Here is a 56,267-nt window from a genome sequence, read left to right as displayed (position 1 = left end):
CTGGGCCGTCCCCGCCGCCTTGCCGTGGCGGTCCAGGGCGAGCACCTGCGCACACGGGAAGGTGAAGCCGCACGCGGTCATGAAGAAGAACAACGGCACGATGGTGCCCCAGAGCCCCAGCCCCAGCTGATCGGTCAGCACGATGGCGCCGCCGGCCACGACGAGCACGGCCGTCGACACCGCGAGCACCCACTGGGGGCCGAAGCGGGCGGCCAGGCGCGAGGCCACCTGCACGCCCACGACGACGCCGATCGAGTTCGCGGCGAACAGCACGCCGTAGCCCTGCGCGCTGAACTGGTAGGTGACCTGGAACAGGAACGAGGATGCCGACAGGTACGAGAACAGACCGCTGAAGGTCATCGCACCGATGATGAGCACGCCGATGAAGACGCGGTCGCGGAACACGCTCGCGTAGCGCTGCCAGACCGTGGTCGCACCGGGGCCCCCGCGGCGGGCGGGAGGGAGGGTCTCGGGGACGAACAGGATCGCCGACACGAGCATGACGGCGCCGTAGACGGCGAGGACGACGAAGATCCCGCGCCAGTTCATCACCAGCAGCAGAGCGGAGCCCGCGAGCGGGGCGAGCACGGGGGCGACCCCCGACACCATCGCCATGCGCGAGAGCATGACGACGAGTCGGCGTCCGCCGAAGAGGTCGCGGATGATGGCGGCGGCCACCACGCCACCGGCGGCGGCGCCCGTACCCATCAGCACGCGCGCGATCGAGAGGGTCTCGAGCGTCGGCGCGGAGGCGGCGAAGATGCTTGCTGCCACGTGCAGAGCGGTGACCGAGAGCAGGGGTAGGCGGCGCCCGACCTTGTCGCTCAGGGGGCCGACGATCAGCTGGCCCAGCGCGAAGCCGATCATCGTGCCGGTCAGGGTGAGCTGGATGGCGGCGGCGGTGGTCTGGAAGTCGGCCTCGAGCACCGGGAACGCCGGCAGGTAGAGGTCGATCGTGAAGGGGCCGAGCGCCGTCAGCGCGCCGAGAACGAGGATGTACAGCAACCGGCGGGAGGCGGGGATCGCGTCGCCGGGGTGCAGCACGATCGGCGCGGTGGCGGGGTTCTTACCGATCGCGCGGATCGCGCCGGTGTTCGTCTGCGGCGGGCGGGACGAGGGGATGACGGGGTGGGAGGCAGTATCGAGCACGCGTCTGATTTCGTTTCGCAACACGGACAGCCCGAACGAGTCGGGCTGAGAAAAGAGGGGGATCGTCGAACCTCGAATCGATTCGACATCGTTCATACTATCGTGACCTCCCGCACCCCACCATCCCGGGCTCGCGGGTTCCTCCCAGGCCATCGGCCCATTCACCCGCATAGGCTGGGGACGTCGGCGCATGCCGATGTGTCCCGCCCCGAAGAGAGACAGAACACAGCGCATGACCTCCCCCTCCGACAAACGAGCCAGCGGCAACCCCGCCAAGCAGGCCCAGATCGACCTCACCGTCAAGCAGCAGCGCGAGCAGAAGCGCCAAGAGAAGCTGGCCGAGTACCAGAAGCAGGTCGCCAAGCGTCGGCGCGGCAAGCTCGTGTGGTGGGTCGTGGGCTCGGCGGCGAGCCTCGCCGTGATCGGCCTCGTCGTGGCATCCTTCGCCTTCGCCCCCGCCCCGGCGCCCAGCTACCAGGCGGGCAACTCCACGGGAGCTGACGTGCAGGGCGTGCAGACCTTCGAGAACCGCTCCGACCACGTCCAGGGCGCGGTCCAGTACGAGCAGACCCCGCCCGCCGGCGGCCCGCACAACCCCTACTGGCTGAACTGCGGCGTCTACACCGAGCCGCAGGCGAACGAGAACGCGGTGCACTCCCTCGAGCACGGCGCCATCTGGATCACCTATGACCCCGAGCGCGTCGACCAGGCCGGGATCGACGCCCTGAAGGCCGTCATGCCCTCGAGCTACGCCCTGCTCTCGCCCTACCCCGGCATGGACACCCCCGTCGCGGTCAGCGCGTGGAACCACCAGCTCAAGGTCGACGACCCGACCGACCCGCGCATCAAGGACTTCTTCACCGAATTCTGGCGCAGCCAGAACGCCCCCGAGCCGAACGCGGCCTGCTCGGGCGCCATCGACGGTCCGGGCAAGGCCTGATGGTCGACGACGCCCCGGTCGCCCGCCCGGCGGTCCGCTGGGTCGTCGTCGCCCTGGTCGCCGTCGCGGTGATCGCCGTCGCCTTCGCGATCGGGCGCTTCACCGCGTTCGGTGCGACGGCGGCGCCCGCGCACCCCGGCGAGAACTCGGCCGAGGCCGGCTTCGCGCGTGACATGCAGGTGCACCACACCCAGGCAGTGCTGATGGCGATGGAGATCTACCGCAAGACCGACGACGACGAGCTGCGCACCCTGTCGTACGACATCGCGACCGCGCAGTCGGGCCAGCGCGGCGAGATGTACGGGTGGCTCGTGGAGTGGGGCCTCCCCCAGTCCTCGAGCCAGCCGCTCATGACCTGGATGGAGAAGTCCGGCGCGCACAGCCACGGAGACACCGCGGCGCTGACGCAGGACGAGTTGCTCGCGCAGATGGGCATGGCGACCGACGCGCAACTTGACGAGCTGCGCAGCGCCCAGGGACAGCCCGCAGACTGCCTCTTCCTCGACCTCATGATCCGCCACCACGAGGGAGCCATCCCCATGGCCCAGGCCGTCATCGAACTCGGCACCGATGCGCGCGTGAAAGAGGTCGCGGGGACGATCGTGACCGGTCAGTCCGCCGAGCTCGACGCCATGCGCGACATCCAGTCCCGCCTGTCCTGCAGCGCCTGATCCGCGCACGCGCAGCCCGCACGCACGCGAGAGGGGCACGGCATCCCGGATGCCGTGCCCCTCTCGTCGTGTGAAAGGTCAGCCCTTCGTGGCTCCGGCCAGCAGGCCGCGCACGAAGAAGCGCTGCAGCAGGAAGAACACGATCAGCGGAACCAGGATCGAGATGAACGTTCCCGCCGACTGCAGGAACCACTGGTCGCCCCAGGTGCCCGACAGCGAGTTCAGCGACTGGGTCAGCGGCAGTGACGATGATGGCGCGAAGATCGTCGCCACCAGCAGGTCGTTCCACACCCAGATGAACTCGAGCACCGCGAACGAGGCGAGAGCCGGAGCCGCGAGCGGGAGGATCAGTCGGAAGAAGATCTGCCCGTGGCCCGCGCCGTCGACACGTGCCGCCTCGATGACCTCGTGCGGGATCTCCGCGATGAAGTTGTGCAGCAGGAAGATGGCCAGCGGCATGGCGAAGATCACGTGCGCGATCCACACGGTCGCGAAGCTGTGCTCCACGCCGCGCAGGTCGAAGCCCGGGAAGATCGTCACGTCGTTGATCGTGAGACCGCGCGAGAACAGGCTGAGCAGCGGCACCAGGGCCATCTGCAGCGGCACGATCTGCAGCGCGAAGATGAAGATGAAGAAGAAGTTGCGCCCCTTGAAGTCGATCCACGCGAACGCGTACGCGATGAGCGAGGCGACCGCGAGGGCGAACAGCACCACCGGGATGGTGATCGCCAGCGAGTTCAGGAACGACTGCGCCAGCGTCAGCGCGGTCCCTCCCGAGGTCAGGGCGAGTCGGTAGTTCTCCAGCGTGAACGACGGGTCGGTGAAGACCGTCCACCATCCCGTCGACTGGGTGTCCGACCCCGGCCGGAACGAAGTGATGAACAGACCGAACGTCGGGATGGTCCAGAAGAACGCGATCACGATGGCCGCGATCGTCGCGCCCTTCGAGGTCAGGCGCTTGCGCGCCATCGCCTCGTGCTTGCGCGTGTCACGGGCCACCTGTCGGGCCGTGCGGGTGTCGGTCGTGGGTTCGAGGACGACGGTGGAGGTGGTCATCGCACTTCCCTCTGCTTCCGGATCTGGCGCACGTTGAAGATGATCAGCGGCAGCACGAAGACGAACAGCACCACGGCCAGCGCTGCGGAGTGCCCGTAGCTCTGGAACCGCTGCTGCTGGTTGACCATCTCGAAGGCGAGCACCGTCGAGTCGTTACGGCCACCGGTCATCACCGCGACGATGTCGTAGATCTTCAGGGCGCCGATGGCGATGGTGGTGAGCACCACGATGAGCGAGGAGCGGATGCCGGGCACGGTGACGTTGATGAACCGTTCCCACGCGCTGGCGCCGTCGAGCTCGGCGGCCTCCATCTGCTCCGGCGGCACGGCCTTGATGGCGGCCGAGAGGATGACCATCGCCAGACCCGTCTGGCTCCAGATGAACACGACGACCAGCAGCAGCGTGTTGATCAGAGGCGACGCCGCCAGCCACGAGACCGGTTGCCCGCCGAAGGCGGTGACGATGGCGTTCAGCACGCCGATCTGGTCGCCCTGGCGGAAGTCGTAGACGAACTTCCAGATGATGCCGGCGCCGACGAACGAGATCGCGAACGGCATGAAGATGAGCACCTTGAGGTACTTCTCCCCCGCGGCGCGGTCGATGAAGACGGCGTAGGCCAGGCCGATCGCCGTGGCGATCGTGGGAGCCAGGAGCACCCAGATGAGGGTGTTGATGACCGACCAGAACCCCTCGGGGTTGGTGAAGGTCCAGACGTAGTTGTCGAAGCCGACGAAGGTGTCGCCGGTCTTGTCGAAGAACGACTGGAAGAAGGTGGTGATCGCCGGGTAGACCAGGCCCAGCAGCAGCAGGATCGCGGCGGGAGCGGCGAAGAGGATGAGCTGGAACAAGTAGCCCGCGCCCTGGCGCGAGCGGTAGTCCGCGTAGAAGAGGACCGCACCGAGGATGACCGCGATCCCGAGGACGTAGACGACGGCGTTCTGGTACGGGCGCAACAGCATGAACGCGAGGATCGGGATGCCGAAGCACGCGGCCAACCGGAGCCAGAAGTAGCCCTTGCCCGACCGGGGCGCGTACTCGATGAGCAGGAGCAGGATCGCGACGACGGCACCGAAGGCGAGGACCACCAGCGGGATCTGCACCAGCGGGCTCAGACCGCCGAGCCAGATGAAGAAGCTGTTCAGGCTGAAACCGAGGGTCGTCGGCTTGGTCTCGGCGGGAGCCCGCGTGATCATGAAGAGGAACAGGGCCACCGCGAGGATGAGCCCCACGAGGACGACGAGCAGCGTCGTCCGCTGTCGCGCTGCGGCGCTGCGCGGCTGTCGCGCCGCTCGGCCGCCCGGCGGGGCCGACGCCGTCGGCGCCTTCTCCGCGTTCTTGATATCGGTCATGACGTCCCTCCCGAACACGCCTTCGTGCTCATCGATGAGTGCCCGTGTGGTGCGTCGGGCGGATAAGAAGTATGGACCCGGATGGGCCGCCCGCGTCGCGGACGGCCCACCGGAGGATCAGAACTCGATCAGTTGTCGTAACCGGCCTGGATGTCGCTGAGCACCTGGTCGGTCGGCGTGCCGTCGATCCAGCTGACCATGCCCTTCCAGAACGAACCCGAACCGACGGTCGCCGGCATGAGGTCGGAGGCGTCGAAGCGCAGGGTCGTGCTCGGGTCCTGCAGCGTCTTCATCGCCTCCTGGAGGAACTCGCTCGAGGCGAGCGAGGGGTCGGCGCCCTTGTTGGCCGAGATCACGCCGCCGAGCTTCACACGGGCGTTGGCGAAGTCGGGCGTCGACATGAACTCGACGACCTTCTGCACGTTCGCGTCGTCCGAGAAAGCGGTGACGAACTCGCCGCCACCCTCGACCGCGAGCTGGCCCTCGGTCACACCGGGGAGCAGGAACGCGTAGACGTCACCGTCCGGGGCGACCGTCGGCGTCTGGCCTGCGGCGTTCTTCACGGTGAGGAAGTTCGACGACAGGAACGAGGCCTGGTGCGTCATCGGGCAGCTGCCGTCGGCGACCTTGGCGGCCACGTCGGCGAAGGCGACCGAGTTGATGCTCTTGACGTCACCGAAGCCGGCGTTGACGTACGAGGGGTTCAGCAGGATCTTGCCGGTGGCCTCGAAGGCCTCCTTGATCGGGGCGTCGGTGAACTTGACCTCGTTCGCGACCCACTGGTCGTACACGTCGGCGCCGGACTGGCGAAGGACCATGTCCTCGATCCAGTCGGTTCCGGGCCAGCCCGAGGCGTCGCCCGAGGCGAAGCCCGCGCACCAGGGAGCGGCACCCGTCTTCTGCTGGATCGTCGCCGTGAGGGTCATCAGCTCGTCGAGCGTCTTGGGGACCTCGACGCCCCACTCCTTGAACTTCGCCGGCGAGTACCAGACGTAGCCCTTCAGGTTGGCGAGCATCGGGGCCGCGTAGAACGTGCCGTCCTCGCTGCCGTAGGACTTCCAGTCCTTGCCCCAGTACTGGTCGACGTTCGACGACACGGTGTCGGAAGCCTTCTTCACGTCGCCCGTGCCGATGAGGGTCTTGAGCAGACCCGGCTGGGGGACGATCGCGATGTCGGGGGCGTCGCCACCGGTCACCTTCGTGACGATGTTTCCCTCGAAGCTCTTGTCACCGGTGTAGACGACCTTGATGCCGGTGTCCTGGGTGAACTGCTCGAACGACTGGTTCAGCAGGTCGGCCTCGCTACCGGTGATGCCGCCGGAGATGCGGACGGTCGTCTCGCCTCCGGAACCGCTCGTGCCGCCGCCGCTGTCGCCCTCGGCGCAGCCCGCGAGAGCGATCGCACCGACCGCCAACAGCCCGACGGGCGCCAGCAGACGGTACCGCTGTGACATACCCATGTGGTCTCTCCTCTTTGAGTGTCTTGGTGCACCGGATCCCGTCGGGAACCGATTCCAGGCAACCGTAGAGGCAATCCACAAGACTTGCAACCAGCCTCAGGTCACGAACCGGTAACTAGCGGAATGACGCGGGTAACGGCCGGTATATCGGACCGGGACCGGTTCCACTTTCCTCCGATGTCCGATACTCTTTTCCGACGTCGACACGGACGTCGACGCGTTATGAGGAAGATCACGCATGAGCGGAATCGCCGATGTGGCACGCCTGGCCGGCGTGTCCAAGTCGACGGCGAGCCGCGCGCTCACGGGCGGCGGCTACGTCTCCGACGGCACGCGCCAGCGTGTCACCGACGCCGCGGCATCCCTCGGCTATGTGCCGTCGACGAGCGCGGTGAGCCTCGCGACGGGGCGCACCCGGACGATCGCCCTGATCGTGCCCAAGGTGAACCGCTGGTACTTCGGATCGATCGTCGAGGGTGTGGAACGCACGCTCATCCCGCTCGGGTACGACGTGACCCTCTACGTGGCAGAACCCGGGTCCAACGACCGCGAGAGCCTGTACTCGACCTATCTCGCGCGCAAGCGCTTCGACGGCATCATCGCCGTCGCCCTCGAACCCGACGACGCCGATCTCGAGCGCCTGGCGAACATCGGCAAGCCCGTGGTGAGCATCGGCAACGCCCTCACGGGGGTGCCGACCCTCGGCCTCGACAACATCGCGATCACGCGCATCATCACGCAGCACCTCATCGCCCTCGGCCACACCGACATCGCCTTCGTCGGCAGCACCCCCCGCAGCGACGCCCCCGCGAAAGACGTCGACGAGCGCTCCATCGGGTACCGCAACGCGATGAACGACCACGGCCTCGCCGTGCGGATCCGCAGCGTCCCCTCCACCCTCACGATCACCGACGCCTATGCCGCGGCCGCCTCGTTCCTGGCCGATGCCGCCTCGCGCCCCACGGGGGTGGTCGCCGCGTGCGACGAGGTCGCGATCGGGGTTATCATCGCCGCACGGCGCATGGGCATCTCCGTTCCCACGGAGCTCAGCGTCGTCGGGATCGACGGCCACGATTACGCCGAGATGTTCTCGCTCACCACGATCGAGCAGTTCCCTCAGGCGCAGGGCGTCGAGGCGACGCGTCTCCTGCTGTCGATGATCGAGGGCACGGGAGAACCCGCGTGGCGGACCGAGGCGGACACGCGTCTGGTCGTGCGCGCCTCCACCGCCGCCCCGCGCTCGGCCTGACGACGAAGGACCCCGGATGCCATGGCATCCGGGGTCCCGTCGTGTCACCGATCAGTCGGCCTGGCGCGTCGCCCGTCGACGAGCCACGAGGCCCAGCCCCAGCAACGCGAGGGCGGCGAGCACGCCCGCACCCATCCACGCGGTGTCGGCACCGGTGACCGGCAGTGCGCCCGTGCCCGAGCCCTGCCCGGAGCCGCCCTGGCCCGCGCCCGTGCCTGAGCCGGTGCCGGCGCCGCTGCCCGGCAGACCCCCGCCGTCACCGACGGCGGCCACCTGCACGGGGACGACGACCTCGGTGCCGCTGGGCTGAGCGGTCAGGCGCAGCTGCAGCGTTCCGGCGGCATCCGCGGGCACACCCACGGTGACCGCCGCGGAACCGTCCACCACCGCGACGCTCGTCGCCGAGGGCGCGGCCAGGGCCGCGATCCGCGTCGTGGGAGCGGGCAGCGAGGCGACACGCGTCGACGCCGCGGCGGCGCCGAACGACGCGTCGAGGGTCGTGTTCGCGGGGGCGCCGAGCGAGGTGAGGTTCAGGTTCGACACCGTCACCGTCACGTCCTCGCCGGCCGCCGCCGAGGTCGAACCCGAGACCTGCACCGAACGCGCGGTGAAGTCGGGGGTCAGATCGGGGTGGGCCTCAAGGTAGTCGATCCACGCGTCCCGGTCGATGAGCCCGGAGTCTCGGGTGTCGCCGCCCTCTTTGAAGACCGAGAAGCTGTCGCCACCGCCGAGCAGGAAGCTGAACGAGCCCACGCGGTACTCGGCGGCCGGGTCGACGCTGATGCCGTCGATCCAGATGCCGGTGATGCGCTGGCCCGCGGGCTGGGCCGCGTCGTAGGTGTAGCGGACGTTCTCCGAGACGCCGAGCGACAGGTTGGTGGGGCGGCCGGCGGCGTCGCCCCACTGCTGTTCGAGCACACGCCGCAGTTGATCACCGGTGAGGGTGGTCGTCCACAGGTTGTTCAGGAAGGGCAGCACCGCGTTGGCCTCGGCCAGCGTGATCACTCCGTCTCCGGCGTACAGCAGCTCGTCGCGCAGACCGCCCGCGTTGACGAACGCGAGGTCGGCGCCCCCGCGCGACGGCTCTGCGAGCGTCTCGCGCAGGGCGTCGGCGACCAGGCCGCCCAGGGCGGACTGCTTCGAGCGATCGTCGCGCTTGCCGCCGGTGTAGACACCGTCGACGTAGGCTCCCCCGCTGAAGGCCGTGGTGATGTCGGCGGTCACCGACCCGACCGGCGTCCGGCCCACCACCTCCGCCTTGTCCCGCGCCGCCTGGACGATGCCGGCGACCTCCTTCACCCGCGGGTAGGTCGCGATGAGCTCGGCGTCGAGTTGCGCGCTGGTCTGCGGCGAGACGGTCGCCACTCGGGCGACGTTGCGCGCGGTGGAGCCGACGACCTCGCCGGCGCCATCCACATCCAGCACGGTCTGTCCGATGTTCTCGCCGTAGCTGCCGGTCTGCACGATCGGGCGCGTCCGCTCCTCGCCGGGGATCGGCGCGTTCCACGCGTACTTCTGGTGCGTGTGACCGGTGAAGATCGCGTCGACGGCCGACGAGGTGTCGTTCACGATGCGCGCGAACGGCCCGCCGGCGGCGAGCGCCTGCTCGAACGTCGTCGGCTCACCCGCGGTCGATCCCTCGTGGTACTGAGCCACGATGACGTCGACCCGGTCGTCGATCTCGGCGACCACGCGGTTGACCTCGGCGACGGGCTCGCGGAACTCGATGCCCTCGATGCCGCCCGGCGACACGAGGGTCGAGGTCGACTCGGTCACGGCGCCGATGACGCCAACCCGCACTCCGTCGACCTCGAAGATCTCGTAGGCGGGGAGGATCGGCTGCCCATCCTTATAGACGTTCGCGGCGAGGTAGGGGAAGTCCGCGCGGGTCGAGACGCGACCGGTCAGGTCGGTGGCACCCTTGTCGAACTCGTGGTTGCCGACCGCGGATGCCGCCAGATCGAGCGCGTTCAACACGTCGATCGTGGGTTCGTCGCCGAAGTACGACGAGGCGAACACCGACGCGCCGATGTTGTCGCCGTTCGAGATGAACAGCGAGTTCTCGTCGCCGTACTGCGCGCGCAGCTGCTCAACGGTGCCGGCGAACTTCACCGTGTTGGCGTCGATACGACCGTGGAAGTCGTTGATGCCGATCAGATTGACCTTCGTGGTCTCCGGCGCGAGATCGAGCCCCACGATGACAGGGTCGTGGTCGCTCGAGCGGTAGGGCGTGGTGTCGTAGAAGTTCAGCACGTTGTAGTTGAAACGGCTGTACTCGAGGGCGAGGGCCTCGACGGCGTTGATGTTCCAGATGTCGGTACCGGTCACCAGCTCGCGCGCCGAGGGCGACGCCAGCACGTGATCGAGCGAGCCCGACTGGCCGCTGTACGAGTACGAGTACTTGCCCGTTCCCGCCTCGAGCGGCTCGAAGCCGAACTCGCGCAGCTTCTGGATCGGGTCCTCCTGCGAGTAGGCGTTGAAGTCGCCGAGCAGGAACACGTCGTCGGTGCCCACCGCGGCCGAACGGGTCTTCGCGAACGCGCCGAGGGCCTCCGCCTGACGCACACGGTCGCCGTTGAACGCACCCTGGATGCCGTTGGCGTTGTCACCCGTCGCCTTCGGGGTGCTGTCGCCCTTCGACTTGAAGTGGTTCACGATCGCGAGGATCTTGGCATCCGGATTCGCGACCGGGGCGAAGGCCTGCGCGAGCGGCTGACGTGCGTTGCGGAACGCCGCGTCGTCGAGAACGACGCTCTCGCCCACGGGGGCGGCGACGGCCTTCTTGTAGATGAAGGCCGTGCGGATGACGTCCTCCGAGGCCGGGAGGGTGGCGGGCGAGGGCACGAACGCCCACTGCTCCGACCCGAGCGCGGTGTTGAGCGCGCCCACCAGCGTCGACAGCGCCGCGTCGCGGTTCTTGCCGAACTTCGCGGAGTTCTCGATCTCTTCGAGCGAGACGACGTCGGCACCCAGGCCGTTGATGGCGGCGACGATCTTGGCCTGCTGGCGCTGGAGGTTGGCGTCGTCCGCGGCACCGCGCGGCCCCGGGGCGGGGCAGGTGTTCGCGGTGACGGGGTTGTTCTCACGGTCGCGGTACACCGAGGTGCAGTTCACGCTCGCCGCGGTGGTGGTGAAGTAGTTCAGCACGTTGAAGCTCGAGATCTTCAGGGTGCCACCGACCGGCTCCGGCGATGCCGTGCGGGTGTTCTCGAACGTGGCGGGCTGCACCGCGTCGGCGTTGTCGACCGTGAGCTGCTGCGTCGGCTGGAACTTCCAGGTGCTGTTGCGGTAGTCGAGGATGACCGGCTGGGTGAAGGTGACCGGGGCGCCCACGCGCACCGGGTCGGTCAGCGACACGTAGGGCAGGGCGATGCCCTTGTTGGCGTCGCTGAGGAAGTTGATCGACGCGCCGTCGTCGAGCACGACACCGCGGGCGTTGTTGTCGGCGACCGCCGCGACGTACTGCGGGGTGTCGGGGCGCGCGACGTCCGTAGGGGTGCGCAGCGGCGTCGTGCCGGAAGCGAGACCCACCTCGGCGTACTGGTTGGTCGAGTACGTGTTCGTGACGGTGAAGTCGCCCTGCGGGGCGAGGAGCATACCCTCGAAAGCCTCGCGCTCCTCCTCGGTCTTGGGCCACTCGATCTTGGCCGGCTCCACGGCGGCGGCCTGCTCGGTCAGCACGCTCACCCCCGCGGCATCAGCGGTGATCTGCGTCTGACCCGAGAACTCGTTGGCCGTACCGGTCACCTCGATGTGCTGACCGATCGCGACCTTGGCGGTCGCGGCCGAGCCGTAGACGAAGACCGCGTCGGATGCCGTGTGCGTCGCGAGGTCGATCTCGCCACCGGTACCGGGCGTCTGGATGAAGAAGCCGTTGTATCCGCCGGTCGGGTAGGCGGCGGTCACGATGCCGCGCGTGGTCACGGTCTGCCCGGCCAGCGGGGTGGTGGCACCCGTGCCCTGGATGTCACGGGTGGGGATGACCTGACCCGGGGTGACCGGGGGCGCCTGCGTCGGCGACGTGGTCTGCGAGGGCGACGGAGACGGCGAGGCCGAACCCGACGGATCGGGGTTCGGCGCGGCGGGGCGCGAGCCCTGCGGGGTCACCGTCGTGGTGTTGGTGAAGTCCTTCGAGTTGTCGTCGGTGTCGACGAAGCCGGTTCGCACGAGCGAGTTCGGGGTGGTGTTGCCGCCGGTGACCGTCGCCGGCGCCGTCTCGAAGCTGACAGCCGAGCCGTAGCCGAGGAAGTCGACGACGCGCGAGTCCGAGACGGATCCGCCGGGGATCGCCAGCGACTCGGCGACGTTGGCGAGGAAGATCTGGCCGGAGGTGCCCGCGGGGTTGAGCGTGCTCGTGAGGTCGGTCGGCGGGAGATCCGCGCCGTTGGTGCCGTTGCCCGGCAAACCGATGAGGAAGTACCCGCCGGGTTCGATCAGGCCGCTGAGCTGCTGGACGCCGGAGCCCGAGGGCTTGTCGACGTTGGAGTCCTTGCGGTACTGCAGCGACCAGCCCGTGAGGTCCTGCGCGGTGTCGCCCGCGTTGTACAGCTCGACGAACTTCTTGTTGTAGAAGGCGCCGTTGCTCCCGCCCTTCAGATAGGCCTCGTTGATCACCACCTTCGAGCCGACGGCGGCCGAAGCCGGGAGCGGGGCGAGCGCAGAACCCAGCAGGGCTGCGCCCAGAGCGGCGCTCAGAACGGTGGTGAAACGGCGTGCGGGCACGCGTGAGACATCGGAAGGCATGGGTCTCCAAGTACCGGCGTGCGCGAGGCGACGTCGGGAGGTGGGGGATCGACGGGGGGTCTCAACGACCGTAAACGATCCGCATACCTTTTTCCCAGACTTCTTCGTTTCGATCTGATGAACATCGGTCCCCCGACTCATGGAACCCGGTCTCACCGACCGGCTGCGACCGCCGCGTGGAGGTTTACACAATTCCCGATCTCGGCCCGAAACGACGAGGACCCGAATGCCAGTGGCATCCGGGTCCTCGTTTATCGCGTGAAGCGACCGAGAAGCGTGACTACTTCAGGGTCACCGAAGCGCCGGCCTCCTCGAGGGCAGCCTTGGCCTTCTCGGCGGTCTCCTTGTTCGCGCCCTCGAGCACGGCCTTGGGAGCACCATCGACGACGGCCTTGGCCTCGCCGAGGCCGAGCGAGGTGAGCTCGCGGACGACCTTGATGACCTGGATCTTCTTGTCACCGGCGGCCTCGAGGACGACGTCGAACGAGTCCTTCTCCTCGGCCTCTTCGGCGGGGGCAGCGCCACCGGCGGCGGGGCCGGCAACGGCCACGGGGGCGGCAGCGGTGACGTCGAAGGTCTCCTCGAACGCCTTGACGAACTCGGAGAGCTCGATGAGGGTGAGCTCCTTGAACGCGTCGAGCAGCTCTTCGGTGCTGAGCTTAGCCATGTTGTATCTCCTTGATCGGGTTAATCATCCGGGCCGGGTCAGGCCGCGGTGTCCTGCTTCTCGCGCAGCGCGTCGACCGTGCGAACGGCCTTCGACGGAAGCGCCTGGAAGACGTATGCCGCCTTGGTCATCGTCGCCTTCATCGCACCGGCGAGCTTCGCCAGCAGGACTTCACGGCTCTCGAGATCGGCGAGCTTGTTGACCTCATCCGCGGACAGAGCGGCGCCATCGAAGTAGCCGCCCTTCACCACGAGCTGAGGGTTAGCCTTGGCGAAGGCACGCAGGCTCTTCGCGACGGCGACAGGGTCACCGTGCACGAACGCGATGGCAGACGGGCCCTTGAGCTCGTCGTCCAGTCCCGTGACCCCCGCGTTAGCCGCGGCGATCTTGGTCAGCGTGTTCTTCACCACGGCGTAATCCGCGTCCTGACGGATGTCGTTGCGCAGCTGCTTGAGCTGGGCAACCGTCAGACCGCGGTACTCGGTCAGCAGAACGGCGGTCGAGCTCTCGAAGTTCTTCGTGAGCTCGGCGACCGATGCATCCTTCTGCGCCATGGCCACTCCTTGTGTGAACGAGGCGCTCCGCGATGGCGGGGCGCCGGCCGAAGACACCGGGGTCCGGACAAAAAGAAGAGCTCCGGCGCAGGCGCACGGAGCTCAGGAGAGTTTCGTTTACCTGCGTAGGTCCTCCGCTTTTCAGCAGACGCTTCGATCGACGTGCACGCACGACGATGACCGACGGTCTTTGGCTTGTCCCCCACTGTACCCGATCCCCCGCCCCCTCGCCAATCCGCCCGCCCGGCCCGCGCCCGCCGCGCCCCGCCCCACCCCGTCGCCCACCGCGTCCCGCGCGCCCGCCGCCGCGTCCCCCGCCCGCCCCACCCCGTCGCCCAGATGACCCGCGTTTACCGAGATGACGCGTGTTTCCCGCGCAACCCGGGTCATCTCGTGCATCGCCGGTCATCTCGGCTTCCCGCCCGCTCGCGCAGACCCCGGGCTGCGACGGACGGCACGCATGAGGTCGTGGGATCAGCGGGGCGGGCGGACGCCGAAGGAGGCGAGCCGAGCGGCGAGCGTCTCGGGCGTGCGGATGTCGCCGAACCCGCCTCGGCAGAGGCGCCAATGGGTCGTTCCGCGGATCCAGTCCTCGCGGCGCTTCTCGTCGAGCAGGACGGTCTCGATCGACCGGCCGCCGCGCATCGCGGCATCCCTGTACTTGACCTCGCCGTCAAACTCCCAGAACGTCCGCACGTCGCGAAGCCCGATGTCGACGTAGTACGCAGAACCCTGAGGTCCCGCGACGGCAACCTGCAGGTCGATCTCCCGGAACCCGATGCGGTGCAACTGCAGCCGACTGACACTTTCGCCGGGGAGTTCTGCCCGCCCGTCGGCGAACTCAATGACCTCGCGCGCCCGGCGGATGCCACGCGACCCGGCTGCGCGACCCGCGCGCTCCCGCATGCGATCGCGCCACGCCTCTTGGGCATTGGCGTCGAATCGCCGCGACGACACCACCTCACGCCTCAGCGCCGCGTCGGCGCACGTGAGCGACATCTCGAGAGGGGCCGTGCGCGCGATGTCGAACACCGTGCGGTCCAGGCTCGTGCATGCGATGCCCTCGATCGTCACGACGTCGTCGTCGGGGAGTGCGTCGAGATGTCGCCGGAGGCCGGCGCGACTCGACCCTCCGATCGCACCCGCGAGCGTCACCTCCACCGGACGGTCAGCGAAGCGGTACTGCGGCAGTCCGTGGACGACAGCCGCAGACGTGTGAGACACCACCGCGAACCCCCCGCGCGTCGCCGACATGGCAGCCTCGACGGCGACCCGGTGCCGCTCGGCGGGAAGCCGCGCGAGATACGCCGTGCGCTCGACGTAGACGCCCGGCTGCAGACGAAGCCACGGGCCCTCTTTCGACGCCAGTGACAGAACGCCCGCGGGCACGCCACGAGAGAGCAGCTGCTCGCGCGAGTACAACCCGAAATCGGCGCCCCACCCCAGCTGCTCCCATCGCATTCCCCGATGCTCAGGCATCCTGACGCTTGCCCGCTCGCCTACCGCCTCGATCCGTGGACAGCCGGCTCCCGTCGACGGCTGTGCAGGAATCCCCTCAGCGCCCGCGACCCTCGCCGAGACGACCGCCGTTCGCCGAGAGGACCCGCCATGACGGCGCATCCCCGGTCATGTCGCGAATCCCCGGTCATCTCGCGAATCCCTCGCGGCGCGCGCCCCCTCAGGACACCCGCGCCTCCGGCAGCATCGCCCGGGTCATCCGCACGATGCGCGAGGGGGTCCGGGCGCCGAGCCATACCGTGCACACCGGCGCCTCGCCGCAGGCCCACTCGGCGCACCACGCGTGGATCGCCGTCGCGAGCCTCTCCCCGCGCGGACGCAGCTCGCCGTCGCGCGTGCGGTCGAGCCAGCTCACCCGAGCCGAGGGGGCGTCGAACGCCTCGACCTCGCCCGCGCCGCGGATCTCGACGAGCACGGTCGCGTGCGCCCCGGGAGACAGGGCCGCGGCGATGCGCCGCATCTCGGAGATGTTCCGCGCGTCACCGCCCAGCAGCACGGCCCCCTCGAGGTCGCACCAGCGACCGCCGTCGGGGCGGCGCAGCAGGGAGGGATCCGAACTCATGGACACAACTTAGGTCGCCCTTACCTCGACCACAAGACCCCGGATGCCGACGCGCCGCCCCTCGCATGCGATCCACGGGCCGTCGGGGTTAGGGTCGAACGCATGTCCCCCGAGCTCGTCGCCTCCCGCAGCGCCGACCTCGACGCCCGGATCGTCGCCGACTCGCGCGACCGCGTCGCCTGGATCCGCGCGCGCTCCCGCGGCATTACCGCCACCGATGTCGCGACGCTCACCAGCGCCAACGCGATCTCGAGAGCGGCGGATGCCAAGCTCATGGGCTCGAACTTCTCGGGCAACGCCTTCACGGCCCACGGTCGTCGTCGCGAGCCCGAGATCGCCGCGTGGGTGGCGGCGACCCATGGCATCCGCCCCTCTTCCGCCCTGTATCACGCGGTCGTCGAGAAGCGTCACCTCGCGACCCCCGACGGCGTGGTCGTCGACGGCGAGGGGCGCATCGTGCTCGCCGAGATCAAGACGACCAACAAGGCGTGGCGTTCGATCCCCAAGACGTACATGCGTCAGATCTGGTGGCAGCAGCACGTGCTCGGCGCCGAGCGCACCCTCGTGGCGTGGGAGCAGCACGACGGTTTCATCCCCCTGCACGACGAGCCGCGGTGCCAGTGGATCGACAGGGATGATCGCGAGATCGCGAAGCTCGTGGGTCTGGCGACCTCTCTCATCGACGAGCTCTACCGCCGCACCATGGAGGCGCGCCAGCCGCGCCCCGAACCCGTTCGCCCCGAACCCACGGAGCTGTACCGCGCTCTCGCGCTCCTCGATTAATAGTTGACGCAAGTCAAGCAACAGGCGTATCGTTGACATCAGTCAACCAATCGCGCCATCGTCGTCGCGGCATCCGTCCCCCTTCTTCGTGGAGCTCCGCATGACAGCCACCTCTTCCGACGCGCCCGCTCAGCGGCGCGTGTTGCCGGCCCTGATCGGCCTGCTGCTCGGCACCTTCGTGTCGATGCTCGCCTCGACGGTCGTCTCGACCTCGTTGCCCGTCATCGTGCACGACCTGTCGGGCGACCAGAACGCCTACACCTGGGTCATCACCGCCACCCTGCTGACCACCGCGATCTCGACCCCCATCTGGGGCAAGCTCGCCGACCTGTTCAACCGCAAGGTGCTCATCCAGATCGCGATCGCGATCTTCGTGCTCGCCACCGCGGCCGCCGGGTTCTCGCAGAACACCGACATGCTGATCGCCTTCCGCGCGATCCAGGGCCTCGGCGCCGGCGGTCTCGCCGCCCTCAGCCAGGTCATCATGGCCGACATCATCAGCCCCCGTGAGCGCGGTCGCTACATGGGCCTGTTCGGCGCGGTCATGGCCGTCGCCACGGTCGGCGGGCCGTTGCTCGGCGGCGTCATCACCGACGCGTTCGGCTGGCGCTGGAACTTCTTCGTCGCCCTCCCCTTCGCCGTCGCGGCCCTGCTCATCCAGCAGCGCACGCTGCACCTCCCGGCGCGGGCCAAGCGCACCGTGAAGATCGACTACGTCGGCATCGTGCTGCTCTCGGCCGCCGTGTCGCTGCTGCTCATCTGGGTCACCAACGCCGGCAGCACCTTCGAATGGGCCAGCACCGAGACGCTGCTCATGGTCGGCGGCGCCGTGGTCGCCGCGATCCTCTTCGTCGTCGTCGAGCTCCGCTCCTCCGAGCCCCTCGTGCCGCTGACGCTGTTCCGCGACGCCACCTTCACCCTCGCCACGATCGCCTCGATCGCGACCGGTCTGGCGATGTTCGGCACCTCGGTGTTCCTCAGCCAGTACATGCAGATGGCCCGTGGCGCCACGCCCACCGAGGCCGGCGTCATGACCATCCCGATGATCGGCGGCCTGCTGGTCTCGTCGATCGTCGTCGGCGCGCTCATCTCGCGCTACGGCCACTGGAAGCCGTTCCTCATCACCGGCGGTGTGCTGCTGATCGCGGGCTCGTTCCTGCTGTCGACCATCCACTACGACACCAACTTCGCCCTCGTCTCGATCTACATGGCCCTGCTCGGCGCCGGAGTCGGCATGACGATGCAGAACCTCGTCCTGGTGGTCCAGAACACCGCGAACCCCACGCAGATGGGCGCGGCGAGCTCGGGAGTGACGTTCTTCCGCAGCCTCGGCGGCACGATCGGCGTCTCGGTCATGGGTGCCGCGCTGGCGAGCATGGCGACGAGCCTGTTCACCGACCGCGCCGACGATCTGAAGGCCGCGATCATGGGCCTCGGAGCCGAGGGCGCGTCCGTGGCGCAGAGCCTGCAGTCGGGAGCCATCCCCCAGGTGTCGACCCTCCCCGAGAGCGTCCGCGTCATCGTCGAGGACATCTACGCGCAGTCGATCGCGCACTCGTTCCTCATCGCCGTGCCCGTCGCGGTGGTCAGCCTCATCGCGATCCTGTTCCTGCCGAACCGCCCGCTGACTCGCATGACCACCACCGAGCGCGTCGCGGCCAGCGAGGCCGACTTCGCCACCGTGTCCGTCCCCGAGGCCATGGCCACGCTCTCGGCCACCGGCACCATTCCGACACAGGATGCCGGTTCCTCGCGCCGCGCACGCCGCGACGCCGAGATGGGAGAGGATGGCTGACGTGACGAGCGAAAAGGACGACGAGCGCCGCGAGGCCGTGCAGGCCCTCGAGTCGTCGTTCTCGGAGCTCATGACCGTGTTCCGCCGCTTCGTCTCCGAGGCGGCGGAACGCGTGAGCCCCGGGATGCTGCCGGCGACGTTCAAGGCCCTGTCCGTGGTGAGCCGCTTCGGCCCGCTCACCCTGTCGGCCCTGGCCGAGCGTCTCGCCGCCGACAAGGGCTTTCTCAGCCGGTCGATCACCGAGCTCGAAGACCTCGGCCTGGTCACCCGCACCCCCGATCCGAACGATCGCCGTTCCCGGCTGATCGCTGTCACCGAGCTGGGTCACTCCCGCTTGGCGGAGGCGCGTGCGCCCCACGAGAGCCGCCTGTTCGAGGCCATCGCCGATTGGACGATCGACGACATCCGGCACCTGTCGACGCTGCTGCACGCCCTCGCCGTGGGCGAGGTCCCCGTCCGCGACTGACCCCGCTGCCTCGGGGCGCCGGGATCGGGCTTCGCGACACGGTGACCGAGGCGTAACACCGCCGAGACAATCCCGGGGTTGACTGAGGGGATCGCGGCGAGGCCGCCGCGCACCGACCGCAGCGAGAGTGAGCGCCCGTTGAGATTTCGATCGACGCGTCCCGAGACCGCCCTCCAGCCCGCTCCCCCGGTGCCCGACACGATGCGCGCGGTCGTCCTCGACGCGCCGGGGAGCGCCGACGCCCTGCACCTCGCCGAGGTCGCGGTTCCCACCCCGGTGCTCAGCGAGGTCCTCGTGCGGGTGGTGGCGGCCGGCATCAACCCGATCGACGCGAAGACCCGCGCGGGGCGGGGACTCTCCGGCGGCATCTCGTCATGGCCGGCCGTTCTCGGCCTCGATGTGAGCGGCGTCGTCGTCCGCGCTCCCTTCGACGCGCACCCGTTCCCGGTGGGCACCGAGGTCTACGGCATGGCGACGGTCCCCCGCACGAGCGGGTCGTACGCGGAGTACGTCGTGGTGCCCACCCTGTCGCTCGCGCGCAAGCCCGCGTCCCTCTCGCACGTCGAGGCGGCGGGGGTCCCGGTCGCGGCCCTCACCGCCTGGGGCCTCGTCGTCGAGACCGCCCTCGCCCACCAGGGCCAGCGCATTCTCGTGCACGCGGGCAGCGGCGGCGTCGGCCACTTCGCGGTGCAGTTCGCCGCCTACTTCGGCGCTCACGTCATCGCGACCGGGTCGCCGCGCAATCTCGACTGGCTCCGCGAGCTGGGGGCCGCCGAGGTCATCGACTACACCTCGACGCGGTTCGAAGAGGCGGTCTCCGACGTCGACGTGGTCATCGACCTCATCGGCAACGTCTCCGACGACACCGGCACGCGTTCCCTCGAGGTGCTGCGACCCGGCGGACTGCTCATCGAAGTGCCCACCGGGGCATGGCCCGGCTTCCGAGAGGCGGCCGCAGAGCGCGGCATCCGTTCCACCGATTACAAGACGATCCCCGACGGCGGGGCTCTCGCGACGATCACCCGGCTGCTCGAGTCGGGCGCGGTGCGCGTGTACGTCGAGCACGTCTTCGAACTCGCCGACGCCGCCGCCGCGCACACCGAGCTCGAGCGCGGCCACACACGCGGGAAGATCGTGCTGAGCGTCAGCGACGACTGAGCTCACCCGACGGCGAGCATGCGTCTGCCCTCGTCGACGATCTCGTCGGCCACCTCGTCGAGCAGCGGCGACGTGAGGTTCCACTGCTGCCAGTAGAGCGGAACGTCGATCGGATCGTCTCCGAGCCGCACGAGCTCGCCCGAGTCGAGGGCCGCCGCCGACTGGAACCCCGGCAGCAGCCCCCACCCCAGGCCCAGTTCGACCGCCGTGGCGAAGTCCTGGGATGCCGGGACCCGGTGCCGGGGTGGAGCTGCGGCCGGCACTCCCCGGCGCGCCAACCACCGCGTCTGCAGGTCGTCGCGCCGGTCGAAGTCGACCACCGGAGCGACGCTCAGCGCCCCGGCGCCGACCCCGTCGGCGAACCAACGCGCGACGAAGGCGGCGGTGGCCACGGCCTCGTAGCGCAGCACGCCGAGCCGGCGCACGCGGCATCCCGCAACGGGCGCCTCTCGCGAGGTGACCGCGGCCATGACGGTCCCCGACTCGAGCAGTCCCGCGGTGAAGTCCTGGTCGTCGCGGTGCAGGTCGAACACGACCGCCCGGCGCTGCGCCACCCGCGCGAGGGGCGGCAGGAACCACGTCGCCAGGGAGTCCGCGTTCACGGCCAGCGGGACGGATGCCACGGCCCCGCCCTCCGCGCCGATCGCGGCGAGGGCGTCGTGCTCGAGCAGCGCGAGCTGACGGGCCAGGCGCACCACGGCGTCGCCGGCCTCGGTCGCGCTCACGGGCTTGCTGCGCACGAGGACCACGCGTCCGAGCTGGTCCTCCAATGCCCGGATGCGTTGACTCACCGCGGAGGGGGTGATGTGCAGCCGGCGGGCCGCGGCATCCAGCGTCCCCTCCTCGACGACCACGGCGAGCGTGCGGGCGAGATCGAAAGGAACGGGCATGAAGGAATGCTAATGGTCCTGCAGAATCATGAGCTGGTCTTGAGGTGCGTCGCTCCCTATCGTCGACATCGTGCTCCCCTCCCTGCTCGCCGGCCTCGGCCTCGGTTTCTCGCTCATCGTCGCCATCGGCGCGCAGAACCTCTTCGTCCTGCGGCAGGGCGTGCGGCGCGAGCACCTTCTGGCGGTCGTCGCGGTGTGCGCGGTCTCCGACGCGATCCTCATCCTGCTCGGGGTCTCGGGCATCGGCCTCGTCCTGCAGGCGGTGCCGTGGCTCATCGTGGTCGTGCGGTGGGCGGGGGCCGCGTTCCTCGTCGGCTACGGCCTGCTCGCCGCGCGCCGTGCGCTGCGCCCGAGCGGGGCGACGCTGCACCTCGACGCACCGGCCTCCGTCTCGACCCCGGACGCCGGACGCACGACCGTCCAGACGCGTCCGACGCGCACGACCCTGACCGCCACCGTGCTGACCTGTCTCGCCCTCACCTGGCTCAACCCGCACGTGTACCTCGACACGGTGTTCCTGCTCGGCTCGGTCGCGTCGACCCACGGCGACGGCCGCTGGGCGTTCGCGCTCGGCGCGTGCGTGGCGAGCCTGGTCTGGTTCTCGGCCCTCGGCTACGGTGCGCGCTTCCTCGGCCGCTGGCTCGACACCCCGCGCGCCTGGCGCATCCTCGACGGTGTCATCGCCGTGGTCATGTTCGCGATCGCGCTATCCCTGGTGCTGCCGCACTGAGCTCGCGCCCGGCTGCCCGTGTTCGGGAGAATGGCCCGATGCGAACGGTGACGATGACGGTGACGGGCCGCGTGCAGGGAGTCGGCTTCCGATACTCCCTGCGAAGCGAGGCCGAGCGTCTGGGGGTCGACGGCTGGGTGCGCAATCGCCGCGACGGGTCGGTGGAGGCCTTCCTCGCGGGAGACCCCGACGACGTCGAGGCCGCGATCGCCTGGGCGCACGACGGCCCGCCCGGGGCCCGCGTCGACGAGGTCGACGTCGTCGAGGGCACCGGGGAGACGGCATCCGGATTCGAGATCCGCGACACGGTCTAGATCAGACCGGGAGGCCGGCCCGCAACTCGGCGAGGACGTCGGCGGCGGCGTCGTATCGCGACAACGCTGCCGCCTGACCCGCCCACATCGACACCAGCTCGGCGTCGCCGCTCGCGGTCGCCGCGGCACGGAACACCCCGGTCAGCCAGTTCTGCGCCGGGAAGGGGGCGATCATGCCCGACGCCTCGATCTCGCGCATCGCCCGGTTCGGGATGCCACGCGCCAACCGCCCGCTCATCGCCCGGGTCAGCACCGTGTCGGTGTCCGCCGCCCGGCCGATGGCGTCTCGGTGGGCCGCGGTCGCCGCCGACTGACGGGTGCACAGGAACGCCGTCCCGACCTGAACGCCCTCGGCGCCGAGGGCCAGGGCGGCCGCGACCCCGCGCCGATCGGCGATCCCGCCCGCGGCGATGACGGGGATGCCGACGGCGTCGACCACCTGCGGCACCAGGGCGAACGTCCCGACGAGCGAGGCCGAGGGCTCGCACAGGAACGACACGCGGTGGCCGCCCGCCTCCGACCCGGTGGCGACGACGGCATCGACCCCCGCGTCCTCGAGCGCGACGGCCTCGGCGACCGAGGTGGCGGTGCCGATGACGCGGATGCCGTGATCTCGCGCCGCCGCGAGGGTGTCGGCATCCGGGATTCCGAAGACGACGCTCAGCACGTCGGGCCGGGCCTCGAACACGGCGTCGAGCTGGTCGGCGATCGGAGGGAGGAACGCCGCCGGGGGCACGGGGGCCTCGACCCCGGCCGCGGCGAACAGCGGAGCCGCGGCGTCGAGGAACGGCCGCACGTCGAGGTCGGCCGGGGCGACCTCGTCACCGCGCGGGAGCCAGAGGTTCACGGCGACGGGCCGCGAGGTGGCGGCGCGCAGCTGCGCCACCGTGTCGCGGATGCGCTCGGGCGTGTAGCCGTACAGGCCGAACGACCCGAGCCCTCCCCCGTCGCTGACGGCGGCGGTCAGGGCGACGGACGACAGCCCGCCGAAAGGGCCCAGGACGATCGGCACGTCGATGCCGAGGAGATTCTCGAGGCGGCTCATACCTCGACGCTACTGCGGGCGCGATTACTCCGGGTCCGGCCCCTCGAGCGGACGCAGTAGCCGGTTGAGGAAGCGCTGCGTGCGCTCCTTCTTCGGCTGACGCAGCAGCTCGGACGGGGCCCCGCGCTCGACGATCACTCCCTCGTCGAAGAACAGCACCTCGTCGGCGACCTCGCGGGCGAAGCCGAGCTCGTGCGTGACGATCACCATCGTCCAGCCCTCGTTCGCGAGTTCGCGCAGCACCGTGAGGACCTCGCCCACGAGCTCCGGGTCGAGAGCACTGGTCGGCTCATCGAACAGCAGGAGCGAGGGCTGCAGGGCGAGGGCGCGCACGATACCGACGCGCTGCTGCTGGCCGCCGGAGAGCTCCGACGGGTAGGCGTCGCGCTTCTCCGACAGGCCGACGCGCGCCAGCAGGGTCTCGGCGCGAGCGATGGCCTCGGCCTTGGCGACGCCGTGCGCCTGGATCGGCCCCTCGATGACGTTCTGAATGACCGTGAGGTGCGGGAAGAGGTTGTGGTGCTGGAACACCATCGCCGAGCGATCGCGCAGCCCGGTGCGGTCGGCTTTCGACACCTTCCCGGCGAAGTCGACCACCGGCCCTCCGTCGAACGCGACCACGCCGGCATCCGGGGTCTCGAGGCCGTTCAGGCAGCGCAGAACCGTGGTCTTGCCCGAACCCGAGGGCCCGATCAGCACGAGCACATCCCCGCGGCGCACCTCGAGGTCGACGCCGTCGAGCACGCGGTTCGTGCCGAAGCTCTTCTGCAGCCCCGAGACGGCGAGCAGCGGGGCGGAGTCAGTGGGCGACATGGCGATCCAGCCTCTTTTCCAGGGCGTTCTGCCCGAACGACAGCACGAGGCAGAACAACCAATAGATGAGCGCGGCCTCGAGGTACACCGCCATGAACTCGTACGAGAAGGCGGCGATGGCCTGCGCCTGGCGGAAGAGCTCGGTGACGAGGATGAGGGATGCCAGCGAGCTGTCCTTCACGAGCGAGATGAACGTGTTCGACAGGGGCGGCACCGAGACGCGAGCCGCCTGCGGCAGGATGATGCGCGTCAGCGTCTTGCGGCGCGAGAGGCCCACGGTGTGCGCCGCCTCCCACTGCCCGCGGGGCACCGACAGGATCGCCGCGCGGATGACCTCGGCGGCGTACCCGCCGACGTTCAGCGAGAACGCGATGACGGCCGCGGGGAACGGGTCGATGGTCAGGCCCAGCGACGGCAGCCCGTAGAAGATCACGAACAGCTGCACCAGCAGGGGCGTGCCCCGGATGATCGAGATGTAGAACCGGGCCACGCCCGACAGCACCACGTTCCGAGACAGCCGCAGCAGGGCCATGCCCAGCGCGATCACGAGACCGATCGCGAACGACGCCAGGGACAGCGGGATCGTCCCCGTGATTCCGGCCAGCACCATCGGCCAGAACGAGTCGACGAGCAGCGTCCAGATGTCGTTCATGGCCCTCCTTCCTCACACGCCAGCGGATCATCCGCCTCCCACGCTAGGGCGGGCGGGCGGATGATCCGCGGGGCTTTACACCGGGTGCTTACTTCGTGACGTCGGCCCCGAAGTACTTGTCGCTGATCGAGGCGAGAGTTCCGTCGGCCCGAAGCTCTTCGAGCGCTCCGTCCACGGCATCCGCCAGCTTGTCCTGGCCCTTCTTGAAGGCGAAGGCGCTCTCGGAGGAGTCCTCCGTCGTGGCGGCGATCTTCAGGCCCGTGGGGCTGTTGGTCTTCTCGTAGTCGAGGTACGTGAGCTGGTCGTTGACCGTGGCGTCGACGCGCCCCTGCTTGAGCAGCGCGACGGCCTGGGCCCATCCCTCGACGGCCTCGACCTGGGCTCCGCTCGAGGTCGCGAGCTCGTACCAGTTGCTCGTGAGCGACTGGGCGGTGGTCTTGCCCGCCAGGTCGGCGAAGCTCGAGATGGCGTCGTTGCCGTCGGTCGTCACGATGACACCGCGCGAGACGGTGTACGGCGAGCTGAAGGTGTACTTCGCCTGACGGTCGGGGTTGATCGAGACCTGGTTGGCGATGACGTCGAAGCGGCCGGCGTCCAGCCCGGCGAAGATCGCGTCCCACTGGGTCTCCTGGAACTTCACCTGCAGGCCGAGCTTGTCGGCGACCGCCTTGGCGATCTCGACGTCGAAGCCGGTGAGCTCACCCGCACCCTCGTGGTACGAGAAGGGGCGGTAGGTGCCCTCGGTGGCTACGGTGAGCGTGCCGCCGGAGATCAGGCCGAGGTCGCTCCCGGCATCGGGGTTCGCCGCGGAGGAGCCGCCGCTGCAGGCGGTCAGCGCGAGGGCGCTCAGGCCCAGGGTGGCGGCGAGGACGGTCAGACGGCGACGGGGCATAGCTGTTCCAGACATGTGTGGGGAGGTGGAAGGGGGGGCACGCGGTGCAGGCGTACCCTCCAGCAGAACACGCTCCGGCGGTGTGCTCTTCCCGCATGACGCCGTATTGCACGATCGTGCAGCCGGGGCGCCGCCCCGGGAACGCGAAAGCCCCGCCGGCATGAGGCGCGGCGGGGCTTCCGGTGACGGATGTCAGACGATGGAGTTGACGTCCAGCGGGATGCCGGGACCGAAGGTGGTCGAGACGGCGCCCTTCTGGATGTAACGGCCCTTCGAGCTGGACGGCTTGAGGCGAACGATCTCCTCGAGCGCAGCCTTCAGGTTCTCGTCGAGCTGCTCGGCCGAGAACGAGGCCTTGCCGACGACGAAGTGCACGTTGGCGTGCTTGTCGACGCGGAACTCGATCTTTCCGCCCTTGATCTCCTCGACGGCCTTGGCCGGGTTGGGGGTCACGGTGCCGGTCTTGGGGTTCGGCATGAGGCCGCGGGGTCCGAGGACCTTACCGAGGCGACCGACCTGGCCCATGAGCTCGGGGGTGGCGACGGCCGCGTCGAACGCGGTGTAGCCGCCGGCGACCTTCTCGATGAGCTCGGTGCCACCGACCTCGTCGGCACCGGCGGCGAGAGCGGCCTCGGCCGCGGCGCCGTTGGCGAAGACGATGACGCGCGCGGTCTTACCCGTGCCGTGGGGCAGGATGACCGTGCCGCGGACCATCTGGTCGGCCTTGCGGGGGTCGACCGAGAGCTTCAGCGCGACCTCGACGGTCGAGTCGAACTTCTTCGAGCCGGTCTCCTTCGCGAGGGTCACCGCCTCGGTCGGGGTGTAGAACGTGTCGGCCGCGATCTTCTCAGCAGCGGCGCGGAATGCCTTGGACTTGGTAGCCATTGTTATCTCCCTCAGTCCTCGACCGTGATGCCCATGGAACGGGCGGTACCGGCGATGATCTTCGAGGCGGCCTCGATGTCGTTCGCGTTCAGGTCGGGCTGCTTCGTCGTGGCGATCTCGCGGACCTGCTCCTTGGTCAGCTTGCCGACCTTGGTGGTGTGCGGCGTGGGCGAGCCCTTCGCGAGACCGGCGGCCTTCTTGATGAGCTCTGCAGCGGGGGGCGTCTTCAGGATGAACGTGAAGCTGCGGTCCTCGTAGACGGTGATCTCGACGGGGATGACGTTGCCGCGCTGGGCCTCGGTCGCCGCGTTGTACGCCTTGCAGAACTCCATGATGTTGACGCCGTGCTGACCGAGCGCCGGACCGATCGGCGGCGCGGGGTTGGCCGCGCCCGCCTTGATCTGGAGCTTGATCAGGCCGGTCACCTTTTTCTTGGGTGCCATATCCTTTTCCTCTCTCGAGCGGGAACCTCGCGGCTCCCTCTCTCCCGCACGCCCGGCGGTTCCGGACAGCGGTCGTTGCGCACTGACGCACGCAACCTTGCCATTGTACGCGACGCCGGGCGTCCCGGCATCCCGCGCCCTCTTCGCCCCGTCTCGCCTCCGTTCCCCGCTCTGGCTTACTGCGCGCGCGGCTCCTCCACCCCGCGATAAACGCTTACTGCACTGAGAAACGCTCGCGGAGGGCGTTTGCCAGTGCAGCGCGCGTTTATCGCCGAGGGGCGGCCGGGGGAACTCCTCCACAGATGCCGGGCGACCGGGGCCGTCCACAATCGGCCCGGAATGGCCGCTCTCGCGTGCCAGACACCTCGACGATGGCGGGATGCTCACGTCGACCGAACTGGCACCCAGTCCATCGCCCCTCATCCACGCGCGCGACGCTCGAGCGACGGGGCTTCATCTCGAGCTGAGCGACACGGCGCTCCGGGTTCGCAAAGGCGTCTACACCTCTCGAGCACGGTGGGAGGGGGCGGCGGAGTGGGAACGATATCTCATTCGCGTGCATGCACTGGCCCACGCTCGACCGGACGCAGTCTTCTCGCACGAGTCCGCGGCCGCTTTATGGGGACTACCCCTCTTCGGGCACCCCCGCGACGTGCACATCTTCGATGAGCGGCGTTCACGGTCGCTGCGATACGGAGACGTGACCGTGCACACGAGCGAAGACGAACGGTCGTTCGTCGAGCACGGGGGGCTCCGGATCACCTCTCCGGATGACACCGTGCTCGATCTGGTCCGGTGCCTGCCCGCCGCCTTCGGCCTCGCGGTGGTGGACGCGGCACTTCGCATGTTCCCGGATGCCGTCACCTCCGACGGACTGCGGCTGCTTTCGACTCAGCAACGCAACATCCGGGGGCGCGCGCGCATCCCCTGGGCGCTGGACCGCGCCGATGCCCGTGCGGAGTCCGTCGGCGAGTCCGTCAGTCGCGCAGTGATCGAGTGGTGGGGCTTCCCGGAGCCTCAGCTGCAACGGGCGCACGTCATCGAGGGCCGGACCTATCGAAGCGACTTCGCCTGGCCAGATGTCCGCGTCGTCGGTGAGTCGGACGGGTGGGAAAAGTACGGAACCGTCATGGACGACGCGCGGCGCGCGGTGAGAGCCGAGAAACGACGCGAGAACGACCTCAGACGGGACGGGTGGTCGGTGGCGAGGTGGGACTTCGCGGACGCTGTGCGGGGTATCGGGCTGCGAGACGCGCTTCTCGCTGCGGGCGTCCGCCCGGTGAGGAGACCGCAGACCGCGCGTCTGCACGCCATCGGCCGGAATGCGCGGTCGCTCCCCGCCGCCCCTCCCCCGCGATAAACGCTCACTGCACTCAGAAACGCTCGCTGAAAGCGTTTGCCAGTGCAGCGAGCGTTTATCGCCGGGGGGGGACCCCGGAAGCGACGAACGCCCCGCCGGCCGGGGCCGAGCGGGGCGTTCGCGAAAGACGCGGGTGGCGTCAGATCATCTTGGTGACCTGGTCGAACGACAGCTCGACCGGGGTCTCGCGCTCGAAGAGCGACACGAGCACGGTGAGCTTGCCGCTCTCGGGCTTGATCTCGCTGATCGTGCCGGGCAGGCCCGCGAACGAGCCTTCCTTGATGGTGATCGTCTCGCCGGTCTCGAAGTCGACCTCGGCGGGGACGACGCGGGCCGTCGTGGCCGAGCCCTTGGCGGCGGCGCCCTTGACGGGAGCGGCCTCCTTGACCTCGACGAGGCTCTTCAGCATGTTGAAGGCCTCTTCGAAGCGCAGGGGCGTCGGGTTGTGGGCGTTGCCCACGAAGCCGGTGACGCCGGGGGTGTGACGCACGACCGACCAGGTGTCTTCGTTGAGGTCCATGCGCACCAGCACGTAGCCGGGGATGCGCACGCGGTTGACCATCTTGCGCTGGCCGTTCTTGATCTCGACGACGTCCTCCATGGGGACCTCGACCTGGTAGATGTCGTCCTCGACCTCGAGCGTCGACTTGCGCTGCTCGATGTTGGCCTTCACCTTGCGCTCGAAGCCGGCGTAGGAGTGGATGACGTACCACTTGCCGGGGAGCATGCGCAGCTCGGTGCGGAACGCCTCGTAGGGGTCGGCGTCTTCGTCGATGTCGTCGGCGTCCGCGCCGTCGATGTCGACCGCGGCGTCGGCGGGCGACTCGGAGGCCTCGGCCTCGTCGACCTCGCTCGCGGCAGCCGAGACCTCGTCGACGAAGTCCTCGTCGAGGACGGGAGCGTCGGGCTCGCCGTTGACGTCGGGACCGTCGTAGGGGGTGACCTCGTCGGCGGCCTCGGCGGCCTCTTCGGCCTGCTCCTCGGCGAGGGAGTCGGTCAGGACCTCGGCGGCGGCCTCAGCCTCGCTGGTCTCGTCGATCTCGAGAGCGTCGTTCACGATCGCGTCCGCCTCCGGGTCGGTGATGTCGATGTCGCCGAGGTCGGCGTCGTCGGTGTCGGTCTCGTCGTCGACGATGTGGACGGCCGCGTGCTCGGCCGAGTCGGAGGCGCGCTCCTGCGACTGGAGCACGTTGCCCTCCTGGGCCTCGTCGTCCTCGCTGGACTGCTCGGCGGCCGTCGCCCAATCGGCGTCGTCGACATATCTTTCAGACACTGTGATCTCTTCCGTTCAGAGGCGGCCGCTCTTGGCGCCGCGCGTCCGCCCAGACGCCGGTCAGGCGCCGGCGGTACCGGGGACGCCGAAGACGGCGGTGGTGATCCACACGAACAGCACGTCGAGGCCGTAGACGATCGCCATCATGACGACGACGAACCCGAGGACGACGGCGGTGAACTTGATCAGCTCCTGCCGCGTCGGCGTGACGACCTTGCGCAGTTCCGCGAAGACCTGACGAATGAAGAGGGCGATCCGCGCGAAGAAGTTGAGCTTCTTCTCGCGGGGCGCGCCGCGGTCAGCGACGATCTCGCCCTTCGCCTCGTCCTGCGTCATCGAACCACCTAGGTCTGTGTCTGTGCCAGCGTGCGCTGTGCGCAGGGCGGACAGGAATCGAACCTGCAACCTGCGGTTTTGGAGACCGCTGCTCTGCCAATTGAGCTACCGCCCTAAGATCCCGAGGGATCCAGGATTCGAAATCGACGCGCTTCCGCCTGGATCTCTCGGGGAGGGATGCCATGTGCCCGGGGGCACGGCGAAAGAATGCAGATTTCGACTGCACTCCCCAGTCTATGTCATGTCCCTCGCGCTGGCGAACCGGCACGGGCGAAGGGACACCTCGCGCAGGGGGGCAGCGCTTCCCGACCCGAGGGATCGGGCCGGGAAGCGCGGAGGAAATCACGCCGTACGGATGAGTTTCTTGTTCACGAACTCGTCGGCGGCCAGGAGCCCCATCTCGCGCGAGGTGCCGCTGCGCTTGACCCCGCCGAACGGCAGCTCGGGCGAGTCGGCGAGCACGACGTTGACGTAGACCATGCCGGCCTCGATGCGATCGGCGACGCGCTGAGCCTGCTCCGCATCCGTCGTGAAGACGTAGGAGCCGAGGCCGTACCCGGTGTCGTTCGCGAGCTCGACCGCCTCGTCCTCGCTCGAGACGCGGTACACCGTGCCCACGGGACCGAAGAACTCCTCGCCGTACGCGTCCATCTCGCTCGTGACGCCCGTGAGGACGGTGCCGGGGTAGAACGCGCCGTCCCTCGTGCCGCCGACCTCGACGGTGGCGCCCTGAGCGACTGCGCGCTGCACCTGCTCGTCGAGGCGCTCGGCCGCGGCGAGGGAGGAGAGCGGGCCCAGCACCGTGTCGTCGGCGAACGGGTCGCCCACCTTGGCCTCGCCGAGAGCGGCCGAGAACTTCTCGACGAACGCGTCATAGAGGTCGTCGATCACGATGAAGCGCTTGGCGCCGTTGCACGACTGCCCGTTGTTGTCGAGGCGCGCGTCGACGGCCGCCTGCACAGCGGCATCCAGGTCGTCGGTGGAGAGCAGGATGAAGGGGTCGGACCCGCCGAGCTCGAGCGCGACCTTCTTGAGATTGCGGCCGGCGATCTCGGCGACGGCCGCTCCGGCGCGCTCGGAGCCCGTGACCGAGACGCCCTGCACGCGGCGGTCGGCGATGATGGTCGCCGCCTGGTCGTTGGTGGCGCGGATGTTCACGTACGCGCCCTCGGGGAGCCCGGCGTCGCGGTAGATCGCCTGGAGGGCCTCGGCCGACTCCGGGCACTGGGGCGCGTGCTTGAGCAGGATCGTGTTGCCGACCGCGAGGTTCGGGGCGGCGAATCGGGCGACCTGGTAGTACGGGAAGTTCCAGGGCATGATCCCCAGCAGCACGCCCAGCGGCGAGCGGCGGATGACCGCGGTGCCCTCGCCCAGGATGTCGAGCGGGCTGTCGCCGGTGATCTTGTCGATGTTATCGGCGTAGTACTCGGTGATGTCGGCGGCGAAGTCGACCTCGCCGAGCGCCGCCTCGAGCGGCTTACCCATCTCGCGGACGATGATCGCGGCGAGGTCGTCGCGGCGGTCGCGGTGCAGCTGGGCCACGCGGCGCAGGGCGTCGGCGCGTTCGGCCGGCGCGGTGCGCGACCAGACGCGGTATCCGTCGTGGGCGGACGCGATGGCGTCCTGGACCCCGGAGTCGCTCAGCGTGTCGTACTCGGCGAGGGTCTCACCGGTGGCGGGATTGACGACGGCGTAGTCGCTCATGGTGCTCCTTGTCGTTTCGGTGTCAGGACGTGATGCGGCGGCGGGCGCTGGCGGGGGCTTCTCGACCCAGGGTCTCACCCCGGAAGAAGGCGGGGCTCGCGGAGCGCTGGGCGACCATGAGCACGAGTCCGACCACGATGATCACGACCGTGATCACGAACACGAGGCCGACACCGCCGATCTCGGAGCCCGAGCCGTAATCGGGGCTCGCGCTGTCGATGAGGGTGGTGACGAACAGCACCGCGAGGATCAGACCACCCACCAGCGGCGCGAGCAGCGTCAGGAAGACGTTGCGCACCGAGTCGAACCACTGCTTGCGGAAGTACCAGACGCACGCGAAGGCGGTGAGGCCGTAGTAGAAGCAGATCATCGCGCCGAGCGCCGTGATCGTGTCGGTGAGCACGTTCTCGCTGAGCACGCGCATGACCGCGTAGAACGCCGAGGCCACGATGGCCGAGACGATGGTGGCGTACCCCGGGGTGAAGAAGCGCGGGCTGACCTTCGCGAACTTCTTCGGCAGCGCGTCATAGTGCGCCATCGCGAGGAGCGTACGGGCGGGACCGACGAAGGTCGCCTGAAGTGAGGATGCCGAGCTGGTCAGCACCGCGAGCGAGACGAGGAACGCGAGGGGTCCGAGGATCGGCCCCGACAGGTGGAAGAAGACGTTCTCCTGGATGTCCTCATTGCCCAGGCCCAGTTCGCCCGTGCCGTTGCCGGCGAACATCAGCAGCGCGACGGCGATGAGCAGGTACAGCGCGACGATGAGGAACACCGTGACGGTTGCCGCGCGGCCGGGCGTCTTGTCGGGATCCTTCGTCTCCTCGTTCATCGTGAGGATGACGTCCCATCCCCAGAAGATGAAGATCGACAGCGAGAGCCCGGCGGCGAACGCGCTGAAGGAGTCGACCTCGAAGGGGTTGAACCACGAGGCCTGGACGGGACTGGCGTCGAAGGCGTTGCCGTTCATCATCTCGACGACTGCCGCGCCCGCGAACACGAGCAGGACGAGGACCTGGAAGCCGACCAGGCCGTACTGCAGGCGCTGAGTGGTCTGCAGGTCACGGTACGAGACGATCGTGGCCAGCAGCATGAACAGCAGGCAGACCGCGACGTTGATCGGGACGACGCGGGTCAGCTCCGCGATCTCCGCGTTGCCGGTGACCTGCGCGATGAGCAGGAAGAGGAAGTCGACCGCGATACCGGCGAGGTTCGACAGCACGATGACGGTGGCGGCGATCAAGCCCCAGCCCGCCATCCACCCCACCCACGGACCGAAGGCGCGGGCTGCCCACGTGAAGGAGGTGCCGGCATCCGGCATTCTCGAATTCAATTCGCGGTAACCGAGGGCGACCAGCAGCATCGGGATGAAGCCGACGAGGATGATCGCCGGCACCTGGAACCCGACGGCCGAGACGGTCGGGCCGAGGGCCCCGGTAAGGGTGTAGGCGGGGGCGATGGTCGATATGCCGATGACGACGGCGCCGATCATGCCGATCGAGCCGACCCGCAGGCCCTTGTTGGAGATGCCGGTGGTGACGGCGCTGTCGGGTGCGGGGCTCGCCTCGTTGCGAGAACTGGTCATCAGGAGGCCTCCGAGGTGCGCGGCACCACGATCATGGGGACGGGAAGGGCGCGGAGGATGCGCCCCGCGGTGGAGCCGAGGAACAAGCGTCGAGGCTGCGCGAGGCGGCTCGAGCCCACGAGGGCGACCTCGCCGGACTGCCAGTCGATGCGCGAAACGGCGTCTTCGATGTCCGACCCGGCGCCGACGACGGCTTCGGCCTCGATCTCTTCGGGAAGCGTCGTGCGCGCGGCCTCGAGCACGCTCTCGGCGTGCGCCTGACCGGTCAAGCGGGTCAGCGACGCATCGACGCGGCCGGGCAGGTCGACGTTCGCGAGCGAGAGGAGCCGCAGCGGGGCCTTCGCTCGGCGGGAGAGGGATGCCGCGGTGTCGAGCAGCACGTCGGCCCCCGGGCGGGTGCCGATGGCGGCGGTGACGCGGGGCAGCCCGACAGAGGGGTCGACCTCGCGCGCTCCCTCGGGAGCCAGCGCCACGGGGACGGGCGCGGAGTGCACGAGTTCCTCGGCGGTCGTGCCGAGACGGTGGCGCCCGCGGGGTCCTCCCCCGCCGGTGCCGACGACGATCACCTCGGCGTCGAACTCCTCGGCGGCAGCGACGAGCCCGTCCGACACCGCCTGGGCGAAGCGGACGTGACCACGGATGCCGGGATACGGCGCGACGGCCTCACGCAGCCACCCGCGGGCGGTGTCTTGAACGAGGCGCTCGTAGCCGGCATCCGTCGGGATCGACACGTTGTTCTCGGCGGAGGGCAGCACGACCACCGCGTGCACGGGGGCGTCGAGAGCGGCACCCAGCCGTGCGCCGAGGGCGAGGGCGTCGGCCCCCGCATCGGTCGCGGTGTACCCGACGACCACGCGGCGCACGGTCATCCGCGTGCCCGATCGAGGATCTCGTCGGCGACGCGGTGACCCTGGCGAATCGCCCCGTCGACGTGCTGGAAGCCGGCGCCGGCCATGTCGCTGCACGCGAGGTGGATCGGGCCGACGGGCTCGCGGAGGTCGGCGCCGTACCGGTGCAGACCGCCCAGGTCGAAGCTCGCGGCGTACGCGCCCCGGGTCCACTCCTCGGTGCCCCAGTCGCTCTCGTAGTACACGACCGGATTCTTGGCCTCGGGGCCGTAGTAGCGCGACAGCGACTCGAGGATGCGCTCCTTGCGCTCTTCGGCGCTCAGGCGGAACAGGTCGTCGGCGTTGTGGTCCGACACGAAGCCGACGAGGGTACCGCGCTCGTCGCCGTGATTGGTGTTGTCGTACGCCTCGTGACACAGCTCGTAGGGGCTGAAGGCGGTGCCCGACAGACCGTGCTCGCGCCAGAACGGCGTCTCGTACACGGCGTGCACCTTGATGACGAAGCCCATCGAGATGTGCTGGTGCATCTGGTGCTGCAGGCGCGGCAGCGGCGGCTCGAACGAGATGCGCGAGTACAGCACGGGGGCGAGCGCCAGGATCGCGAAGCGGGCGCGGACCGTGACACCGTCGGCGATCACGGTGACCCCCGCCGACGAGGTCTTCGCGGCCTCGACGCGAGCGGTCAGGGCGCGCAGGTCGTCGACGCGCTGGCCCGTCGCCGACTCGGGCGACCGCTCCGACGCCGCCGCGGCGTCGCCCCAGACGATGCGGCGCACGGGCTGATTGAGGATGACATCGTCGCCCAGACGCTCGGCGAGCAGCTCGGGCACCTGCTGGAGGCCGCCCGTCACGCGCTTGTCGAGGATGAAGTCGGCGTCCACGAGGTTCGAGTACGAGCCCGCGGATGCCGCCATGTGCAGCGACTGCAGGAGCGAGAAGGTGTGCGTGGGCTTGGTGAGCATCGCCGACCCGGTGGCGAAGGCGAGGTTTCGGACGGCCTCGTCGTCGTCGGTCTGCTGGCGCAGCCAGGCGTCCCACGAGATCGCGTCCCACTCGGCGGCCTTCGGGTGCGCCCACGGCCGGTCGGGGTCGATCTCGGCGACCATGGCGTCCAGGCGCGCGGTGACCGCGTCGATGACCTTCTCGGTCTCGGGAGCGACGGGGAACATCTCCCCCGTGAAACGCTTGGTCTCGCCGTCGGGGCCGACGTAGACGCTGTCGCCCTCGCGGTAGCGGCTGTAGGTCGACAGTCCCAGGTCGGCGACGGTGTCGATGAGCGCCGTCTGGTCGGGCGAGACCCACTGGCCGCCGAGCTCGAGCATCGCGCCGTCGACGACGTCGGTCCACAGCCGCCCGCCGACGCGGTCGCGCGCCTCGAGCACGACGACCGAGAGACCGGCCTTGCGTAGGTCGTTGGCGGCGGTGAGACCGGCGGCACCGGCTCCGATGACGACCACGTCTCGGGTGATCTCGTCCATGAAAACGTCCTTCTCTTGTCGTGCGATGTCAGCAGTCCAGCCCCGACGGCGGCGGAGTACGGGTCGACGCCGCCGCCGGGACGAGCGTCAGTTACGGGCGAGGGCGGCCGCGACCACGTCGAGGCCCTCGTTCAGCAGGTCGTCGCCGATCGACAGCGGCGGCAGGAACCGGATGACGTTGCCGTAGGTGCCGCAGGTCAGCACGATCACACCCTCGGCGATCGCGGCCTTCGCCACGGCGGCGGTGAGGGCGGCGTCGGGGGCACCGGTGGCGGGGTCGACGAACTCGGCGGCGATCATCGCTCCGTGGCCGCGCACGTCGCCGACGCGCGGGTCGCTCTGCTGCAGCTCGCGCAGACGGCCCAGCAGGTGCTCGCCGATCTGCTGGGCGCGCTCGACCAGGCCCTCGTTCTCGAACGCGTCGATGGATGCCAGAGCCGCTGCGCACGCGATCGGGTTGCCGCCGTACGTTCCTCCGAGACCGCCCGTGTGGGTGGCATCCATGATCTCTGCGCGCCCCGTGACGGCCGCGAGCGGCAGGCCGGCGGCGATGCCCTTGGCGGTGGTGACCAGGTCGGGGACGATGCCGAAGTGCTCGCTGGCGAACATCGCACCGGTCCGGGCGAAGCCCGACTGCACCTCGTCGGCGATGAAGACGACGCCGTTGTCGCGGCACCAGTCGACGATCGCGTTCAGGAAGCCGTCCGCGGGGACGATGAAGCCGCCCTCGCCCTGGATGGGCTCGATGATGACGGCGGCGAGGTTGTCGGCGCCGACCTGCTTCTCGATGAGCGAGATGGCCTTGGCCGCGGCATCCGGTCCCGAGAGTCCGTCACGGAACGGGTACGACAGCGGAGCGCGGTAGACCTCGGCGGCGAAGGGTCCGAAGCCGCTCTTGTACGGCATGTTCTTCGCCGTCAGCGCCATCGTGAGGTTGGTGCGGCCGTGGTACGCGTGGTCGAAGGCGACGACGGCCTGGCGACCGGTGTACTTGCGGGCGATCTTGACGGCGTTCTCGACCGCCTCGGCGCCGGAGTTGAACAGCGCGCTCTTCTTGGCGTGGTCGCCCGGGGTGAGGCGGTTGAGGGCCTCGGCGACGGCGACGTACGAGTCGTAGGGCGAGATCATGAAGCACGTGTGGGTGAAGGCCGCGACCTGCTCCTGCACGGCCTTGACCACGGCGGGGTGAGCGTTGCCGACGCTGGTGACGGCGATGCCCGAGCCCAGGTCGATGAGCGAGTTGCCGTCGGCGTCGACGACCACTCCCCCGCCCGCGGCGACGGCCTGGATGGGCACGGTGTGCCCGACTCCGGATGCCACGGCGGCGGCCTTGCGCTCCAGCAGCTCCTGCGAGCGCGGACCGGGGATGGCGGTGACGAGGCGGCGCTCCTGCGGAAGGGTCGGACCGCCGACGAGGGGAAGGGTGTCGAGGCTCATGGCGGCGATGCTACGGACGCCGCGACGCGACGCGCACTCTCCCCCCTGTACAGTCGCAGGCACTGTCATATACGAGTCGTACAGGAGCTGACATGGTCGACACCGCCGTCGCGCCGCCGAGTCTGCGCGCCCTCCTCGCGCGCCGTGATCTGCACCTGCGACTCGTCGCCGCGGAGGAGGAGCTCCCGGCGGGAAGCATCGACCGCCCCGTGCGGTGGGTGCACTCCAGCGACCTCGTCGATCCCACGCCGTTCCTCAGCGAGGGGCTCGTCCTGCTGACGACGGGCACGCAGTTCGCCGAGACCGACGACTACACGGCGTACGTGGATCGCCTCCTCGCCCGGGGCGTTCGAGCCCTGGGGTTCGGCACCGAGGTCGTGCGCGACGGAATACCTGTGGGTCTGGCCGCGGCGTGCCTCGCCGCGGGCATGCCGCTGTTCGAAGTCCCCTACCGCACCCCCTTCATCGCGGTGGCCCGCGCCGGCGCCGAGGCCATCGCCGCCGAGTCGTACGCGCGGCGCAGCTGGTCTCTCGCGGCCCAGCGCGCGGTCTCTCTCGCGGCGCTGCGCCCCGACGGCCTCTCGGCGACCCTCGCCGAGCTGTCGCGGCAGCTGGACTGCTGGGTCGGTCTCTTCGACGCGGCCGGCAGCCTGAGCACCGAGCACCCTGCGAGTGGACTCGGCGCGCCCGCCCTCGACGCCGTCGCCGCCGAGGTCACGACGATGCTCCGCCGCGGAACGCGCGCGGCCTCCACCGTGCGCCCGAACGACACCTCGGTGGGCCTGCAGACCCTGGGCCGCGGCGGGCACCTGCGCGGCGTGCTCGCGATCGCGGCCGACGACCTCGACCACGAGGCGCGCAGCGTCGTGACCGCCGTGGTCGCGATGGCCGCCCTCGCCCTCGAGCAGCAGGACGGGCTCGGCCGGGCCATCGGCACCTTCCGCGCCGGTCTCGTGCAGTCGCTCGCGACCGACGACCCCGCGCTGGCCCGGCGCGCGGGCCGCGACCTGTTCGGCCCCCTGCCCGCCGCCCCCGTCGTGGTGGCCGTGACGCCCGCGGCATCCGCTCGTTCCACCGCCCTCACCGAGTGGCTCGAGCTGCGCGCGCAGGAGCGCCGCGGTGAGATGTTCTTCGGTCGCGGCGACGACGGGCTCGTCATCGTCGTCCCCGCCGCTGCGCGCGACGCTCTGGCCGAGGTCGCCGACCGGTTCGAGATCGTCGTCGGGTGCTCGGCGCCCACCGGGTACGACGCCTTCTCGGCCGCGCTGACCCAGGCCCGCACCGCGCGCGACCGGCTGGCGACGCCCGGCGTCGCCGACTTCGCCGACACCGCGCGCGCGGGTCTTCTCGCCGCCCTCGGATCCGAGGCCGCCCGCAGCGTCGCCGCGGGCGCCCTGGTTCCGTTGCGCACCTACGACGAGGCACAGGGGTCGGCGCTGCTCGGGACTCTCGACGCCTGGCTCGCCCACGACTGCTCGCACGAGGCGACCGCGCAGGCCCTCGGCATCCATCGCCACACCGTGCGCGCCCGCGTCGCCCAGGCCGAGCGCGTGCTCGATCGCGACCTGTCGTCGTTCGCCGCGCGCGCCGAGCTGTGGGCGGCGCTGCGGCTGGCCGAGTAGGGCGGGCAGCGCCCGCTCACCCGCGCGGCGCGTGCGCCTCGAGGAACTCGTACATCTCGGTCGTGTCCACGCCCGGGAACGCCCCGGTCGGCAGGGTCGCGAGCAACGTGCGGGGGGTGCGCACGTTCGGCCACGCGTGCCCGCGCCACGCGTTCTCCAGGGAGGCGGGTGCACGGCGGCAGCACGTCTCGACCGCGTGGCGCGACACCCCGCGGTTGGGGGTGTCGCGACCGCGGAACCACCTCGTGTCGTCGAAGCGCACGCCCACGCTCACCGAGTGCGCGCCCTCGCTCGACTGCTCCACGCGCGCGGTGCACCAGTAGGTTCCGTTGCCGGTGTCGGTGTATTGGTAGTACGGGTTGAAAAGGTCGTCCTCGTCGAAGACCACGCGGCTCGTCCAGCGCCGGCAGCACATCTGCCCCTCGATCGAGCCGAGGCGATCGGTGGGAAAGTTCACGTCGTCGTTCTCGTAGGCCTTCGTGATGGTGCCCGACTCGTGCACCTTCAAGAAGTGCACCGGGATGCCGAGGTGCACGGTCGCCAGATTCGTGAAACGGTGCGCGGCGGTCTCGTACGACACCGAGTAGGCGTCGCGCAGGTCTTCGATGCTGATCGTGCGCCTCTCCTTCGCCTCGCGGAGCGCGGAGACGACGTGCGCCTCGGGCATGAGCAGAGCCCCGGTGAGGTAGTTCGTCTCGACGCGCTGGCGGAGGAACCCGTCGTAGCTCGTCGGCTCGCCGTGGCCGAGCATGCGGCTCGACAGCGCCTGCAGCACCGCCGCGCGCGGGTCGCCCTTCGCGACGTTCGTCGACAGGTACAGCCGGCCGTTCTTCACGTCGGCGATGCTCCGCGTCGACGAGGGCAGGTCGGGCACGTAGTGGAGGGTGAAGCCGAGGTGGGCGGCGATGTCGCTCGCCCCGCGCTGGGTGAGAGGTCCGCCGGGGTGCTCGATCGCGGTCAGGATCCCGGATGCCACCCGCTCGAGCTCCGGGAAATGGTTGTCCTGCGTCCGCATCAGGCGTCGCAGCGCCACGTTCGCCCGCCGCGCCTCCTCGGGTGTCGCGGAGCGCTCCTCGCGCAGGCGCTCGATCTCGCCCTGCAGCGCGAGCATCGCCGACAGCACCTCGTCGGGCACCGACCGGCCGACGCGGAACGGCTCGATTCCGAGCGCCAGGAAGGTCTGTCCCCTCATCGCCCGCTCCACGGATATCTCGAGCGAGGCGCGGGCGTCGAGGGGCTCGGCATCCAGGATCTGATCGAGCTTGCACTCCAGCGCCCGCGCAATCGCCTGCAGAAGGGTGAGTTTCGGCTCGCGCCGGCCGTTCTCGATCATCGACATCTGACTCGGCGCCCGACCGACCGCCGCGGCGAGCTCGTCCAGCGTGAGTCCACGCGCGGTGCGCAGCTGACGGATGCGTCGGCCGATGGTGAGGGTGTCCACCTCTCCATCGTCGAAGGGGAGGGATGCCGAGGAGGTCGAGACGCCGGTGTCCATACGGCATGTTCTCACTGGAACAGAAGATCGCGCGATCTTCACACGGCGAATCCTCTCGGAGCGGGGTGTTCTTCGCGGACAGTGGTCTCCACGGGGCACGGCCGCCCCGGCATCCGAGAGGAGAACGCTCATGACGATCCAGGCCACCCCCGCCCGGCAGCCCCTGCGCCCCGGCGACCAGACCGAGACCGCCGACGAGATCCGCGCCGCGTGGGAGAACGACCCCCGCTGGGACGGGATCGAGCGCACGTACTCGGCCGAGGACGTCGTCCGCCTCCGCGGCAGCGTCCGCGAGGAGTCGACCCTCGCCCGGCGCGGAGCCGAGAACCTGTGGAACCTGCTCCACACCGAGGAGTACGTCCGCGCCCTCGGCGCCTACACCGGCGGGCAGGCCGTGCAGCAGGTGCGGGCGGGCCTCAAGGCCATCTACCTGAGCGGGTGGCAGGTCGCCGCCGACGGCAATCTCGCCGGACAGACCTACCCCGACCAGAGCCTCTATCCCGCCAACAGTGTTCCCGCGGTCGTGCGCCGCATCAACAACGCGTTGCTGCGGCAGGACCAGATCGAGCGCGCCGAGGGAGAGATCACGCAGGACTGGCTCGCCCCGATCGTGGCCGACGCCGAGGCCGGCTTCGGCGGTCCGCTCAACGCCTACGAACTGGCCCAGTCGCTGATCGCGGCCGGAGCCGCCGGCATCCACTGGGAAGACCAGCTCGCGAGCGAGAAGAAGTGCGGTCACCTCGGCGGAAAGGTGCTGGTGCCGATCCAGCAGCACATCCGCACCCTGAACGCCGCGCGCCTGGCCGCCGACGTCGCCGGAGTGCCGACCGTGATCATCGCGCGCACCGACGCCCTGGCCGCCGACCTGCTCACCAGCGACGTCGACCCGCGCGACGCCGAGTTCCTCACCGGCGAGCGCACGAACGAGGGCTTCTACCGCGTGCGACCGGGCCTCGAGGCGGTCATCGCCCGCGGCCTCGCCTTCGCCCCCTACGCCGACCTGCTGTGGGTCGAGACGGGCGAACCCGACATCGAGCTCGCGCGCCGTTTCGCCGAGGCGATCCAGGCCCGTTACCCGGGCAAGAAGCTCGCTTACAACTGCTCGCCGAGCTTCAACTGGAAGCGCCACCTCGACGACGAGCAGATCGCCACGTTCCAGGCCGACCTGGCCGCTCTCGGCTACGCCTTCCAGTTCATCACGCTGGCCGGCTTCCACGCCGTGAACCACTCGATGTTCGACCTCGCTCGCGGCTACGCCGAGCGCGCCATGAGCGCGTACGTCGAGCTGCAGGAGGCCGAGTTCGCCGCCGAAGCGAACGGATACACCGCCACGCGCCACCAGCGCGAAGCGGGCACCGGCTACTTCGACGTCGTCTCGACCGCGCTCAACCCCGACAGCGCCACGCTCGCCCTCGCCGGCTCCACCGAGACGGCCCAGTTCCACTGAACCCCTCTTTTCGCTCCCGCCCCAGCCCCTCGTCCCCCTTCTCGCAGTGCATGTCCCACTACTGGTCACTTGGGCCACCCCCAGGCCGCCACGTTCGGGACATGGGCCGAGAGGCGGACGCGTCACAGAAAGCCACGACCATGACCCTCATCGACACCTCTCCCCCGACCACCTCGACATCCGCGACCCCCGCGCACGCCGGAGAATCCCGGATGCCGGGCCCCTCGGCATCCGCCCCGCACCTGCGCCTCGAGCGGCCCCTGCACGGGCGCGACGGCGAGATCCTCACGCCCGCAGCCCTCGCTTTCGTCACCGAGCTGCACGATCGCTTCGCCCGCCGTCGGCACGACCGGCTCGCCGCGCGCGAGCGCCGCCGTTTCGAGATCGGCACGGGCGACGACCCGCACTTCCGCGCCGACACCGCGCACATCCGCAACGATCCGTCGTGGCGCGTGGCCGGAGCGGGCCCGGGGCTCGAAGACCGCCGCGTCGAGATCACCGGCCCCACCGACCCGAAGATGACGATCAACGCCCTCAACTCGGGGGCGCGGGTCTGGCTCGCCGACCAGGAGGACGCCACGAGCCCGACCTGGAGCAACGTCATCGGCGGGCAGCTGTCGCTGTTCGACGCGATCCGCGGACACCTGTCGTTCACGAGCCCCGAGGGCAAGCGCTACGAGGTCACCGCCGAGCGCACCCCGACGATCGTGATGCGACCGCGCGGCTGGCACCTGCCCGAGAAGCACATGACGTTCATCGATCGCGCGGGGCGGGAGCTGGCGGCATCCGGATCACTCCTCGATTACGGGCTGTACGTCTTCCACAACGCGCACGCCCTGATCGCGGCGGGACGCGGACCGTACTTCTACCTGCCGAAGATCGAGTCGGCCGAAGAGGCGCGGCTCTGGGACGACGTGTTCTCGTTCACCGAGGAGCGCCTGGGCCTCGTCCACGGCACGATCCGCGCCACCGTGCTCATCGAGACGCTGCCCGCGGCGTTCGAGATGGAGGAGATCCTCTTCGCCCTGCGCGACCACTGCGCCGGCCTGAACGCCGGGCGGTGGGACTACATCTTCTCGATCATCAAGACCTACCGCGGCCGCGGCGCCCGCTTCGTGCTCCCCGACCGCAGCGACGTCACGATGACCGTGCCGTTCATGCGGGCCTACACCGAACTGCTCGTGCGGACGTGCCACAAGCGCGGCGCCTACGCGATCGGCGGCATGAGCGCGTTCATCCCGAACCGCCGACGCCCCGAGGTGACCGAGGCGGCGTTCGAGAAGGTGGCCGCCGACAAGCGGCGCGAGGCCGGCGACGGCTTCGACGGCACGTGGGTGGCCCACCCCGACCTCATCCCGGTGGCCCGCGCCGAGTTCGACGCGGTGCTCGGCGAGCGCGAGAACCAGCTCGAGCGCACCCGCGACGAGGTGTCGATCGACCCCGGGCAGCTGCTCGACGTACGCATCGGCCTGCCGGTGACCACGGCGGGCGTGCGGGGCAACGTGTCGGTGGCGATCCGCTACATCGAGGCGTGGCTGCGGGGCCTCGGCGCCGTCGCGATCGACGACCTCATGGAAGACGCCGCGACCGCCGAGATCTCGCGCTCGCAGATCTGGCAGTGGATCCACCAGGACCACTCCACCGCCGAGGGAGCGCGCATCACGCGGGAGTTCGTCGAGGGGCTGCTCGATGAGGTGCTGACCGAGGTGCCGCGCTCGTCCGGCGACCGCTTCGACGACGCGGCCGCGGTCTTCCGCGAGGTGGCGCTGCGTCCGGAGTTCCCGGCCTTCCTGACCCTGCCCGCGTACGCGAAATACCTGGACTGATTCACCGGATGCCGAGGGGCCGGGGCCACGAGCTCCGGCCCTTTCGGTGGGCCCGGGGTGCGGCGCGTCGGGCGGAGGTGGCTGAGCCCGTCGAAGCGACCGGCGGCGCGCACTCCGGGGGCGGCGGCCCTTCGTCACGCTCGGGGACCGCACCCGGGGCTCAGGGACCGCATGCGGGGCTCAGGGACCTCACCCGAAGCTCAGGGGCCTCACCCCCAGGCTTCAGGGACCGCACCCGGGGCTCAGGGACCGCACGCGGTGCTCAGCCCGGCGGCATCCGGCTCACTCGCGACCGGGATCAATCGGTGCGAAGGGGCGCAGGCTCTCCCGTGAGGTGAGCTTCGATGCGACCAGCGACCCCGCCACGGCGAGGAAGATCGGCAACAGCAGCGTGAACCCGGTGTTCGTGAACTCGATGATGAGGGCGATCGCCGTGAACGGGGCGCGCATGTTCGAGGCCAGGAAGGCGGATGCCGCGACGATTGCGAGCGCCGTGCCGTCGGCACCGGGCCACACGAACGCCCACCCTGCCGCAGCCGCCGCGCCGAGCGCGGCACCGATCGCGACCGACGGTTGCAGTGTTCCGCCGATCGCGCCGGAGCCGAGCGAGACGGTTGTGGCGACGTACTTCATGACGGCGAGCGCGATGAGCAGCAAGGCCGGTTGCGAAAGGTCGAAGCCGGCGGTGGCCAGCGCCCGGCCGTTGCCGAGGATGAGCGGGAACGCCGCGCCCAGCGCACCGACGGCGGTGAAGGTCACGGGCAGGACCACGAGCAGCTTCCAGCCCTCCGGCCGGAAGCGCGACAGCTTCTTCGTGATCGTCGCGAAGCTCGTGGCGCCCCACCCCATGAGGGGGCCGATCAGCACCGCGGCGACGATCAAAGAGGCGTTCACCTCGAGGGAGCCGACCGTGTAGAGCGAGCCGTCGCCCACGAGGGGTCGAGCCACGAGCGTCGCGATCGTGCTGACGGTGAGCGCGACGACCGCCGCTCCCACACTGAACTGGGCGAGCAGGATCTCGACGGCGAACAGCGCCCCGGCCAGGGGCACGTTGTAGACCGCGGCGAGACCTGCACCCGCGGCGGAGGCGATCAGGATGCGGCACCACCGCGCGTCGAGGCCGAACCACCGGACCACCTTGGAACTCGCCATGGCCGAGAGCTCGCGGGGGGCGACCTCTTTGCCGATCGAGGCCCCCATCGCGACCGAACCCACCTGGATGACGGTGTCGGCGAGGGTCTCCCACCACGGCATCCGGGCCCCGTCCACCCCCTGCTCGACCGTGGCGATCTTGCGACCGAAGCGGCGCAGCAGGTACCACCCGACGGCGGCGACCACGCCCGCTCCGCCGACGGTCACGATCGGCAGCCACCATTGCGCGGGGTACGCCAGGCCGTCGAGGAACGGGCCCTCCTCGTGGCCCCAGACGAGATGCTCGAGGCTGTGCACGATCCACACGAGCAGCAGCACCGCGAGACCCGTGGCGACACCGGTGATGAGGGTTGCGATACCGAGGCGGAGGAGCGTCGCCAGACCCCCGCGTCGGGAGCGCACGGGAGGGGTGGTGGTCAGTGTCACCCGGCCACGCTAATGGAGCCGTGTTTCGGAGTCGTCACGGCCCTCGGCTCGGGCGGGTGCGAACAGTAGGCTCGGAACCGTGACTTCCCGCGCCCCGCTCTCCCGCAAGCTGTCCGCCATCGCCGAGTCCGCGACCCTCAAGGTCGACGCCAAGGCCAAGGCCCTCCAGGCCGCCGGCCGACCGGTCATCTCCTATGCGGCCGGCGAGCCCGACTTCGCCACGCCCTCCTTCATCGTCGATGCCGCAGCGAAGGCGCTGCAAGACCCGAAGAACTACCGCTACACCCCCGCCGCGGGCCTTCCCGTGCTGCGCGAGGCGATCGCCGCGAAGACCCTCCGCGACTCCGGCCTCGAGGTCGCGCCCTCGCAGGTCATCGTGACCAACGGCGGCAAGCAGTCGGTGTACCAGGCGTTCCAGACGGTGGTGAACTCCGGCGACGAGGTGCTGCTGCCCGCCCCCTACTGGACCACCTACCCCGAGGCCATCGCCCTCGCCGACGGCACGCCCGTCGAGGTGTTCGCCGGCGCCGACCAGGACTACAAGGTCACCGTCGCCCAGCTCGAGGCCGCGCGCACCGACAAGACGACCGGGCTCGTGTTCGTCTCACCCTCCAACCCGACCGGCTCGGTCTACACGCCCGAAGAGACCGCCGAGATCGGCCGCTGGGCCCTCGAGCACGGCATCTGGGTCATCACCGACGAGATCTACCAGAACCTCACCTACGACGGCGTCAAGGCCGTCTCGATCGTCGAGGCCGTGCCCGAGCTCGCGGGGCAGACCATTCTCGTCAACGGCGTGGCCAAGACCTACGCCATGACGGGATGGCGCGTGGGCTGGATGGTGGGACCGGCGGATGCCATGAAGCTCGCCGGCAACCTGCAGTCGCACCTGTCGAGCAACGTCAACAACGTCGCGCAGCTCGCCGCGGCCGCAGCTCTCAACGGACCCCAGGACGAGGCCGAGCAGTTCCGTCTCGCCTTCGACCGCCGCCGCCAGCTCATCGTGTCGGAGCTGTCGAAGATCGACGGCGTCGAGGTGCCCAACCCGCTGGGCGCGTTCTACGTCTACCCCGACGTGCAGGGCCTTCTGAACCGCACGTGGGGCGGCGTCACGCCCACCACCTCGCTCGAGCTCGCCGACCTCATCCTCGAGCAGGCCGAGGTCGCGGTGGTGCCCGGCGAGGCCTTCGGCCCCAGCGGATACCTGCGCCTGTCGTACGCCCTGGGCGACGACCAGCTGCTCGAGGGCATCCAGCGCCTCCAGCGCCTGTTCGCCTGACGCCGGCCCCTCCTCCCCAACCCCCACGTCTCCCGCCCGGCTTCCGCCCGGCTTCCGCCCGCCTTCGCGCGCGAGTCGCCAGAATTTGTCGCTTCGACCACCTCCGAAGCGACAGTTCTTGGCGAGTCACGCGCGGAGACGGGGGACGAAGGGGCTGTGGAAAGTTGAGCGAGCACCCGCGAGCAAGCGGTCATGATCAACGGATGCCGACAACCCGCCGCCTCATCGGACCCGCTGCCGCATTCACTGTCGCCGAAGGCGCGCATCACGGGCTGACGGCCAGCACGATGAGGGCGTCAGCGTGGACGACGCCCCACGCAGGCGTTCGCGCCGCAGAATCCTCGACCCCGGTGGATCAGCTGGCGGCCCTGATGCGCGCGTTGCCCGCACACGCGTTCCTCTGCGGTCCGACGTCTGCTGCTCTGCACGGGTTACCCCTGCCGTCCGCCATCTCGGCGATCGCGTGGGAGAGACCGTTCATCGGAGTCCCCGCGGACAAGAACCGGATTCGTCGCCCTCGCACCACCGGTCGGGCCCTGACGGTCCTGCCCGACGACATCGTCGAGGTCCACGGCATCCGGTGCACTTCTCCCCTCAGGACGTGGGCTGAGCTTGCGGGGATGCTCGATGTCGGACAGCTGACGGCGATCTCGGATCGGCTGATCTCGCGGCGCCATCCGATCGCGACCCGCGAGGACCTCGAGCGGATGCATCGACGATTCATCGGCGGCCGGGGATCGAAGAGACGCCGTCTGGCGGTGGATCTCGCTGACGAGCGCGCCGAATCGCCCCGAGAATCGGAACTGCGCGTCCTTCTCGTACAGTCCGGGCTGCCGGCGCCGCGAAGCAACGTCGACATCTTCGACGGGAGTCGGTTCGTGGCGCGCGTCGATCTGCTGTACCCGGACGAACGACTGATCCTCGAATACGACGGTGATCACCACCGCGATCCGCACCAGTGGAGCAGGGATCAGTCTCGCCGGGCCGAGCTGGAGTCCCTGGGCTACCGGATGACTGTCGTGACGGCACGCGATTTCGACGACCCGGTCGCTCTGCTCGCGCGCATTCGCCGTCTGCTCGCGAGAACCCCCGCGTGACTCGCCAGGAATTGTCGCCTGAGCAGGGTGTGAAGCGACAATTCTTGGCGACTCACGCGTGGGGGGCGGGGGGCGGGGGGCGGGGGGCGGGGGCTAGAGCTCTACGTTCACCAGGACGGGCTCGGGCTGCAGCACGAGGCCGAATTCCGCCGCGACCCGGCTCTGCACGAAGCGGGCGAGCTCGGCGATCTCGGCCGCCGTCGCCTCGCCGCGGTTGGTCAGCGCCAGGGTGTGCTTGGTCGACAGGCCCGCGCGCGAGCGCGGGAACCGGAACCCCCGGCGCAGACCCGCGTTCTCGATCAACCACGCCGCGCTCACCTTCACGTCGTGCGCGACGACGGGGGGCGGGGGCAGGATGCCGTCGAACGCGGCGAGCGGGATGACCGTCACCGGGTCGACCACCGGCGCCAGAGGCCACCGAGGGCACTCGGCCGGGAGCGTGCGGGCGAAGCTCTCGGACACGATCGCGTTCTGGAAGAACGAGCCGGCGCTCCAGGTGTCGGGGTCTTCGGCGTCGAGCACCATGCCCTTGCGGGCACGCGTGGCGAGCACGTGGTCGCGGACCCACCGCAACGACACCGCCTGCCCGGCCTCGAGACCCAGGGCCCCGCGCAGCTGCTCACCCGCGATGGGGCGTTCCTCGCCGCCCACGCGCTCGAGCTCGAGCGTCACCGACAGGATGACCGCGGGCCGCTCGGGCACCGAACCGTAGTGGTGCTTCAGGACCGAGGTGCGAAAGCCCAGGCCGAGGTCCGAGGCCGGAACCGTCGAGACCTCACCGGTCGCCTCGTCGATGAGCTCGACCTCGACGAGGGTCTGCACCACCTCTTGGCCGTACGCCCCGATGTTCTGCACGGGGGCCGCCCCGACCGTGCCGGGGATGCCCGACATGGCCTCGATGCCGGCGAGACCGCGCTGCACCGTCTCGGCGACCAGGGCGTCCCAGTCGTGACCGGCCTGCACACGCAGCCGCACCGTGTCCGGGCGCGACCCCGGAAGCTCCTCGATGCCCGTCGTCCGGATCCGCACGACCGTCCCCTCGAACGGCTCGTCGCCGACGAAGAGATTCGACCCGCCGCCCAGAACGAACCACGGCTCACCCTCGGCCCACACCTCGCGCAGGGCCTCGACCAGTTCGCCGGGAGTTGTGGCCTCGATCAGACGGGCAGGCTCTCCCCCGGTGCGCAGGGTGGTCAGCTGCGAGAGGGGGACGGGGGCGACCTCGGGCATCAGGACAGCCGCACCCGCACCTGCGCCTTGCCGAGGACGGTGGTCTCGGCGAACGTCACGGTGAGGTCGATGCGCGCGGTCTCGTCGTCGACGGCTCCGACCTTGGCGCTGACGTGCAGGTCGGCCCCGGTCTCGGGATCGACGACCACGGGCCGGGTGAAGCGCACGCCGTACTCGGCGATGCGTCCACTGTCGCCGAGGGCCTCGGTGAGCGTGCCGACGGCGATGCCCATCGTCAGCATCCCGTGCGCGAGCACGCCGGGCAGGCCGACGGCTGCGGCGACGTCGTCACGGTAGTGGATGGGATTGAAGTCGCCCGAGGCTCCCGCGTAGCGCGCGAGCGACTCGCGGGTCAGGTGCACGGACCGCTCGGCGATGACGTCCCCGACGGTGAAAGCGCTCATGCCCCGGCCTCCCCGGCGAGAAGAATGCTGGTGGTGGTCACGACGTGGGCGCCGTCGGCATCCACGATCTCGGCCTCGCTCGTGATCATGGCATTGCCCCCCATCGAGCGGATGCCGGTGACCGACAGCGTTGCGACCAGCTCATCGCCCGCGACGATCGGGCGCGTGTAGCGGAACCGCTGCTCCGCGTGCACGAGGCGCGACAGCTCGATGCCCGAGTCGGGATCGCCCAGCAGCTGCTGGAGCGTGAGGTCTTGGACCACCATCGCGAACGTCGGCGGCGCCACCACATCGCCGTAGCCCAGGGCGCGCGCGGCCTCGGGGTCGGTGTGCTGCGGGGCGTCGGCGAAGACGGCGCGGGCGAACTCGCGCACCTTCTCTCGACCGACGAGGTAGGGGGCGGTCGGCGGGAAGACTCGACCGACGAGTTCGGGGTTCACGGGCACACCCCCAGTCTACCGAGCGGGTTCGCGCGGCCGAGGTGCGTCAGCGCTGGCGTCGCCCGCGCACCGCCTTCACGGCGATCTGCGAGGCGATGAAGACGAGGAAGATCGAGAACAGCACGTTGGCGACGAACGGGTCGACGGCCTTGGCGATCTGCGCGCCCACGGCGGTCGTCGCGCACGCCGCGAGTCCCACGCAGAGGGCCGCCGGGAGGTCGACGTTCGACCGGCGCAGGTTGCCGACCGTCCCCGACACCGCGGTGGGGATCATCATGAGCAGCGAGGTGCCCTTGGCGACGAGGTCGCTGGTGCCGAACAGCAGCAGCAGGGCGGGCACGACGATGATGCCGCCGCCGACGCCGAGCAGCCCCGCCAGGATGCCGGTGACCACACCGAGCACGGCGAGCCCCGGTCCCGTGATCCACGTCAGTTCGAGCTCGGCGTCGCGGGAGGGGATGACGAAGTACAGGCTCACGATGACCGCGAGCAGGAACGCCACGAACGCCCACCGAAGCGCCGTCTGCGACAGCTTCGGAAGCAGCCACGTGCCGATCTGGGCGCCGACCACCGCGAAAGCGGCGAGGATAAGCGCCGGGAGCCACGCGACGTGTCCGTCGACGGCGTAGGTGATCACGCCGACGGATGCCGTGGGCACGATCGCGGCGAGCGAGGTTCCGGCCCCGAGGCGCTGGTCGAACCCGAGCAGCAGCACCAGCAACGGCACGATGACCGTGCCGCCGCCCACGCCGAACAGGCCCGACATGAGACCCGCGAGCAGGCCGACGCCGACGCACACGGCGTAGAAGCGGGCGGTGCGGGGCGGGCGTACGGATGTCGTCACGAAGCGGTTCCTCGAGGTCGGGGCGGGACCGATCCCGCCGGCATCCAGTGTCCCACCGGCGCTCCGCACCGCGGGACGGTGCCGGAAAAGAAAGCGGCCCCCGGTGGTCCGAAGCCGCGTCCACCGGGGGCCGTCGCCCTCACAGGTCAAGCAGGACGGTGACCCGAACACCGGACTGCGACCACTCGCGTGAGGGTGCGACAAGATGACGATAAGCGGACGCCGTCCACGAACGAGACCGGTTGACTCCGATTGCTAGCCGTGCTAGTAATTTAAGCTGCTGAAGATTTGGTACCGCTCCCGGGAATGCCTCAGCGCGCCGCCCGGTTCCGAGCCTGCATGACTACCGTAGGAATCATCGGAGCAGGACACATCGGATCGGCCCTCGCCCGGGGCTTCGCGAAGAACGGCTACGACGTCGTGATCGCGAACTCGCGCGGACCCGAGACCCTCAGCGACCTCGTCGCCGAGGTCGGAGACAAGGCCCGCGCCGCCACCGCACAGGATGCCGCCGAAGCCGGCGACATCGTCGTGGTGACCGTGCCGCTCAAGGCCATCGGCGACGTGCCCGTCGCTCCCCTCGCCGGCAAGACCGTGCTCGACACCAACAACTACTACTTCGAGCGCGACGGCCACATCGCCGAGCTCAACGAGAAGAAGACGACCACCTCGCAGATGCTGCAGGAGCACCTGCCCGAGTCGGTCGTCGTGAAGGCGTTCAACCACATCCCCGCCGCCGACATCACCACTGACGGCACGCCCGCCGGCACCGAAAACCGTCGCGCGCTCGCCACGTCGAGCGACTCCGACGAGGCCGTCGCCCTCGTGACCCGCATCTACGACGAGTTCGGCTTCGACGCCGTCAACGTCGGTCCCCTCAGCGAGAGCTGGCGCGTCGAGCGTGACCAGCCCGCCTACGTCGTTCGCCAGAACCGCGAGGAGCTCGAGCAGAACCTGGCTCGCGCCCAGCGCTGACCGCGCACCCATCTCGCGTGAGGTGCCACTTTCTGTCGCTTCGGGGCACCCGCAAGCGACAGAAAGTGGCGCCTCACGCGGATAACGAACCCGGCGCCCGCCGCAGCGGGCGCCGGGTTCGGCGTGTGAGGGGTGCGAGGGCTCAGAGCGCGGCGAGGGCCTGATCCACGTCGGCGACCAGGTCGTCGACCGACTCGATGCCGACCGACAAGCGCACGATGGTGTCGGGCACCGCGAGTTCGGTGCCGCGGACGGAGGCGTGGGTCATGGCATCCGGGTAGTTCACGAGCGATTCCACACCGCCGAGCGACTCCGCGAGGGTGAACAGGCGCGTCGACTCCGCGAAGCGGCGGGCGGTCGCCCCGTCGGCGAGCTCGAGCGACACGATGCCGCCGAAGCCGCTCATCTGCCGCGCGGCCAGCTCGTGCCCGGGGTGCGACGGCAGGCCCGGGTAGTAGACCTTCGCAACGCGGTCGTGGGCGAGCAGGTGCTCGGCCACCGCCTGCGCGTTGAAGCTGTGACGCTGCATGCGCACCGCGAGGGTCTTGATACCGCGCGTGGTGAGGTACGCATCGAACGGCCCCGACACCGCGCCCGCGGCGAACTGCAGGAACTGCACCTTCTCGGCGAGATCCGCATCGGCGAAGGCCAGCGCGCCACCGACCACGTCGCTGTGACCACCGAGGTATTTCGTCGCGGAGTGCACGACGACATCGGCCCCGAGCGAGATCGGGCGCTGCAGCGCGGGAGAGGCGAAGGTGTTGTCCACCACGACGATCGCGCCGGCCTCATGCCCGAGCCGGGCCAGGCCCGCGATGTCGGTGATGCGCAGCATCGGATTGCTGGGGGTCTCGACCCAGACCATGCGCGGCGCGCGCTCTTCGAGGGCGGATGCCACGGCATCCAGGTCGCTCATGTCGACCACGCGCAGCTTCACGCCCCAGGGGCCGAGCACGCGGGCCAGCAGCCGGTAGGTGCCGCCGTAGACGTCGTTGCCGAGCAGCACCTCGTCGCCCGGCTGGAGCGCCGCGCGCAGGAGGGCGTCCTCTCCGGCGAGACCCGAGGCGAACGACAGCGCGCGGGCGCCTCCCTCGAGGGCCGCGATCTGCGTCTCGAGCGCCGAGCGGGTGGGGTTGCCGCTGCGGCCGTACTCGTAGCCGCCGCGCAGCCCGCCGATGCCGTCCTGCGCGTACGTCGTCGAGACGTGGATCGGCGGGATGACCGCGCCGGTGGTCTCGTCGGGCGCCTGCCCTGCGTGGACGGCGAGGCTGTCGAAGCCGCGGGCGGCGTCGTGGGTGCTCATGCGGAGTGCTCCTCGGAGGGGGTCGGCAGAAGGGATGCCACGGGTGCAACGTCGTAACCGCGCTCGATCATCCAGTCGTCGTCGAAGATCTTGCTGAGGTAGCCGCGACCGTGGTCGGGGAGGACGACGACGACCACGGCGTCGGCCGGGAGCTCGCGGGCGACGCGAAGGGCGCCGACCACGGCCATGCCACTCGAGCCGCCGACGAGGAGACCCTCCTCGCGGGCGAGGCGACGGGTCATGGCGAACGACTCCGCGTCGGAGACGCGCTCGTAGCCGTCGACCAGGGTCGGATCGAACGCCGCCGGCCAGAAGTCCTCGCCGACGCCCTCGACGTCGTAGCCGTGGATGTCGCCGCCCGAATAGATCGAGCCGACCGGATCGACCCCGATGATGCGGACCGCCGAACCCGCGACCTCGCGGAGGTAGCGGCCGGTGCCGCTGATGGTGCCGCCCGTGCCGACGCCGGCGACGAAGTGGGTGAGCAGGCCCTCGGTGTCGCGCCAGATCTCGGGACCGGTGGTCTCGTAGTGGCTGCGCGGGCCGTTCGGGTTGGCGTACTGGTTGGGCTTGAAGGCCCCGGGGATCTCGCGGACGAGTCGATCCGACACGCTGTAATACGAGTTCGGGTCGTCGGGCTCGACGTTCGTCGGGGTCACGACGACCTCGGCGCCGTAGGCGCGCAGCACCGCCCGCTTGTCCTCGGCGACCTTGTCGGGAACGACGAAGACGCACCGGTATCCGCGCTGCTGCGCGATGAGGGCGAGACCCACGCCGGTGTTCCCGCTGGTCGGCTCGACGATCACCCCGCCGGGCCGGAGCAGACCGTCGCGCTCGGCGGCGTCCACGATGTTGGCCGCGATGCGGTCTTTCGCGGAGCCGCCGGGGTTGAAGTACTCGATCTTCGCGAGAACCGTGGCGGCGATGCCGTCGGTGACGCGGGAGAGGCGGACGAGGGGGGTGTTGCCGACGAGGTCGGCGACGCTCTGGGCGTAACGCACGATGGAGTCCTGGAGGTTGGTGCGCCCGATGCGGGCGCGGCTGACGGGGTCGTCGAAAAAGAACGCGGGGGCGCTCAGCGACAACAGCGACAGGTCAGCACGCCGTCAGCATACCTGAGGTTCCCCGTTCACGACACGGCGCCGAGAAACTCCTCGAAACTCTGCGCGGGCCGCCCGGTGACGCGCTCGATGTCGTTCGAGACGGCGGCCTGATCGCCGCTCGCGATCGAGGTGTAGGTGCTCACCCACGCGTCGACCTGCCAGCGCGGGGCGCCGAAGGCCGCACGCGAGGCATAGGCCTCGTCGACCGTCTCGTCGACGAAGCGAACCCGGTGGCCGCGCACCGCCGAGATCTTCTCGGCGACCTCGGTGAGGGTCAGGGCCTCGGGTCCGGTGAGGTCGTAGGTCGCGTCGGCGTGCGCGGCGGGGTCGAGCAGCACCGCGACGGCGGTCGCCGCCACGTCGGCGCGCGACACGAGCGAGCAGCGGCCGTCGCCGGCGGGGCCGCGGATGACCCCGTCGTCGCCGGCGAAGAGCTCCATCATGTCCATGTAGAAGTTGTCGCGCAGGAACGTGAAGCGCATGCCCGAGGTGCGGATGATGTGCTCCGTCGCCGCGTGGTCGCGTCCGAGCGTGAACACCGCGTCGGGGGCGGCGGCGAAGAACGAGGTGTACACGATCGAGCGCACGCCGGCCGCGGCCGCGGCCTCGACGAAGGTGCGGTGGTGTTCGACCCGGTCGGCGGTCTCGGAGGCCGACACCATGAAGAGCGTCTCGATCCCCTGCAGGGCCGCGCGGGCGGCATCCGCGTCGGAATAACCCGCGACGTGAACCTCGGCTCCCTCGAGCGAGGGGGCACGGGAGGCGTCACGCACGAGAAGACGCTGAGGGATGCCGCGGGCGGCGAGGTCTCGCGCGACCCGGCCCCCTACGGCTCCGGTGGATCCGGTGACGGCGATGACGGGCGGCGTGGACATTCGGCCTCCGGGACAGGTTGGCGGTGTCTCCAGCGTAAGCCGGATCCCCCGCCCTCGGCCGGGAACGTCCTCAGGAGCGGGGTGCGACCAGGCGCGCCACGCGGACCCGCACCGAGGACGGGGTCTCGTCCTCGCCCGCCCCGCGCGCGGCGGTCGCCACGGCGGCGGCGATGACGGCCGCATCGTCATCGGACGACACGCCGATGCAGACGGTGATGGCGCGGGCGCCGGCGGCCTCCTCGACCTCGGCGAGCGAGCCCTCGACGTCCGCCATGTGCTCGAAAGCCCGGGCGACCACCGGTCGCGCCGAATAGCACTCGCGGACGCCTTCGACGGCGGTCACGGCGAGGTCGATGCGCGGAGCGAGCTCCGCCGCGGAGATGGTGGTCATCAGTCTTCCCCCTCGTCGAGGTGCACGTCTACGACGGTGACGTCCACGCGTCCGACCCGCAGGTCGCCGTGCCGCTCGATGGCCGAGCGGATGCCCTCGCGCATCTCTTCGACCGCCGTGTTCATCGCGCGGCCGAAGCGCACGCTCACCGTCACGCGGACATCGAGTGCCCCGCCGGGCTCGGGCTGGTCGAGTCGCACGCGGCCGACCAGCAGCCCCTCGATGCCGTCCCCGACGGTGCGGATCAGCTCGTAGAGGGCGCCCTCGGTGACGACCAGTTCGGTCCCGTCGTCGGTGCGCGCGAGGGGGATGTCGCGGCCGGCCCGGAACTCGCGCATGACCTCGCGCATGATGCTGTCGTACCACGACTCCGCGATCGGCTCGGACGCCTGCTCTTCGACGATCTCTCTCGAGAGCCGCCCCATCCGTTCCATCGACGCCAGGATCGCCTGGCATTCGGCGTTGCGCTCGATCGCCGGGATGCGGGGGATGCGTCCGCGATCGAGATACGCGGAGAGGTCTTCGAGGGAGTACCCCGACCCCCCGATGTCGTCGTCATGCTCGCTCACTGGGGTCACCTCCACTCCTCCATGCGTTCCAGCACTGCCTTCCTCGCCCGGGCGAGACGTCCCCGCACGGTGGCCGCGGATTCGCCCACTTCGACGGCGATCTCGTCGTAGCTGTGACCGCCGACCTCGCGCAGCACCCACACAACGCGCAGATCTTCGGGGAGCTCCCCCAGGATCTTCTTGAGCGCGTCCATCTGCGAGCTCGCCACGACCGAACGCTCCGGGTCGTCGCGGCCCGAGACCATCTCCTCGTCGATCTCCTCCGAGATCTTCCGCGAGCGGAGTCGGTCGGTGGCCTTGCGCGAGACGATCGTCGTGAGCCAGCTTCGCACCTTCTCGGGGTCGGTGAGATCCGGCAGACGTCGCCACGCCGTGATGAGGGCTTCCTGCACGCAGTCATCGGCGTCGGCTCGGGACCCGGTCAGCCGGGTCGCGAATGCGACGAGGAACGGCGCATGCCGACGCACCAGCACTCCGAAGGCGAGCTGGTCGCCATCGGCCGCGCGCGACGCGAGGAAGGCGTCGGTGGCGGAGGACAAAGAGGGCATCGAGGTTCCTGTCAGCAATCGTTCAGCCTCGGGACGTGACGTTTCACGAATCGGGACCGTCCACATAGCGAAACACTCCGGGGCCTGAACGCTCCGGGATCTTGACGAAAGGACCTTCCTCATGGCACAGAACCTCTCCACCACTGCTCCGGCCCGCACCGACGGCGGAAAGACCGTCATCGTCGACGCCGTCGTCGCCAAGGTCGCCGGCATCGCCGCGGCCGAGGTCCCCGGCGTCCACGCCCTCGGCGGAGGAGCCGCGCGAGTGATCGGCAACATTCGCCAGGCCGTCGGTGCGAAGGATTACGCCCAGGGCGTGAGCGTCGAGGTCGGCGAGACCGAGGTGGCCGCCGACATCGCCGTGCAGGTGGAGTACCCCGAGCGCATCCAGAAGGTCGCGGCGAACGTGCGCTCGGCCGTCGAGAAGGCGATCACCGAG

52 protein-coding genes and 1 tRNA gene (2 of these 53 cut by a window edge) are annotated in these 56,267 nt (G+C 69.9%); 17 read left to right on the top strand and 36 right to left on the bottom strand.

Features of this window, described 5'->3' with window-relative positions; all coding sequences use genetic code 11:
- Positions 1-1,149 carry the 5' portion of a multidrug effflux MFS transporter gene (locus tag F9B98_RS13650; protein ID WP_191966855.1) on the bottom strand. The gene continues 186 nt to the left of window position 1, outside the view, so the window shows 1,149 of its 1,335 coding nt (coding positions 1-1,149); it begins with the start codon at positions 1,147-1,149; its stop codon lies off the left edge, out of view.
- 232 nt (positions 1,150-1,381) lie between these two features.
- On the opposite strand from F9B98_RS13650, the gene F9B98_RS13645 reads away from it, so the two are divergent.
- Both F9B98_RS13645 and F9B98_RS13640 read left to right on the top strand, forming a co-directional pair.
- Entirely contained in the window at positions 1,382-2,089 is a 708-nt protein-coding gene (locus F9B98_RS13645) for a DUF3105 domain-containing protein (protein WP_150958372.1), read from the top strand.
- Entirely contained in the window at positions 2,089-2,760 is a 672-nt protein-coding gene (locus F9B98_RS13640) for a DUF305 domain-containing protein (RefSeq protein WP_150958370.1), read from the top strand. Before F9B98_RS13645 ends, F9B98_RS13640 begins: the two co-directional genes overlap by 1 nt.
- A gap of 78 nt (positions 2,761-2,838) precedes the next feature.
- Here F9B98_RS13640 and F9B98_RS13635 read toward each other — a convergent pair whose 3' ends face one another.
- The 3 genes from F9B98_RS13635 to F9B98_RS13625 form a co-directional block, all read right to left on the bottom strand.
- Entirely contained in the window at positions 2,839-3,816 is a 978-nt protein-coding gene (locus F9B98_RS13635) for a carbohydrate ABC transporter permease (RefSeq protein ID WP_150958368.1), read from the bottom strand.
- Positions 3,813-5,009 carry a carbohydrate ABC transporter permease gene (locus F9B98_RS13630; RefSeq protein WP_225310378.1) on the bottom strand — a complete coding sequence of 399 codons (1,197 nt, stop codon included), beginning with the start codon at positions 5,007-5,009 and terminating at the stop codon, positions 3,813-3,815. The genes F9B98_RS13635 and F9B98_RS13630 overlap by 4 nt, the downstream gene beginning before the upstream one ends.
- A gap of 284 nt (positions 5,010-5,293) precedes the next feature.
- Positions 5,294-6,625 (bottom strand): ABC transporter substrate-binding protein, encoded by a 1,332-nt coding sequence (locus tag F9B98_RS13625; RefSeq protein ID WP_150958366.1) that lies wholly within the window; start codon positions 6,623-6,625, stop codon positions 5,294-5,296.
- Between the two features lie 238 nt (positions 6,626-6,863).
- On the opposite strand from F9B98_RS13625, the gene F9B98_RS13620 reads away from it, so the two are divergent.
- Positions 6,864-7,874 (top strand): LacI family DNA-binding transcriptional regulator, encoded by a 1,011-nt coding sequence (locus tag F9B98_RS13620; protein WP_150958364.1) that lies wholly within the window; start codon positions 6,864-6,866, stop codon positions 7,872-7,874.
- A 51-nt stretch (positions 7,875-7,925) separates the two neighbouring features.
- Here the strand turns inward: F9B98_RS13620 and F9B98_RS13615 are convergent, their stop codons facing one another.
- The 5 genes from F9B98_RS13615 to F9B98_RS13590 form a co-directional block, all read right to left on the bottom strand.
- Positions 7,926-12,617 carry an ExeM/NucH family extracellular endonuclease gene (locus F9B98_RS13615; protein ID WP_150958362.1) on the bottom strand — a complete coding sequence of 1,564 codons (4,692 nt, stop codon included), beginning with the start codon at positions 12,615-12,617 and terminating at the stop codon, positions 7,926-7,928.
- Positions 12,618-12,897: 280 nt separating this feature from the next.
- Entirely contained in the window at positions 12,898-13,284 is a 387-nt protein-coding gene (rplL, locus tag F9B98_RS13610; protein WP_013585572.1) for a 50S ribosomal protein L7/L12, read from the bottom strand.
- Between the two features lie 38 nt (positions 13,285-13,322).
- Complete coding sequence (rplJ, locus tag F9B98_RS13605; protein WP_150958360.1) at positions 13,323-13,838, bottom strand: 50S ribosomal protein L10; 516 nt, start codon at positions 13,836-13,838, stop codon at positions 13,323-13,325.
- A gap of 474 nt (positions 13,839-14,312) precedes the next feature.
- A complete protein-coding gene (locus tag F9B98_RS13595) occupies positions 14,313-15,299 on the bottom strand; it encodes a hypothetical protein (RefSeq protein ID WP_150958356.1) in 987 nt (328 codons plus the stop codon).
- Positions 15,300-15,516: 217 nt separating this feature from the next.
- Complete coding sequence (locus tag F9B98_RS13590) at positions 15,517-15,918, bottom strand: SIP domain-containing protein (RefSeq protein ID WP_150958354.1); 402 nt, start codon at positions 15,916-15,918, stop codon at positions 15,517-15,519.
- A 102-nt stretch (positions 15,919-16,020) separates the two neighbouring features.
- Here F9B98_RS13590 and F9B98_RS13585 point away from each other — a divergent pair, with 102 nt between their 5' ends.
- From F9B98_RS13585 to F9B98_RS13570, 4 genes are all read left to right on the top strand, one after another.
- Positions 16,021-16,701: a YqaJ viral recombinase family protein gene (locus F9B98_RS13585; RefSeq protein ID WP_150958352.1), complete on the top strand. Its 681-nt coding sequence runs from the start codon at positions 16,021-16,023 to the stop codon at positions 16,699-16,701.
- A gap of 100 nt (positions 16,702-16,801) precedes the next feature.
- Positions 16,802-18,496, top strand: coding sequence for an MDR family MFS transporter (locus F9B98_RS13580; RefSeq protein ID WP_150958350.1), 1,695 nt, complete (start codon positions 16,802-16,804; stop codon positions 18,494-18,496).
- A gap of 1 nt (position 18,497) precedes the next feature.
- A complete protein-coding gene (locus F9B98_RS13575) occupies positions 18,498-18,962 on the top strand; it encodes a MarR family winged helix-turn-helix transcriptional regulator (protein ID WP_412177044.1) in 465 nt (154 codons plus the stop codon).
- Between the two features lie 138 nt (positions 18,963-19,100).
- Positions 19,101-20,120 (top strand): NADP-dependent oxidoreductase, encoded by a 1,020-nt coding sequence (locus F9B98_RS13570; RefSeq protein WP_412177043.1) that lies wholly within the window; start codon positions 19,101-19,103, stop codon positions 20,118-20,120.
- A 2-nt stretch (positions 20,121-20,122) separates the two neighbouring features.
- Here F9B98_RS13570 and F9B98_RS13565 read toward each other — a convergent pair whose 3' ends face one another.
- Positions 20,123-21,010, bottom strand: a complete 888-nt coding sequence (locus tag F9B98_RS13565; protein ID WP_150958345.1) for a LysR family transcriptional regulator ArgP — start codon at positions 21,008-21,010, stop codon at positions 20,123-20,125.
- A gap of 70 nt (positions 21,011-21,080) precedes the next feature.
- On the opposite strand from F9B98_RS13565, the gene F9B98_RS13560 reads away from it, so the two are divergent.
- A complete protein-coding gene (locus F9B98_RS13560) occupies positions 21,081-21,740 on the top strand; it encodes a LysE/ArgO family amino acid transporter (RefSeq protein ID WP_150958343.1) in 660 nt (219 codons plus the stop codon).
- Positions 21,741-21,778: 38 nt separating this feature from the next.
- Complete coding sequence (locus F9B98_RS13555; protein ID WP_150958341.1) at positions 21,779-22,054, top strand: acylphosphatase; 276 nt, start codon at positions 21,779-21,781, stop codon at positions 22,052-22,054.
- Position 22,055: 1 nt separating this feature from the next.
- Here F9B98_RS13555 and F9B98_RS13550 read toward each other — a convergent pair whose 3' ends face one another.
- The 6 genes from F9B98_RS13550 to rplK all read right to left on the bottom strand — a co-directional run bounded on the left by F9B98_RS13550 (position 22,056) and on the right by rplK (position 26,784).
- A complete protein-coding gene (locus tag F9B98_RS13550; RefSeq protein ID WP_150958339.1) occupies positions 22,056-23,099 on the bottom strand; it encodes an NAD(P)H-dependent flavin oxidoreductase in 1,044 nt (347 codons plus the stop codon).
- Between the two features lie 24 nt (positions 23,100-23,123).
- On the bottom strand, positions 23,124-23,912 hold the full coding sequence (locus F9B98_RS13545; RefSeq protein WP_150958337.1) for an amino acid ABC transporter ATP-binding protein: 789 nt from the start codon (positions 23,910-23,912) through the stop codon (positions 23,124-23,126).
- Positions 23,899-24,564 (bottom strand): amino acid ABC transporter permease, encoded by a 666-nt coding sequence (locus F9B98_RS13540; RefSeq protein ID WP_150958335.1) that lies wholly within the window; start codon positions 24,562-24,564, stop codon positions 23,899-23,901. The genes F9B98_RS13545 and F9B98_RS13540 overlap by 14 nt, the downstream gene beginning before the upstream one ends.
- A gap of 88 nt (positions 24,565-24,652) precedes the next feature.
- Entirely contained in the window at positions 24,653-25,456 is an 804-nt protein-coding gene (locus F9B98_RS13535) for an amino acid ABC transporter substrate-binding protein (protein WP_150958333.1), read from the bottom strand.
- Positions 25,457-25,648: 192 nt separating this feature from the next.
- Positions 25,649-26,341: a 50S ribosomal protein L1 gene (gene rplA / locus F9B98_RS13530; protein ID WP_150958331.1), complete on the bottom strand. Its 693-nt coding sequence runs from the start codon at positions 26,339-26,341 to the stop codon at positions 25,649-25,651.
- Between the two features lie 11 nt (positions 26,342-26,352).
- Positions 26,353-26,784, bottom strand: coding sequence for a 50S ribosomal protein L11 (gene rplK, locus F9B98_RS13525; protein WP_058232721.1), 432 nt, complete (start codon positions 26,782-26,784; stop codon positions 26,353-26,355).
- Positions 26,785-27,163: 379 nt separating this feature from the next.
- Here rplK and F9B98_RS13520 point away from each other — a divergent pair, with 379 nt between their 5' ends.
- Positions 27,164-28,144, top strand: a complete 981-nt coding sequence (locus F9B98_RS13520) for a type IV toxin-antitoxin system AbiEi family antitoxin domain-containing protein (RefSeq protein ID WP_150958329.1) — start codon at positions 27,164-27,166, stop codon at positions 28,142-28,144.
- Between the two features lie 139 nt (positions 28,145-28,283).
- Here the strand turns inward: F9B98_RS13520 and nusG are convergent, their stop codons facing one another.
- From nusG to gabT, 8 genes are all read right to left on the bottom strand, one after another.
- A complete protein-coding gene (gene nusG, locus F9B98_RS13515) occupies positions 28,284-29,417 on the bottom strand; it encodes a transcription termination/antitermination protein NusG (protein WP_150958327.1) in 1,134 nt (377 codons plus the stop codon).
- A 60-nt stretch (positions 29,418-29,477) separates the two neighbouring features.
- Positions 29,478-29,753 carry a preprotein translocase subunit SecE gene (secE, locus tag F9B98_RS13510; RefSeq protein WP_150958325.1) on the bottom strand — a complete coding sequence of 92 codons (276 nt, stop codon included), beginning with the start codon at positions 29,751-29,753 and terminating at the stop codon, positions 29,478-29,480.
- 42 nt (positions 29,754-29,795) lie between these two features.
- Positions 29,796-29,868 (bottom strand) — tRNA-Trp (locus F9B98_RS13505).
- A 227-nt stretch (positions 29,869-30,095) separates the two neighbouring features.
- The gene (locus F9B98_RS13500; protein WP_150958323.1) at positions 30,096-31,457 is read right to left on the bottom strand and encodes an NAD-dependent succinate-semialdehyde dehydrogenase; all 1,362 of its coding nucleotides are present in this window, start codon (positions 31,455-31,457) and stop codon (positions 30,096-30,098) included.
- Between the two features lie 22 nt (positions 31,458-31,479).
- The gene (locus tag F9B98_RS13495) at positions 31,480-33,039 is read right to left on the bottom strand and encodes an APC family permease (RefSeq protein WP_150958321.1); all 1,560 of its coding nucleotides are present in this window, start codon (positions 33,037-33,039) and stop codon (positions 31,480-31,482) included.
- Positions 33,039-33,908 carry a universal stress protein gene (locus F9B98_RS13490; protein ID WP_150958319.1) on the bottom strand — a complete coding sequence of 290 codons (870 nt, stop codon included), beginning with the start codon at positions 33,906-33,908 and terminating at the stop codon, positions 33,039-33,041. Before F9B98_RS13490 ends, F9B98_RS13495 begins: the two co-directional genes overlap by 1 nt.
- A complete protein-coding gene (locus F9B98_RS13485) occupies positions 33,905-35,365 on the bottom strand; it encodes an NAD(P)/FAD-dependent oxidoreductase (RefSeq protein ID WP_150958317.1) in 1,461 nt (486 codons plus the stop codon). Before F9B98_RS13485 ends, F9B98_RS13490 begins: the two co-directional genes overlap by 4 nt.
- A gap of 87 nt (positions 35,366-35,452) precedes the next feature.
- The gene (gene gabT / locus F9B98_RS13480; protein WP_191966853.1) at positions 35,453-36,802 is read right to left on the bottom strand and encodes a 4-aminobutyrate--2-oxoglutarate transaminase; all 1,350 of its coding nucleotides are present in this window, start codon (positions 36,800-36,802) and stop codon (positions 35,453-35,455) included.
- 92 nt (positions 36,803-36,894) lie between these two features.
- Between gabT and F9B98_RS13475 the strand changes: the two genes are divergently transcribed.
- Entirely contained in the window at positions 36,895-38,424 is a 1,530-nt protein-coding gene (locus tag F9B98_RS13475; RefSeq protein ID WP_150958312.1) for a helix-turn-helix domain-containing protein, read from the top strand.
- Positions 38,425-38,440: 16 nt separating this feature from the next.
- Here F9B98_RS13475 and F9B98_RS13470 read toward each other — a convergent pair whose 3' ends face one another.
- Positions 38,441-39,919 (bottom strand): XRE family transcriptional regulator, encoded by a 1,479-nt coding sequence (locus F9B98_RS13470; protein ID WP_225310351.1) that lies wholly within the window; start codon positions 39,917-39,919, stop codon positions 38,441-38,443.
- Between the two features lie 130 nt (positions 39,920-40,049).
- On the opposite strand from F9B98_RS13470, the gene aceA reads away from it, so the two are divergent.
- Complete coding sequence (aceA, locus tag F9B98_RS13465) at positions 40,050-41,366, top strand: isocitrate lyase (protein WP_150958310.1); 1,317 nt, start codon at positions 40,050-40,052, stop codon at positions 41,364-41,366.
- Positions 41,367-41,578: 212 nt separating this feature from the next.
- Positions 41,579-43,192, top strand: coding sequence for a malate synthase A (gene aceB, locus F9B98_RS13460; protein WP_412177049.1), 1,614 nt, complete (start codon positions 41,579-41,581; stop codon positions 43,190-43,192).
- Positions 43,193-43,474: 282 nt separating this feature from the next.
- On the opposite strand, the gene F9B98_RS13455 is transcribed toward aceB, so the two are convergent.
- Entirely contained in the window at positions 43,475-44,770 is a 1,296-nt protein-coding gene (locus tag F9B98_RS13455) for a chloride channel protein (protein ID WP_150958305.1), read from the bottom strand.
- Positions 44,771-44,849: 79 nt separating this feature from the next.
- Here F9B98_RS13455 and F9B98_RS13450 point away from each other — a divergent pair, with 79 nt between their 5' ends.
- Positions 44,850-46,049 (top strand): pyridoxal phosphate-dependent aminotransferase, encoded by a 1,200-nt coding sequence (locus tag F9B98_RS13450; protein WP_150958303.1) that lies wholly within the window; start codon positions 44,850-44,852, stop codon positions 46,047-46,049.
- Positions 46,050-46,252: 203 nt separating this feature from the next.
- A complete protein-coding gene (locus F9B98_RS13445; RefSeq protein WP_150958301.1) occupies positions 46,253-47,146 on the top strand; it encodes an endonuclease domain-containing protein in 894 nt (297 codons plus the stop codon).
- Between the two features lie 93 nt (positions 47,147-47,239).
- Here F9B98_RS13445 and F9B98_RS13440 read toward each other — a convergent pair whose 3' ends face one another.
- Genes F9B98_RS13440 through F9B98_RS13425 form a run of 4 tightly spaced genes read right to left on the bottom strand, consistent with a single transcriptional unit; the run spans position 47,240 to position 50,064 of the window.
- Positions 47,240-48,376 carry a UDP-N-acetylmuramate dehydrogenase gene (locus tag F9B98_RS13440; RefSeq protein ID WP_150958299.1) on the bottom strand — a complete coding sequence of 379 codons (1,137 nt, stop codon included), beginning with the start codon at positions 48,374-48,376 and terminating at the stop codon, positions 47,240-47,242.
- Positions 48,376-48,780, bottom strand: coding sequence for a MaoC/PaaZ C-terminal domain-containing protein (locus F9B98_RS13435; RefSeq protein WP_150958297.1), 405 nt, complete (start codon positions 48,778-48,780; stop codon positions 48,376-48,378). The genes F9B98_RS13440 and F9B98_RS13435 overlap by 1 nt, the downstream gene beginning before the upstream one ends.
- Entirely contained in the window at positions 48,777-49,226 is a 450-nt protein-coding gene (locus F9B98_RS13430) for a MaoC family dehydratase N-terminal domain-containing protein (protein WP_150958295.1), read from the bottom strand. The genes F9B98_RS13435 and F9B98_RS13430 overlap by 4 nt, the downstream gene beginning before the upstream one ends.
- 40 nt (positions 49,227-49,266) lie before the next feature.
- Positions 49,267-50,064: a sulfite exporter TauE/SafE family protein gene (locus F9B98_RS13425; RefSeq protein WP_150958293.1), complete on the bottom strand. Its 798-nt coding sequence runs from the start codon at positions 50,062-50,064 to the stop codon at positions 49,267-49,269.
- Positions 50,065-50,370: 306 nt separating this feature from the next.
- Between F9B98_RS13425 and F9B98_RS13420 the strand changes: the two genes are divergently transcribed.
- On the top strand, positions 50,371-51,039 hold the full coding sequence (locus F9B98_RS13420; protein ID WP_412177042.1) for an NADPH-dependent F420 reductase: 669 nt from the start codon (positions 50,371-50,373) through the stop codon (positions 51,037-51,039).
- 142 nt (positions 51,040-51,181) lie between these two features.
- Here F9B98_RS13420 and F9B98_RS13415 read toward each other — a convergent pair whose 3' ends face one another.
- The 6 genes from F9B98_RS13415 to F9B98_RS13390 all read right to left on the bottom strand — a co-directional run bounded on the left by F9B98_RS13415 (position 51,182) and on the right by F9B98_RS13390 (position 55,828).
- Positions 51,182-52,342, bottom strand: coding sequence for a cystathionine gamma-synthase (locus F9B98_RS13415; protein ID WP_150958289.1), 1,161 nt, complete (start codon positions 52,340-52,342; stop codon positions 51,182-51,184).
- Entirely contained in the window at positions 52,339-53,427 is a 1,089-nt protein-coding gene (locus tag F9B98_RS13410; RefSeq protein WP_225310350.1) for a pyridoxal-phosphate dependent enzyme, read from the bottom strand. The genes F9B98_RS13415 and F9B98_RS13410 overlap by 4 nt, the downstream gene beginning before the upstream one ends.
- Positions 53,428-53,471: 44 nt before the next feature.
- Entirely contained in the window at positions 53,472-54,320 is an 849-nt protein-coding gene (locus F9B98_RS13405; RefSeq protein WP_150958288.1) for an SDR family oxidoreductase, read from the bottom strand.
- A gap of 70 nt (positions 54,321-54,390) precedes the next feature.
- Positions 54,391-54,711 (bottom strand): hypothetical protein, encoded by a 321-nt coding sequence (locus tag F9B98_RS13400; protein ID WP_150958285.1) that lies wholly within the window; start codon positions 54,709-54,711, stop codon positions 54,391-54,393.
- Positions 54,711-55,280, bottom strand: coding sequence for an Asp23/Gls24 family envelope stress response protein (locus F9B98_RS13395; protein ID WP_150958283.1), 570 nt, complete (start codon positions 55,278-55,280; stop codon positions 54,711-54,713). The genes F9B98_RS13400 and F9B98_RS13395 overlap by 1 nt, the downstream gene beginning before the upstream one ends.
- 5 nt (positions 55,281-55,285) lie before the next feature.
- Positions 55,286-55,828, bottom strand: a complete 543-nt coding sequence (locus F9B98_RS13390) for an RNA polymerase sigma factor (RefSeq protein WP_150958281.1) — start codon at positions 55,826-55,828, stop codon at positions 55,286-55,288.
- Between the two features lie 121 nt (positions 55,829-55,949).
- Here F9B98_RS13390 and F9B98_RS13385 point away from each other — a divergent pair, with 121 nt between their 5' ends.
- Positions 55,950-56,267, top strand: partial view of an Asp23/Gls24 family envelope stress response protein gene (locus F9B98_RS13385; protein ID WP_150958279.1) — the 5' portion only. The gene runs 93 nt beyond the window's last position; the window shows 318 of its 411 coding nt (coding positions 1-318); the start codon lies at positions 55,950-55,952; its stop codon lies beyond the right edge, outside the window.

This window comes from Microbacterium testaceum StLB037 (assembly GCF_008763945.1).
Lineage (GTDB): Bacteria > Actinomycetota > Actinomycetes > Actinomycetales > Microbacteriaceae > Microbacterium > Microbacterium testaceum_G.
The sequence above is the reverse complement of the archived record's forward strand: the minus strand, read 5'-3'. Positions and strand labels throughout refer to the sequence as shown.

Excerpts from the sequence above, each read along its gene's own strand:
- F9B98_RS13645 (WP_150958372.1), top strand. The coding sequence starts at position 1,382 with ATGACCTCCCCCTCCGACAAACGAGCCAGCGGCAACCCCGCCAAGCAG.
- F9B98_RS13640 (WP_150958370.1), top strand. The coding sequence starts at position 2,089 with ATGGTCGACGACGCCCCGGTCGCCCGCCCGGCGGTCCGCTGGGTCGTC.
- F9B98_RS13635 (WP_150958368.1), bottom strand. The coding sequence starts at position 3,816 with ATGACCACCTCCACCGTCGTCCTCGAACCCACGACCGACACCCGCACG.
- F9B98_RS13630 (WP_225310378.1), bottom strand. The coding sequence starts at position 5,009 with ATGATCACGCGGGCTCCCGCCGAGACCAAGCCGACGACCCTCGGTTTC.
- F9B98_RS13625 (WP_150958366.1), bottom strand. The coding sequence starts at position 6,625 with ATGGGTATGTCACAGCGGTACCGTCTGCTGGCGCCCGTCGGGCTGTTG.
- F9B98_RS13620 (WP_150958364.1), top strand. The coding sequence starts at position 6,864 with ATGAGCGGAATCGCCGATGTGGCACGCCTGGCCGGCGTGTCCAAGTCG.
- F9B98_RS13615 (WP_150958362.1), bottom strand. The coding sequence starts at position 12,617 with ATGCCTTCCGATGTCTCACGCGTGCCCGCACGCCGTTTCACCACCGTT.
- rplL (WP_013585572.1), bottom strand. The coding sequence starts at position 13,284 with ATGGCTAAGCTCAGCACCGAAGAGCTGCTCGACGCGTTCAAGGAGCTC.
- rplJ (WP_150958360.1), bottom strand. The coding sequence starts at position 13,838 with ATGGCGCAGAAGGATGCATCGGTCGCCGAGCTCACGAAGAACTTCGAG.
- F9B98_RS13595 (WP_150958356.1), bottom strand. The coding sequence starts at position 15,299 with ATGCGATGGGAGCAGCTGGGGTGGGGCGCCGATTTCGGGTTGTACTCG.
- F9B98_RS13590 (WP_150958354.1), bottom strand. The coding sequence starts at position 15,918 with ATGAGTTCGGATCCCTCCCTGCTGCGCCGCCCCGACGGCGGTCGCTGG.
- F9B98_RS13585 (WP_150958352.1), top strand. The coding sequence starts at position 16,021 with ATGTCCCCCGAGCTCGTCGCCTCCCGCAGCGCCGACCTCGACGCCCGG.
- F9B98_RS13580 (WP_150958350.1), top strand. The coding sequence starts at position 16,802 with ATGACAGCCACCTCTTCCGACGCGCCCGCTCAGCGGCGCGTGTTGCCG.
- F9B98_RS13565 (WP_150958345.1), bottom strand. The coding sequence starts at position 21,010 with ATGCCCGTTCCTTTCGATCTCGCCCGCACGCTCGCCGTGGTCGTCGAG.
- F9B98_RS13555 (WP_150958341.1), top strand. The coding sequence starts at position 21,779 with ATGCGAACGGTGACGATGACGGTGACGGGCCGCGTGCAGGGAGTCGGC.
- F9B98_RS13550 (WP_150958339.1), bottom strand. The coding sequence starts at position 23,099 with ATGAGCCGCCTCGAGAATCTCCTCGGCATCGACGTGCCGATCGTCCTG.
- F9B98_RS13545 (WP_150958337.1), bottom strand. The coding sequence starts at position 23,912 with ATGTCGCCCACTGACTCCGCCCCGCTGCTCGCCGTCTCGGGGCTGCAG.
- F9B98_RS13540 (WP_150958335.1), bottom strand. The coding sequence starts at position 24,564 with ATGAACGACATCTGGACGCTGCTCGTCGACTCGTTCTGGCCGATGGTG.
- F9B98_RS13535 (WP_150958333.1), bottom strand. The coding sequence starts at position 25,456 with ATGCCCCGTCGCCGTCTGACCGTCCTCGCCGCCACCCTGGGCCTGAGC.
- rplA (WP_150958331.1), bottom strand. The coding sequence starts at position 26,341 with ATGGCTACCAAGTCCAAGGCATTCCGCGCCGCTGCTGAGAAGATCGCG.
- rplK (WP_058232721.1), bottom strand. The coding sequence starts at position 26,784 with ATGGCACCCAAGAAAAAGGTGACCGGCCTGATCAAGCTCCAGATCAAG.
- F9B98_RS13520 (WP_150958329.1), top strand. The coding sequence starts at position 27,164 with ATGCTCACGTCGACCGAACTGGCACCCAGTCCATCGCCCCTCATCCAC.
- secE (WP_150958325.1), bottom strand. The coding sequence starts at position 29,753 with ATGACGCAGGACGAGGCGAAGGGCGAGATCGTCGCTGACCGCGGCGCG.
- F9B98_RS13500 (WP_150958323.1), bottom strand. The coding sequence starts at position 31,457 with ATGAGCGACTACGCCGTCGTCAATCCCGCCACCGGTGAGACCCTCGCC.
- F9B98_RS13495 (WP_150958321.1), bottom strand. The coding sequence starts at position 33,039 with ATGACCAGTTCTCGCAACGAGGCGAGCCCCGCACCCGACAGCGCCGTC.
- F9B98_RS13490 (WP_150958319.1), bottom strand. The coding sequence starts at position 33,908 with ATGACCGTGCGCCGCGTGGTCGTCGGGTACACCGCGACCGATGCGGGG.
- F9B98_RS13485 (WP_150958317.1), bottom strand. The coding sequence starts at position 35,365 with ATGGACGAGATCACCCGAGACGTGGTCGTCATCGGAGCCGGTGCCGCC.
- gabT (WP_191966853.1), bottom strand. The coding sequence starts at position 36,802 with ATGAGCCTCGACACCCTTCCCCTCGTCGGCGGTCCGACCCTTCCGCAG.
- F9B98_RS13475 (WP_150958312.1), top strand. The coding sequence starts at position 36,895 with ATGGTCGACACCGCCGTCGCGCCGCCGAGTCTGCGCGCCCTCCTCGCG.
- F9B98_RS13470 (WP_225310351.1), bottom strand. The coding sequence starts at position 39,919 with ATGGACACCGGCGTCTCGACCTCCTCGGCATCCCTCCCCTTCGACGAT.
- aceA (WP_150958310.1), top strand. The coding sequence starts at position 40,050 with ATGACGATCCAGGCCACCCCCGCCCGGCAGCCCCTGCGCCCCGGCGAC.
- aceB (WP_412177049.1), top strand. The coding sequence starts at position 41,579 with ATGCCGGGCCCCTCGGCATCCGCCCCGCACCTGCGCCTCGAGCGGCCC.
- F9B98_RS13445 (WP_150958301.1), top strand. The coding sequence starts at position 46,253 with ATGCCGACAACCCGCCGCCTCATCGGACCCGCTGCCGCATTCACTGTC.
- F9B98_RS13440 (WP_150958299.1), bottom strand. The coding sequence starts at position 48,376 with ATGCCCGAGGTCGCCCCCGTCCCCCTCTCGCAGCTGACCACCCTGCGC.
- F9B98_RS13435 (WP_150958297.1), bottom strand. The coding sequence starts at position 48,780 with ATGAGCGCTTTCACCGTCGGGGACGTCATCGCCGAGCGGTCCGTGCAC.
- F9B98_RS13420 (WP_412177042.1), top strand. The coding sequence starts at position 50,371 with ATGCCTCAGCGCGCCGCCCGGTTCCGAGCCTGCATGACTACCGTAGGA.
- F9B98_RS13415 (WP_150958289.1), bottom strand. The coding sequence starts at position 52,342 with ATGAGCACCCACGACGCCGCCCGCGGCTTCGACAGCCTCGCCGTCCAC.
- F9B98_RS13405 (WP_150958288.1), bottom strand. The coding sequence starts at position 54,320 with ATGTCCACGCCGCCCGTCATCGCCGTCACCGGATCCACCGGAGCCGTA.
- F9B98_RS13400 (WP_150958285.1), bottom strand. The coding sequence starts at position 54,711 with ATGACCACCATCTCCGCGGCGGAGCTCGCTCCGCGCATCGACCTCGCC.
- F9B98_RS13390 (WP_150958281.1), bottom strand. The coding sequence starts at position 55,828 with ATGCCCTCTTTGTCCTCCGCCACCGACGCCTTCCTCGCGTCGCGCGCG.